Source organism: Chryseobacterium sp. SN22 (assembly GCF_008329705.1).
In the GTDB taxonomy this organism is placed as follows: domain Bacteria; phylum Bacteroidota; class Bacteroidia; order Flavobacteriales; family Weeksellaceae; genus Chryseobacterium.
Window position 1 is genome coordinate 1 of sequence record NZ_VTSX01000004.1, and the last position, 57,671, is coordinate 57,671.

Sequence of the window (57,671 nt, forward strand, 5' to 3'; positions counted from 1 at the left end):
AGTATAGCAAAAAAAATATTTACTACCAGTTATAATAATATTGCTAATGCATCTAACAGTCTCAAAAGTTATGATAGTGCAATAGTTTATTATAAAAAGGCTATAAAAACTGCTGATAATAGCGAAGCCAAATTTACATGTTATAATAATATTGGTGATGTATTAATAACACAAGGAAAAGTGAAGTCTGCTTTAATATATTTAAAAATGGCGATTAATGCTGACAGCCTTAAAAATTACTCTAGAGCAATAAATAATTATGCAAAAGCAAAATATCTTGATGACGAAAACTACATTCCCTTAAGAGAATTTAATAAAGCTTTAGAAATTAGAAAGAAAATTAATGATGAGGAAGGCTTGAATTCAAGTTTTGAAACCTTATCTACATATTATTTATATAAAGATGAAAAGTTATCTTTAGAATATGCACAGAAAATGCTGGAAGAAGCAAAGAATAACAAGAGTCCTGACGATCAAATAACTGCATTGAAAAGAATTATATCATTAGATCCAAAAAATTATCAGCAAAATTTTATAAAACTTGACTCTATAGATAATGAAGTTCAAACTTCAAGGAATAAACATAAAAGCCAATTTGCAATCGTAAGATATGACGTAGAACAAAAAAATGCTGAAAACCAAAGACTAGAAGATAGAAATTTTAGGCAAGCGATTGGTATTGGATCTTTAATTATAGCTTTAATTATCGGCATTTTCTGGTATAAAAAAAGAAAGAAAAGACTCCAGCAGGAAAAAGAACTCGAAGTCAAAAACACCCAGCTTAAAATGTCGAAAAGGGTGCATGATGTGGTGGCCAACGGGATTTATCAGGTAATGGCCAAGATTGAGAATCAGGAAGATTTTGACCGGAACAGGGCATTGGACGAACTGGAATACGTGTATGAAAAATCGCGGGACCTTTCTTATGAGAAGGCCGGTGAGGAAAAAGAATTCAGCCAGGAAATTTCGGAACTGATTGCCGGATTTAATAATGCCACGGTGAAAACGTTTACGGCAGGCAATGATCCTTCGATCTGGGAAAAAGTAGCTCCGGCGGTTAAAGAAGAGGTCTACCAGATGATCCGCGAACTGATGGTGAATATGAAGAAACACAGCCAGGCCACCCATGTTGCCGTTAAATTTGAAAAGACTGACGGGACAGTTGAAATCCAATACAAAGACAATGGCGTAGGGATTTCCGGGGATCTGATTTATAAAAACGGCTTACGGAATACGGCTTCCCGTATTGAAGCCATCGGCGGGACAATTACTTTTGACACAAAAATTGAAAAAGGGCTGAAAGTAAACCTTTCTTTTCCTGCTTCGTAACCGTTTTTGTTATGTTTAAAAAAGTATTAATCGTGGAAGACCAGGAAGTCACCAACCTGGGTATCATCCGGGCCCTGGAAGAATTATCCGTTTCCAGGTTTGAATTTGTAACGTATTGTGATGAAGCCCTGCAAAGGATAAAAGCCGCCACAGCAGAAAATGACCCGTACGACCTGCTGATCGCCGATCTTTCCTTTGAAAAAGACCACATCCGGCAGGATCTGCAAAGCGGTCAGGAACTGATCCTGGAAGCAAAAAAATTCCGGCCTGAACTGAAAGTAGTTGTGTTTTCCGTAGAAAAGCGCGCGCAGGTTATTGACGATCTTTATAAATCCTGCCGCATCGACGGATTTGTAAGCAAGGCCCGAAACGACGGGAAAGAGCTCAGGAATACCATCCGGAAAGTTTTTGAAGGAGAAACCGTGATGTCGCAGGAAATTCTGAATGCCATCCGGAATATCCCTTTCGCACTGGATGCCTACGACCTCAAACTGCTGGAACTGCTTGCCAAAGGATTAATACAAGATGAAATCGAAATATATTTCAGACAAAACCTTATTAGGCCTTTTAGTAGAAGAGCCATCGAAAAAAGACTTTATGAACTTCGCGATGGCGTTGGTGCAAAAAACAATATTGAAATGATTGTTATCTGTAAAGATATGGGCCTAATATAATTTTAAAATAGAAATTGAATATTTTTTCATGGTTTACGTGAAACCGTAAGGATAGAAAAGCGAAGCTATATACTTTTGAGGTGTTAAACCAATAAAGTTATTACAATGAAAAAGCCATTAGGAACCAAAGCAAGGACCGGAGAAAGTTGTCCTGAATCAGGAGTGTGGAAAGTAGTGGGAACCCCATCAACAACTGCTCCAATTTCAAAAGGAAACAGAATGCCTCCTTACAATGGACAAGCTGTAACTTGGGAATTAACCCAGTACGCTTAATTCATTCCGGTGGTTGTACGTAACAATCACCGGATATGACTTTTTCTTAAAAATTTTATTCAAAAATACATTAAAGGTTTTTCTTAATCATTTTATCTTAAATTTAATACTAATCAAGAGGAATTAGACAAGAGTGTATAGTACTTCTATTTCCTTCATAAAAATATATAACCATGTTCAAAAAAATTTTAATTGCCGAAGATCACGAAAGCATCAACATTTCCGTCCAGAAAACCCTGGAAGACCTGGGCATTCCGAAGGTTGACTATGTGTACTACTGCGATGATGCGATCGGGAAAATCCTGAAAGCCCTGCGGGAAGAGCAGCCGTACGACCTGCTGATTACCGATCTTTATTATGAAGAAGACCACCATACCCAGGAACTTAAAGATGGAAAGGAACTTATTGAAAAAGCAAAACAATTACAGCCCGGCCTGAAAGTGATCGTCTTCTCCGCCGAACGTAAGACCGGCGTCATCGATCATCTTTTTTCAGAATATGAAATCAACGGCTATGTGCAGAAGGCCCGGAACGATTCCAAAGATCTAAAGAAAGCCATCGCGTCCGTCTACATCGGCGAAGAATATCTTTCCTTCGACCTCAAACAGGAAATGAGAAAGTTTAACAATTATGAATTTTCCACTTACGATATCGTGATCGTTTCCCTGCTTTCCAAAGGGATCCTGCAAAAAAACATTCCGGCCCATCTCGAAGAAAAGAGCATCCGGCCTTCCAGTCTCAGCAGCGTCGAAAAAAGATTAAACAGCCTGAAAGAAGACCTCAGCGTCAACAGCAACGAACAGCTGGTCGCTTTCTGCAAGGATCTCGGGATTATCTGAACCCATCCATTTTATTTACAACCTTCCAACTTTTGGAAGGTTTTTTTATTTTTTGCCCGTTTTACGGAAACCCGTAAAAATTACTCATTAAAGGGTGATACTTTTGGAATGTCAAACAAAAACAATCATGGAATACAAAGTAATACCTTTCGTTGCAACAGTGAACCCAAACAATATGAGTTCCAAAAATATTGCAGAGCAATTAGATCAGTTAGTAAAAACCCATACCGAGGATGGATGGGAATATGTGAGGCTTGAAAGCGTATCTACCTACGTCCAGCCGGTAGAGGGCTGCTTTGGAAATACGGAAAAATCCGGTTACATGACTTCCTTTCAGATGGTCGTATTCAGTAAAATAAAAGATGAAGAATTTCCTGCTTCTTCCGATTAAAATGTATTGGCGGATCATTCCACCGTCAAAAAGAAGAAAATGCATCTTCAGAACAAGCTGTTCGAAATATGTATATGAGAAAACAACAAGCGATGGATTTGTGTCAGGATTAAAAGCATTGAAATACCGCTTCCAAAACTGTAGATCCGGAGCCTGTATCATCGAAAACCTAACAGGAGAAACTTATATTATTCTGCCCAATCAACAGATTCTGAACGAATCAGAAATTTCAGAACGATTATTAAAAATAAAAATCAACCATGGGAAAATTTGTCATTACCCGAAGAGTAAACCAGGAGTATCAGTTTAATCTGAAAGCCGGAAACGGCGAAATTGTTTTAACCAGCGAAGGCTATGTTCAGAAAGGATCATGCCACAAAGGAATTGAATCAGTAAAAGTCAATTCTCAGGATGATTCCCGATACGATAAAAGAACAGCGGTAAACGGGAAATTGTACTTTGTTTTAAAAGCAAGGAACGGCGAAATCATCGGCAAAAGCCAGCTGTACAATTCCAAATCCGGCATGGAAAGCGGAATTGCCGCCGTAAAACTCAACGCATACGCCGCGGAAATCATTGATGAAACTGTAAAAACAAATGAGTATGGATCTTAAAATTAAACTTGAGCAGCTGCATCAGAGAGTGGTTGGCCTGAAAGACCAGATCGGAACGGAAGAAGCGACAAAAAATGCATTTGTACTGCCTTTTATCCAGATTTTAGGTTATGATATTTTCAATCCTACCGAAGTTGTTCCCGAGCATGTGTGTGATATCGGGACTAAGAAAGGAGAAAAAGTAGATTATGTAATCCGTCACAACGATGCTCCGATTTTTATTATTGAGTGCAAGCACTGGAAAGAAAGTGCCGATGCCCACAATTCCCAGCTTCACCGTTATTACCATGTTTCAAAAACCCGGTTTGGCGTGCTAACCAACGGAATTGTCTATAATTTTTACACCGATCTGGAAAAACCGAATATCATGGATGAAAAGCCATTTTTCACCATTAATATTGAAGACATTAAGGACAGTTCGATTAAAATTCTGGAAAAATTTACCAAAAAGGATTACAATCTTGAAGAAATCCTTGATTCTGCTGAAGCCCTGAAATACATCAAAGCGATCCGTAAAGAATTTGAAAAGGAAATAGAGAATCCTTCGGATGAAATTGTCAAGCTCCTCGTGAGCCGTTTTTTTGACAAACCGATTACGGCAAACAGAATGGTTCCCTTTAAAGAATATACGAAAAAAGCTCTTACCACTTCAATCAATGAATCGATCAGCTTCAGGCTGAAATCCGCTCTAAGCATCAATGAACAGATCGAAAAGCAGGATGATGCGGTAAAAACACAACAGCCGGTTGATGAAAATAACGAATCGAAAATCGTAACCACCGAAGAGGAATTGGAAGGTTTCCAGATTGTAAAAGCGATTCTGCGGGAGAAAATTCCATCCGCAAGAATTGCTTACCGCGATACGTTATCGTATTTCGGGATTCTGCTGGACGACAACAACCGTAAACCACTCTGCAGGCTTCATTTCAATACAGCCAACAAATACCTGGAAACCTTCCATAACGGAAAGGAAGCCGGCGAAAAAATCCTGCTGGGCACGCTGGATGAAATTTATAATTACCGTGATAAACTCCTGATGACCCTTGAGAACTATAACTAAACCGATAACCATGAAAAAACTAATACCTTTCATCATAATCACTTTCAGTGTATTTATTTTAAATTCTTGTTTTAAAGCTAACGACAATGTAGGGCATGACGGTAGATGTACCGGCTCTGCTTACTGTTCTGCCTGCACTAACTGTTCAAGGTGCGGGCATTGCGGAAGCGGCGGGACCTGCGGAGTCTGCGGCAGAGGATCTTCCGGAAGCAATTCGTCTTCCGGGAGTTCTTCCAAAAAGAACAGGTCTAAAAAACAGGAAACTTCAGCAAGTCACACTTCTTCAAAAGCAAAATCCAAGAAACCGCCAAAAGTTCTTATTGATAAAGTAAATATCAATATTAATTCAAACAACAGATACTTTGCAGGAGTTGCGGCAGTCAGAATTTACGAGAAGCCTTCCGATAAATCGAAGACCATAATCACTGTTACTAAAAATGCCAAACTGATTAAGCTTCAGGAATTGAAAGGATGGTATAAAGTAAGAGTAGAATCAAGCAGTAAAACAGGGTATGTTAAGCGTAAGGATGTGAAATAATTAAAAAACAAATATCATGAACTTAAAGAAATTTTTAAACGAAGAGCAGGATCCACAAGCTGTTGAAAAGCTTTTGGGAAGGATCAACACTCTGCTGACTTCGCAGGAAACCGTGGAATATATTGCGGTTCAGAAAAAACCGATCCTCAATTTTTCTCCCGAATGTATCGCACTTACCAACAGAAGAATTATTTTCTGCAGACCGAGAAACTTCGGATTATCAATGGATTTTCAGGATTACAGTTGGGTAGATGTCGCAGACTGCCACATTAAAGAAGGAATTGTCGGCTCCACCTTCATGATGAAAACTACCACGAACTTCACCAATATGGTGGATTATCTTCCAAAAAACCAGGCCAGAAAACTCTATCAGTTCGCTCAGGAAGTGGAGGAAAGAATGCGCAGAGTAAGAAGAGAAAAAAGCCTGGAAACCCTCAGGGCGTCCGCAGGAGGGGTGACGGTAAACAATGCCACCCCCATTATCACTCAGCCACAGCAATTTCAACAGGAGACAAAACCCTTGTTAATTGAAAATGAGGATCCCTTTGCGTTATTGCAGAAATTAAAAGATCTTAAAGAGAATGAAATAATCTCTTCCGAAGAATTTGAAACAAAAAAGAACGAAATCTTATCCAGAGTTTAAATTATGAAATCAAAATCGACCACCGTTTTACTTACATTTTTCTTAGGAGGATTAGGCATTCACAGATTTTATTTAGGACAGAACGCTATGGGAATACTTTATCTTGTATTTTGCTGGACTTTTATTCCTGCATTTATTGCGCTTATTGATTTTTTTGTATTCCTTTTTATGCCTGAATACCGTTTTAATAACAAATATAATCTTAAAACAGGATTTTAAATCACATCATGAAACCCTTTCTCACCTTCTGTGCGCTGTGTTGTTTCATCGGTATTTTCAAGCTTCCTATTGAATATTATACTTTTCTCAGAATTCTAGTTTCCGCCGGAGCCTTATTGGTTTTATACCATACGATAACTTCGAGGCAGCCTTATTTCAGTATCGTATTTCTTGCCATCCTCATTCTTTTCAATCCTGTTTTCCCCATCTACCTTTACCGGAAGAACATTTGGATTCCGATTGATACCATAACAGGGATTCTGTTTCTGCTTATTAATTTCATCGAAAAACAGGTCCTTGAGAAAGAAGAGGAAATAACCGAAGAAACACAGGAATATGCATTACCAATACACCAGAGAGCTGTTGCCAAAGACAGAATCATTAACCCTCAGAAAACAAAAGAACAATAACCGATATGGAAAACAATCAGATAACGGAAAACCTTAAAGCCCATTTTTTAAGATTGTATCAAATGGCGGTCTGTGACGATGATTTCAGCGCACTGGAATTGAAAATGCTCTACAGATGTGCCGAAGAAAGAGGCATTTCCCCTAAAAACCTGGATGAAATTCTGATGAACCCGATCAATTTAAAATCATGGGTGCCAAAGACCATTGAAGAAAAAGTGGATTATCTCTATGATCTTACCGCCATGATCTGGGCAGACGGCACGGTTTCACAAAATGAATATTCTGCCCTACAGAAATATGTGGTTATGTTCGGATTCCTGGAAGAAAATGCAACGGCTATTGTAGACTATCTTATTGAAGCTGTAAAAACCGGAAAAAACAAAAGTGAAATTATATACGAACTTAAAAACTAAGCATTATGGATACATCCAACATAAAAAATTTATTCCGGCTGAAGCCGACTCCTGCAGAACCAGTACAGGAAGAGCTTCCCAAAGCCGAGGTGAACCCTGATGATGAATCTCTTGAAGAAAGCAGGAGAAGAACCTATCATGAATCGGGATACCGTGACAGTTCGCGTACCAGCGGAAACCACTCTACCCTTTCCATCTGCCTGGATGCGGTATATTCCAAATTCCAGAATGAAGAAAAAGAAATGGTTGAAAAGCAGCAGAAGCTGAAAGAATCTTACGTCAACGAACAGAAAAACAGGGAAACGGAAATCAAAGCATTAACGGTCTCACAGGAAACCCGGGAGGAACAGCTGAAAACCAACAACACAGAAATTGAAAACCATCAGCATACCATTGAAAACTTAAAAGCTGAAATCCTTGATCTGCCCAGAAATCCTGAAAAGTACAATGTGAAAGCGGGAAGAGGAGCTTCAGCCAAATTTTGGATCGGTACGATTCTTCTGATTCCCATCACGTTATACCTGGCTACTTTTTATATATCAACTTCATATTCAGCTTTTTTCAAAAGTTTTGATGCAAAAAGTACGGTTATCCAAAGTGTATTGGATGCAAATGCCTGGATGAAAGCATGGAATGACGGTTTTATTGAAGTGGCATTCGTTACCCTGATTCCGTTTGTCTTTTTAGGACTGGGATTTCTGATTCATATGTTCGGAGAAAATAAAACCAAAATCAACTATGTAAAGCTTGCTTTATTGTTTATCGTAACCTTTATTTTTGATGCTATTTTGGCCTATGAAATCGAGTCAAAACTATACGAATTAAATAAGACTTTTGAATCTCTTCCCTTTGATCTAAAAATAGCTTTTACGAAGATTCAGTTTTGGGGAATTATCTTCGCAGGATTCATTGTATATATCATTTGGGGGCTCGTTTTCGATTTTGTTATGAAGGAGCACCGGGAAAAAGACAGGATTAAAAACGAGCAGGAAATCCGGCAGAAAAAAGTGGAATTCTTTCAGGAAAAGATCAACACATTAAAAAAAGAAATTGAAGAGATTATATCCAATATCGGGAATACCAAGGAAGTCATCATTAAAACCCGTGGCAGAATCGAAGAACTGCAGAACATCATAGACGGCGTTATTATTCCTACCAAAGATTATAAACTCTATGCTTCGGAATATGTGCAGGGCTGGATTACATTTATCGGAGAAAAAATCGCCGTTTCCAAAACGGAAAAGCAAACCATGATCGACAGCTGTATTGAAACCTACACAACCAATCTGGAAACTGTCGGAGCCAATTCGGATAACCAGAACCTGGTTTATTTATCATCTCTTTAAATCTAATTTTATGAAAAAAATATTCTACTTGCTATTAATCGTTTTTGTGGTTTCTTGCTGTAAAAAAGGAGGAGAAATTACAGAAGGAGATACCACAGGCACCATTGTTGATCCAAACAATATCAATGTCAGTATTTTGATCGACCTATCGGACAGAATAGATCCGACCACAAACCCTAATGTTACGATGTCGTATTTTCAAAGGGATACCGAATACATCAAAGCCATCGAGAAAGGGTTTCTCAACCATATAAAATCAAAAAAGATCATCACGTATGACGATCAGATGCAGGTATTTTTCAATCCGGAGCCTTCCGAGCCAAAGATCAATGACTTCACGAAAGAACTAAAGGTTTCTTTTGATAAAAATACGTCGAAAGATTATTTTGCATCCGTTGAAAAAAAATATTCCGAAATTCCGTCATACATTTATCAATCAGCTCTTAAAGACGGGAATTATGTAGGTTCCGACATCTGGGAATTTTTTAAAAACAAAGTAAAAGATTATTGTATAAAAGACGATAAAAGGAATATTCTTTTCATTCTCACCGATGGATATATGTATCATGAGAATACGAAGTTTGCAGAAGAAAATAAAACTTCTTATCTGACCGGAAAATTAATAAAATCTAATAATCTCAATACTTCGGATTTCAAAAACACCATAGAGAAGAACAAATACGGTTTTGTAAAGGCCAACGACGACCTCAGTAATCTGGAAGTGGTCGTCCTAGGAATCAATCCTGAAAAAGGTAACCCTTTTGAGGAAGCCGTCATCAAAGAATATTGGGAGAATTGGTTTAAAGAAATGAAAATCAAAAGCTATCAGATCAAATCGGCTGACCTGCCTTCCAACCTTGAACCGATTATTCTGAAATCGATTGCAGGAAAATAAAAAACACACGTCCATATAAACATCAAAAAAGCGAAGAATAACCCTTCGCTTTTTTTATTTTCTTAGCATCTCCGTATGCGGGATGTCATCTTCCAGATACTTCTTGCCGGTATCTTCAAAGCCGAATCCGCCATAGAATCGCAACAGGTAATCCTGTGCGGAAATCCTGATCTCTGAAGTACGGAAACGGTTTTCGATGGTTTGTACAGCATAGGCAATCAGCTGTTTTCCCAGGTTCTTGCCTCTCGCTTTTTCGGTGGTTAAAACCCTTCCGATAGACGCTTCATTATACTTGATGCCTTTGTCGAAAATCCGGCAGTTGGCCAGCACTTCCCCATCTTCTTCCGCCCAGAGGTGAACGGCTTTCTGGTCGTAACCGTCCAGGTCCGGATACGGGCAGTTCTGTTCTACAACGAAAACATCAACCCTCGCCTTGATAACGGCATACAGCTCGGGAACCGTCAATTCGTCAAACGTCTTTATTTTCCAGATTATCTTACTCATCGAAGTTGACACTGTTATTGGCGAGGAACTCATTGGTTTTCTGGATAAATTGCAGGATTTCGTCGCAGCCTTCCTTCTTTTCGGCCGACGTCACATAAATTTCCGGCAGGTCTTCCCAGGTTTTATTCAGTTCCGCTTTATAATGTTCCACGTTTTGTATCGCAGTATTCGGTTTCAGCTTGTCCACTTTGGTGAAAACAATGGAAAAAGGCACCCCGCTTTCCCCGCACCACTGAATGAATTCCAGATCAATGGCCTGCGGCTTGTGCCGGGAATCCACCAAGACGAAAAGGTTAACCAGGTTTCTTCGGTTTAAGATATAGTTGGTAATCAGCTTTTCAAAATCCTTCCGGATCGACTTGGAAACCTTGGCATAGCCATACCCCGGCAAATCCGTAAGGTACCAGTTTTCATTCACCAGAAAATGGTTGATAAGCTGGGTTTTTCCCGGAGTTCCGGAAGTCTTTGCAAGGTCTTTATGATTCATCATGGCATTGATCAACGAAGATTTTCCCACATTGGATCTCCCGATAAAAGCATACTCCGGCATATTGGGTTCCGGACATTCCTGCCATTTTCCGCTGCTTTTGACAAACGTTGCTGTTTTAATAACCATTTCTTTGCATATTTTAATTCGTCAAATATCGTAATAAAATAAACGCCATAAAAACTTAAGTCTTTATCCGTAAAATTTAAGCAGCTTTTCCTCCCGCGATTAAAGCAAAAGAAAGAGTGATTTAAGAGAAAACCACAGGTTTTGAAAACCTATGGGGTTGTATTAAGTCTTTAAACCAAAAACAGGAAGTAAAAAATTTACCTCCTGTCTTAATTTTTAAACTTTATCTTTCAGCCAGCTGTACAGAATCTCGTTGAATTCGTCCGGCTTTTCCATCATGGCTGCGTGGCCGCATTTATCAATCCAGAACAGTTCTGAGTCTGGAATAAACTTATGCATGTCTTCAGCCACTTCAGGCGGTGTTACGTTGTCATTTCTTCCCCAGATCAGGCAGGTTGGGGTTTTGATCTTCGGCAGATCGTTCAGCATATTGTGCTTGATGGCGCTTCTGGCCAGCATCACGGTCTTTATCCCTTTCATCCGGTCATTGACTACAGCAAAAACCTCGTCTACAAGATCTTCCGTGGCTACGGCAGGGTCATAAAAAACGTCTTCTGTTTTTTTTCTGATATAAGAACGGTCGTTCTTTCTCGGGAAACTGTCCCCGAAAGTTCTTTCATAAAGACCCGAACTTCCTGTAAGTACAAGATTTTTCACCAGATCCGGCCTTGCCAGCGTCAGGATCAGCCCTACATGGCCCCCCATTGAATTCCCGACAATCGTTGCAGGACCTTTCACATGGGTTTCCAGGAACTTGGCAATATACTTTGCCAAAGTCGTCAGATTGGTATTAAGTACCGGCAATTCGTAGATCGGTAACTGAGGGACATAGACTTTAAATCCCCTGTCTGAAAAAAAATCCACCATCTTATTGAAATTGCTCAACCCACCCATTAACCCGTGCAGCAGCACTAATGGATGTCCCTCTCCCGCCTCTATAAAGGTATATTTCTTTTCTTTTTTTGTACTAAATATCATAAAATGCCTTAATAAAGCCTTGCAAAAATACAAATTAAACCTCAAAAATATTTTGAATACTCTAATTTAAAATAAAAATAATATACCAAACTCCTTTTTCCTCACTTTTTTGTGAAACTCTTTTGTATGGGTCAAATAATATCTTCCACAATCTTCATTATATCAGAATATTAAACCCCTGAAATTAAATCTTTGATAAAACTTATTAACATTAAGGCAAAAAGTGGTAAAAAGTGGGAGGATTTAGAAATTATTATATAAATTTGTCCCAAATGAAAAGTTTCATTGGGACATATGAGTGTAAAATTGACGACAAAGGCCGCTTAAAAGTTCCTTCATCTTTGATTAAACAGATGGAAAACTTTGATGATAAGGCGTTTGTAGTCAAAAGATCCGTGTTCCAATCCTGCCTGGAAGTATATCCTATGAATGCATGGGATAAAATGATGGGCAAGATCAATAAACTGAATCGTTTTGTGAAAAAGAATGCTGATTTCATCAGAATGTTTACGGCAGGAGTAAAAACAGTAGAATTGGATAATGCAGGAAGACTGCAGATCTCAAAAGACCTCACGGTTTTCGCCGGTCTTCAGAAAGACATTGTGATTACCGGTGCAGGAGAACTCTTTGAGATTTGGGATAAAGAAGCGTATGAAAAGGTAATTTCCATAGACGAAGCCGATTTTGCCAGCCTTGCTGAAGATGTAATGGGCTCTTTAGATGAAGAATAACAGCCGGATAAGGCAATAAAAAAACACACCTTAAGCATGTATCATAACCCCGTTTTGTTGAAGCAGAGTGTTGATGATTTGGTAACGAATCCAGACGGAACCTATGTAGACTGTACTTTTGGTGGCGGAGGCCATTCAAGAGAAATATTGGGCCGGCTTTCGGATAAAGGAAGACTGTTCAGTTTTGATCAGGATCTTGATGCATTGAAAAATACCATTGACGATCCGCGGTTTACGCTGATCAATCAGAATTTCCGGTTTCTGGAAAATTCATTGATGATCTACGGGATTTCCCGGGTGGACGGCATTCTGGCCGATTTAGGCGTTTCCTCCCACCAGTTTGATGAAGCCGACCGGGGCTTCTCAACAAGGAGCAATGCCCCGCTGGATATGCGGATGAACGTGATGCAGGGCCTGGATGCCAAAAGGGTCATCAACGATTACGATGAAGAGCAGCTTGCCGATATATTTTATTATTACGGCGAACTGAGGGAAGCAAGGAAACTGGCGAGGGACATCGTTCATCACCGGAAAATAAAAAGCATCAATACCACGGAAGACCTGAAAAAACTGTTCAGCTACCTTCCGCCGCATAAAGTGAATAAATTTTATGCCCAGCTGTTCCAGGCGATCCGGATCGAGGTGAATCAGGAGCTGGAAGTTTTAAAGGAAATGCTGGTGCAGGCCTACAATGTTTTAAAACCCGAAGGAAGGCTGGTAGTAATTTCCTATCATTCCCTGGAAGACAGGCTGGTGAAAAGATTTTTGAAAAACGGAATGTTTGAGGGAGAACCTGAAAGAGACATTTACGGAAATTATAAAAAAGCATTTGAGCTGATAAAGAGCAAAGCCATCGTTCCCGACGAAAGTGAGATCGAAGAAAACTCAAGAGCCAGAAGTGCTAAAATGAGAACAGGCATAAAAGTGTAATGTAAATAAATGGTGAATGGGCAATTGTGAATTTAGATTGACCATCTGCCGGTAAGACGGACAAGCGCTCCCCATTTCTCCTCCAGAGGGGTGACGAAAATTCAAAAGAATTTTTAACGGAGCGGCTAACGAGAATAATTTAATAATAAAATCAGACAAAGTCTGTGGCAAAAAGAGTAACAAGGAACCGTCCTCAGAAGAAACTGACTTTTATAGACATTATAAAAGGCAATTTCCTGAACCGTGACGAGATCAAAATACACTATAAGTATTTCCTGTTGCTGTTTGTGCTGATGATGGCGATGATTTACACCAACCACCTCGTCAATAAAAAAATTAAGATCGTAAACGCCCTCAAAGAAGAAACGGAAGAATATAAATCGCGGAACGCTTACGCACAGAGTAAGCTGATTAAAGTGAAAATGGAATCGGAACTGGGGAAGGAAGTAGCAAAGGATTCTCTGATGACCCTGGAAAACCATCCTCATAAATTGCTAATAAAACTGGACAGTACAGATGCAAAAGCAAAATGAATACGACAACAAACGTAAGAAAACCTTACGGTGGGGCTACCTCTTTGCAGTGGTGGCTTTGTGCGTATTTACCCTTTTCCTTGCCAGAATCTTAATCCTTCAGAATACCAACGTCCAGGAAATAAAAGACGATTACATCAACAAAAACTACCGTGAAGCGACTTTGAAAGCTGCCAGAGGAAACCTGTTTGCCTCCGACGGATCCATCCTCGCTACCACTGTGATGCGTTATGATATCTACCTGGATTTCAAAACAATGAAAGACACGGTATACACCAACAACATCGGTGCTTTGAGCGACTCTTTAAGCAGAATGTTCGGGAAGCCAAGGGGCGAATTCAGAAAAAAATTCGATGAGCAGCGAAGAAAGAAAAACCAGTATTACACCTTGGTAAAAGGTCTGGATTTCGACCAGTACGACAGGATCCGTAAGTTCCCGATATTCAGGAAAGGGAAGAACAAAGGAGGATTCATTGTGGACAGAAACTACAAACGGGAACTCGCTACCACAGAAATCGGGGCCGGAACCATCGGAATGGATGACGGCGTTCATACCGCCGGCCTGGAAGGAGCCTTTTCAAAATACCTAAGGGGAACAGACGGAAAAAGACTGGAACAGCGGATCAATTCCTCCCAGTGGAAACCGATTGATTACTGGAAAGTTCAGGAACCGATTGACGGTGAAGATGTTTATACCACTTTAGACCTCAGGATTCAGGATATTGCCCACTCTGCCTTACAGAAACAGCTGATTAATTTCGAAGCAAAGCACGGAACTGTGATTGTTATGGAGGTAACAACCGGAAAAGTCCGTGCCATGGTCAACTTACGAAAAACGGATGACGGTGATTACGTAGATTCCTATAATTATGCCCTTAAAGATAATATCGAGCCGGGCTCTACGTTCAAAACCATTTCGCTTCTGGCTGCAATGGACGACGGCTTTATTGATGAAAACACAACGGTAGACGTAGGAAACGGGATCTGGGTGTATGCCAAGCAGAGAATTTCCGATGGCCACGGCCACGGTGTGTATGACATCAGCGACGTCCTGGCCAAATCCAGCAATGTAGGTTCGGCCAAACTCATCACAAAATATTACGCAGAGAAGCCGCAGATTTTCCTGGATCATTTAAGACGATGGAAACTTTTCGACAAAATGGATATCGAGCTTCCGGGGATTACCAAACCGAGGTTTGTAACGCCGGAAAGCAAGAGATGGAATCCTGCTGCGCTGGCATCGCTTGCCTACGGATATGCTTCCAACATCAATTTATTGCAACTGGCTACTTTCTATAACGGCGTCGCCAACAACGGTAAAATGCTGAAACCTCTCTTTATTGATAAAATCATGAAAGACGGCAAAATATCCTATACGGCCAAACCGGAAGTAATGGTCAGCAAAATGGCTTCCGAGAAAGCCATCAGAATGATGACCCATGCGCTCACCAAAGCCGTTGAAAAAGGTACAGGGAAAAGTATTTTTACGCCTAACCTGAAAATGGCCGGAAAGACGGGAACCGCAAGGTTTGAATACTGGCTGCCCGGTCCGATGAAGTACCGCGCATCATTCGCCGGCTTCTACCCTGCTGATAATCCGAAGTATACCTGCTATGTGATGATCAGCGAACCCAATACCGCAAAAGGTTTTTACGGAGCTACCGTTGCTGCCCCGGTATTCAAGGAAATTGCAGGAAAAACCTTCCTGAAGACACCGCAGAATGTTGAAAAAGAAATGCTGGTAGACAAAAAGGTAAACCTTAATAAAATGGTTGAACCGAATGTAAAAGTCGCCGTGAACCATAAACAGATGCCCAATGTTGTCGGATTAATCGGTAAAAACGTTATCCCGCAGCTGGAAAACCTCGGCTACCGTGTCGATTACAAAGGCGTCGGAAGAATTACGGAACAGTTCCCGACCGAAGGAACGACCATCAGCAAAAACCAGAGGATTTATTTATCCCTGCAAAACTAAAACCTGGTCCCGAAAGAAGGCTTGAACAGAATAGGATAAAAAAATAGAATATTAAAGATAAAGCATAGGTACATGCAGTTAAATGAATTATTAAAAAGAATTCCGGTACTGGAAATCCTTGGCAATGACAGCCTGGAAGTTTCCGCACCGGTTTTCGACAGCAGAAAGGTAACGGAAAACTCTGTGTATATCGCAATGAGAGGAACCGTTGTGGACGGACATTCATTTATTGCGGCATCGGTGGAAAAAGGGGCAACAGCCATTGTCTGTGAAGAATTCCCGGAACATACGGATGAAAGTATAACGTATGTGAAAATAAAAGATTCATCCAAAGCTTTAGGGCAGCTGGCTTCCAATTTTTACGGGAACCCTTCCGAAAAACTAAAACTGATCGGGGTAACGGGAACCAACGGAAAAACGTCGGTATCCACTCTGCTATTTGATGTTTTTAAAAATTTAGGCTATGATTCAGCCTTATTGTCTACGGTTGAAATCAGGATTGCCGACCAGGTGATTCCTGCAACCCACACTACGCCGGATGTTATCACAATCAATAGAATCCTTGCCGAGGCTATAGAAGAAGGCTGCGAATTTGCCTTTATGGAAGTAAGCTCCCATGGGATTGCCCAAAACAGGATCGAAGGGCTTCATTTTTCGATAGCCGGTTTCACGAATCTTACCCACGACCACCTGGATTATCATAAAACGTTCGACGAATATTTAAAAACGAAGAAAAAATTTTTTGACGGGCTGAGCAGCACCGCGGTGGCCATTACCAACGTTGATGATAAAAACGGGAACGTCATGCTTCAGAACACGAAGGCTTCAAAAAGGTCTTTCGCAATGAAAACCATGGCCGATTACCATGGAAGGCTTCTGGAAGTTGATTTCAACGGCATGCTGCTGAACTTCAACGGAAAAGAATTCTGGACGACCCTCACCGGAAAATTCAATGTCTATAATTTATTACTGGTATTCGGGATTGCCTCTGAACTCGGATTTGAACAGGAAGAAATTCTTCAGGCAATCAGTCAGCTGAAAAGGGTTTCGGGAAGATTTGAAACCTTTAAATCGGATGGTGGGATTTTCTTCATCGTCGATTATGCCCATACGCCGGATGCCCTGGAAAATGTCCTGGACAGCATCAATGACATCCGGACCAAAAACGAAAGGCTAATCACGGTTTTCGGTTGCGGAGGCGACAGGGATCATGCAAAAAGACCTGAAATGGGAAATATTGCCACGAAAAAATCTACGTTGGCGATCATCACGTCGGACAATCCGAGAACGGAAGATCCGGCAGCGATTATCAAAGAAATTGAAGCGGGCGTTGAACCTCAGAATTTCAGCAAATACACTTCTATCCCGGACCGGAAAGAAGCCATTAAGATGGCCATCAAATTTGCTGAACCGAAAGATATTGTTCTTGTAGCCGGCAAAGGCCATGAAAACTATCAGGAAATCAATGGTATAAAGCACCATTTTGATGACAAGGAAACAATTAATGAGCTCTGGAAATTAATGAGTAAATAAATATAAATAAACTTATTAAAACTTAAACTAGAAGAACCCATGTTGTATTATCTATATGAATATCTAACCAACCACGGCATCCACGTTCCGGGAATGGGACTGCTCAGATACATCTCGTTCCGTGCCGGAATGGCGGTTCTGTTTTCCCTGACCATCGCTTTGGTGTTCGGTAAAAGAATCATCAACTACCTGCGGGCAAAGCAGATGGGTGAACTGGTTCGTGATCTCGGGTTAGACGGACAGAAACAGAAGGAAGGGACACCGACCATGGGAGGACTGATTATTATTCTCGCTACTCTTATTCCCGTGCTGCTCTTCACAAGAATTACCAATGTGTACATTGTTCTTCTGATTGTCTCGGTGATCTGGATGGGAGCAATTGGTTTTCTGGATGATTATTTAAAGAAAATCAAAAAAAACAAAGACGGCCTGAGCGGTAAATTCAAGATTGTAGGCCAGGTGGGATTAGGATTAATTGTAGGGGTGACCATGTATTTCCATCCTGACGTTACGGTAAAAAGAAAATATTCGGATGCGAAAGTTGTGAACAGGAATAATGTGGAACAGAACTTTATGCCTACCGAAAAAATCACCGTTTCCACCGTTCCTTTTGCTAAAAACAACGAATTCGATTACAGCGGAATACTGTTCTGGATGAATGATAAGGACGCGCACGAATGGGCTTGGGTGGTCTTTATCCCGATCGTTATTTTCATTGTAACCGCCGTATCCAACGGAGCTAATATTACAGATGGGATCGACGGGCTTGCAGCCGGTACCAGTACCGTTATCCTCCTGACCCTCGGCTTGTTTGCCTACCTTTCCGGAAACATTATTTTCGCAGATTACCTGAACATCATGTTCCTTCCCAATATGGGGGAAACCACCATTTTCGTAGTGGCCATGGTAGGGGCCGTGATCGGGTTTTTCTGGTACAACACCTATCCTGCCCAGGTTTTTATGGGCGACACCGGAAGCCTGATGCTGGGCGGTGCAATTGCCGTACTGGCAATTATTTTAAGAAAAGAACTGATGATCCCCGTGCTGTGCGGAATTTTCTTAATTGAAAATATTTCCGTGATGCTTCAGGTGATCGTCTTCAAATACAGGAAAAGAAAATTCGGGCTGGAATATGCCCAGAACAACAGATTCTTCAGAATGTCCCCTTTGCATCACCATTATCAGAAAGGCGGCTTTCATGAGAGTAAAATAGTAAACCGAATGATCATCATCGGGGTAATGCTGGCCATTGTCTGCCTGATTACGCTGAAGATGAGATAAAAATTAATTTAAAACTGAATGATCATCAAAAATCATTCGGCCATTAAATCATAAATTATATGAAAATAGTTGTTTTAGGAGGAGGAGAAAGCGGTTGCGGCGCTGCCTATCTGGCGAAAAAGAAAGGCATGGAAGTCTTTCTTTCGGATAAAGGCGTCATCAAGGACAATTACAGGCAGTTTCTTACCGAGCATTCAATTGAATTTGAAGAAAGAAGCCATGATGAAGAAAGGATTCTGGATGCAGACTGGATCGTAAAGAGCCCGGGCATCCCGAAAAAAGCTGAAATGATCCGGAAGATCCAGGAAAAAGGCATCCGGCTGTCTTCCGAAATCGAATTTGCTTCAGAGTTTACCGATGCCAAAATCATCGCGATTACCGGAAGCAACGGAAAAACAACCACCACTTCCCTGATCTATTACATCCTGAAAAACGACGGACTGAACGTAGGGCTGGGCGGAAATATCGGTTACAGCTTTGCCAAGCAGGTGGCCGACGAAAACCATGAATATTATGTACTGGAAGTAAGCTCTTTCCAGTTGGATGACATTCAGAATTTCAGGCCCTATATCTCTTTGTTGCTGAATCTGTCACAGGATCACCTGGATCAGTACAATTACAACTATGAAGAGTATGCGCTGGCCAAGTTCAGGATCGCTGAAAACCAGGAAAATGACAATTTTTTCATCTATAACAAGGATGACGAAATGAGCAAAAATATTCTTGAAAAATTAGAAATAAAGGCTAAAATGATCCCTTTTTCCACCAAAGAACAACTGGCGGAAGGAGGATTCGTCAACGGTGACCGGATAGAAGTAAAGCTAAAAGATGATTTCTCCATGAAAATTGATGAACTGTCACTTTTAGGAAACCATAACGTAGCAAACAGCTTAGCAGCATCCATAGCGGGTAAAATACTGGAGATCAACAATGAAAGCATCAGAAACTCATTAATGACTTTTCAGGCAGTGGAACACAGACTGGAGCTGGTAACTGAAATTGATGGCGTAAAATACATCAACGACAGCAAGGCCACCAATGTAAATGCTACCTATTACGCATTGGAAAGCATGAAAACACCAACCGTATGGATTGTGGGCGGAGTGGATAAAGGAAACGACTATACCGAAATTGAAGAATTAGTCAGAAGAAAAGTAAAGGCAATTATCTGCCTCGGAATTGATAACGATAAAATTATCAGATTCTTTAAAGATAAAAAAGAATTTATTTATGATACCTCCAGCATGGAAAAAGCGGTGGAAATCTCAAAATCGCTGGCTAAAAAAGGCGATACGGTTCTGCTGTCGCCCTGCTGCGCAAGCTTTGATCTATTCAGAAGCTATGAAGACCGGGGACATCAGTTTAAAGAGCAGGTAATAAAGAAATCCGCTAACCAACCATAGCGAAGACGAATTATGAACGAACAGGACACAGAAAGCAGATTTGAATTTCTAAAGGGCGATAAAGTACTTTGGATGGTTATCCTCGTGATCTCCATTTTTTCTATTTTCCCTGTATACTCCGCCAGTTCGAATCTGGAATATATCGTAAACAACGGGACCACAACCGGTCACGTCATCAAACATATGTTCTTTGTGGTCCTGGGACTTGGAATCATGAGGGTAGTCGGGATGGTGAAGTACGAATACATCGGGAAGCTCAGCAGTATTCTTCTGGCCTTAATGGTTGTTTTACTGATCGTTACCATGTTTACGGGACAGACCATCGATGGAGCAAGTGCTTCCCGCTGGCTGAAAATCCCCGGAACGCCTATCTCTTTCCAGCCTTCCTCATTCGCCTTCCTTATGCTGATCATTTACCTGTGCCGGTATTTGACCAAAAAAATTACCCGGGAACGGCTTCCGATCGAGAATATTATGTACATTTTCGGGCCGATTCTGCTCGTTTTTGTATTAGTAGCTAAAGACAACGGTTCCACCGCCTTAATGATCCTGATGGTCTCCGTGATTGTACTTATCATCGGACAGCTGCACTGGAAATACATTGCAGGATTCATCTCGGCTTCATTCATCGCCATCGTTCTGTTTTTACTGGTTGCTTTGAATACCAACCTGATCGGAGGAAACCGGGTTCATACCTGGATGAGCCGGATCGAAACGTTTACTTCAAGCAAAGCCAAAAGTGCTGATGTGGATGACGAAAGTGTAAAGGCAAAAAATTATCAGGTCATGCAGGCCAAAGCCGCCATCGTTCATGGGGGAATTACCGGAATGGGACCAGGAAAAAGTGCTTTAAAACAAATGCTTCCTCAATCTGCCTCCGATTTTATCTTTGCGGTGATTGTAGAAGAATATGGTGTTATCGGCGCTGTTTTCTTAGTCAGTTTGTATTTAATCATGATCATCCGTATTGTTATGATCGCCAGTAAGATGCCTGCGTTTTTCGGCTCTCTTCTGGTGCTCAGCCTGGGTGTGATGATTTTTGTACAGCTTTCCGTAAACATTGCCGTTGCCGTAAATCTGATCCCGGTTACCGGACAGCCGCTGCCGCTGATCAGCTACGGAGGAACCTCGATGCTGGTGACCTATCTGCAGCTGGGAATCGTCCTGAATATCAGCTCGCGAATTCAGATTTACGATGAAGAAGGAATGGGAAAAAAACAGAGCATCGCCGAAATAAACGATATTGCTTAAAAAATAAATTAAGAAACAGACATTACAATGGATAATCATTCAGCCAATAGCCAGCAGCCAAAAGCCATCCGTGTATTATTATCGGGCGGAGGAACGGGGGGACATATCTTTCCGGCCATTGCTATTGCCGATGAGATCAGGAAAAGATATCCGAATGCCGAGTTTCTGTTCATCGGGGCCAACGGCAAAATGGAAATGGAAAAAGTTCCACAGGCGGGTTACCCCATTGAAGGAATCGACATCGCCGGAATAAACCGGGGAAACATGCTGTCGAATTTAGGCTTGCCCTTTAAGATTCTGAAAAGTCTGTCCCGGTCAAAAAAGATCATTAAAAATTTCAATCCGGATTTTGCGGTCGGGACCGGAGGTTTTGCCAGCGGACCGGCCTTATATGAAGCTAGCAAACTGGGCATCCCTATTTTCATTCAGGAGCAGAATGCCCATGCCGGAGTAACGAATAAAATTTTAAGTAAAAAAGCAAAAGCCGTATTTACGGCCTACCCGAAAGTGGAAGGCTTCCCGGCTGAAAAGATAAAATTCCTGGGCAACCCGATCCGTGAAAATATTGTTTCAGGGATGCAGGGCCGCACTCAGGCCAAAGAAAAGATGGGTCTCGACAAAGATAAGCTGACCATTTTATCGGTCGGCGGCTCTTTAGGATCAAGAACCCTGAACAACGGATGGAAAGATCACCTGGAAAACCTGGAAGAAAAAGGCTATCAGTTGATCTGGCAAACCGGAAAACTGGATTACAACGAACTATCTTCCAGCCTCCGGCTTCCGGCTTCTATTCAGCTGAAAGAATTCATCAAAGACATGGAAACCGCGTATTCTGCAGCAGATGTGATTGTTTCACGCGCAGGCGCCATTGCCATTTCAGAACTGGCTGTAGCGCAGAAACCGGTTTTATTGGTTCCTTTCCCCTTTGCTGCAGAAGACCATCAGACCAAAAATGCAATGAACCTGGTAAATAAAAATGCTGCGCGAATGGTGAAAGACACCGAAATGAAAGCCCAATTCTGGAATACGCTTTCAGAAATTTGTGAAAACGAAAGTTTAAGGAAAGAAATGTCCGAAAGCCTCAGCTATTTTGCCAAGCCAAATGCGGCAAAGGAAATTGTAGATGACATCTTTAAAGTAATACATATTCAATAAGCTGAATACTAAAGCTAATATTGTAATAGATATTTACAAAGCCTGTAAAAGGTTAATAAAAAATAAAAGAAAGGTTATTAAGATTAAAATATAAAATGAACAGTTTAAAAACATATCAGAATTTTTATTTCGTCGGCATCGGGGGAATCGGGATGAGTGCGCTGGCACGTTATTTCCATGCCTCAGGCAAAAAAGTTTTGGGTTACGATAAAACCAATACAAAACTGACACAGACGCTGATGAACGAAGGAATCGATATTGTTTTTGAAGATGTCATTGATGAAAAAGTGACCTCACTTCAAAAAGAAGATACCCTGGTAATTTATACGCCTGCCATAAAGGTATTAGAAATCTTGGATTACTTCAGTGACCATCAGTTTGAAGTACTGAAGCGGGCAAAGGTATTAGGGTTAATCACGGAGAACACCGACTGTATTGCCGTCGCCGGAACCCATGGAAAGACAACAACTTCTACGCTGATATCTCACCTGTGTAAAGAAGCAGATCTGCCTTTTTCATGTTTCCTGGGAGGAATTTCCGAGAATTTTAAATCGAATTTCCTGTACAACGGTTCACAATATTCTGTAGTGGAAGCCGATGAATACGACCGGAGTTTCCTGAATCTCTCACCCGATTGGGCCGTGATTACTTCTACCGATGCCGACCACCTGGATATTTACGGTGATAAAAATACCATTGAAGAAGGTTTCAGGCAGTTTGCCGCACTGGTCCCGGATAACAGACAGCTGTTTGTACGCAAAGGAATTGAAATCGGAAGACCGTCCCTGACCTACGCCGTAAATGAAGAAGCCGACTATTATTCGGATAACCTGAGAATGGAGGGGGACCAGATTTATTTTGACTTCCACACGCCCACTGAAACCGTAAAGGATTTTATCTGGGAAACCCCGGGCATCCACAATGTTGAAAATGCAACCGTAGCATTGGCCATTCTTCACAATTTAGGTGTAGATTTCGAAACCCTGAAGAAAGCAATTGCCAATTTCATGGGGATTAAAAGAAGATATACCAAACACCGGTATCCGGACGGTAAAATATACATCGATGATTATGCGCACCACCCTACGGAAATTAATGCCGTATTGGGGTCGATCCGTACATTCTATCCTGACAAGAAGCTGCTGATGGTTTTCCAGCCGCACCTGTTCAGCAGGACACGGGATTTTGCCGACGGATTTGCCGAAAGCCTAAGCCATGCGGATGAATTGATTTTACTGGATATCTATCCTGCAAGGGAACTTCAGGAAAATTTTGAAGAAATTACTTCCGATTGGTTGTTAAAAAAAGTAACTTTAGATAAAAAGGAAGCTTTAACCTTAGGAGAAGCCTTCCGGAAGATAAAAGAAAAAGATTTTGACATCCTTCTTACCGTAGGCGCAGGAAACATCGATACCCTGTATGATCCTATCTGTGACTGGATGAGTGGAATACAAAACACACGAATGAATGAAAAATGAAATTTCGAAAATTATTGTTGATGCCGGTTTAAAGGTTTCATAGAAGCCTCGGACAGGATTTTAAAAACGGAATTAACAGAATAATAAACGCATATGTAAAATAGCTGTCAGCTTCTATAAGCGAAGCGACTTGTGAAACTAAAAAAGAAAAAGCTTGGTGAACTTCGTGTTCAAAAAAAGAAAATGAAAAATAAATACAGAATATTAAAAATTGCCGTTACAGTGATCATTCTTGGGTTCCTGCTGAGTTTCTCGTTGAAGAAATTCGGGGGCCAGAAGATTACGGACAATCAGATTTCTGTAAAAATGAATGAAAGGACACCGGTGTATTTCATTGACGAAAAAGACATCCGTGAAATTGTAAAAAAGGAAAACCCTTCCGGAAAAGTGGGCGATCTGGATATTCCGGTACTGGAAAAGAAAATCAGTAATCTTCCGGCGGTAGACAGTGCCAATGTCTATTTGAATCTGAACGGTAAGCTGAACCTCGACATTAAACAGAGGGTTCCGGTATTCAGACTCAATAAAGAAGGTAGAGACTTTTACGTGGATGAAAAGGGAATAGAATTCCCGATCTCGAAAACCTATTCACATCCGTGCATGCTGGTGACCGGAAATGTAAAGCAGGATGAATATGAAAAGCTGGCGGAGCTGGTAGAAAAAATCGACAAGGATGATTTCAGCAAAAAATATTTCATCGGGATCTCCAAAGACCGCAACGGAAATTATAACCTCCTGACCAGTGAAGGCCATTACAAAGTAGAAATCGGAGATCTGCATCATATTGATTTTAAAGTAAGGGGATTTAAAACTTTTGTGGAAAAATATCTCGTATATCAGGATCCTGAAAAGTACAGCATGGTCTCCGTGAAATACCAGAACCAGATTGTTACCACTTTAAACCCTTATTTTAAAGAAAACGACAGCATCCTGCAGGCCGGTAACAAAGAACTGGCAAAAGCACCGGTGCAGGCTGTAAGAAAAACGGAAGCCCAACCTAAATTAACAGAGAATAAAACAGGTTCCAATTCGGCAAAGCCAAAAGAAAGTATAAAAAAGAAAACAATAGCCAAGCCCAAAGAAACTAAAAAAGCAGAAAAAAAGCCCGCGGCGGCAAAGCCGAAGAAAAAGGCAACCGTTAAAATAGAATAAAAAATCAAATCGATATAAAATGGAAAATCAAGAGTATTCAGTAGGTCTGGATATCGGGACAACGAAAATTGTCGCGATTGTCGGAAGGAGGAATGCACACGGGAAAATAGAAGTTCTCGGTGTAGGAAAGGCGAAAAGTCTTGGGGTTCACAAAGGGATTGTGAATAATATTTCGCAGACCATTAATTCAATTAAGGCTGCAGTGTCAGAGGCACAGTCCAGTGCAGGCGTTCCGATTCGTAAAGTAACGGTAGGAATTGCAGGAAAACACATCCGTTCCCTGCAGCACTCGGATTATATTATGCGTGAGCACCCCGATAAGTTTATTACAGATGACGACATTGAAGCATTGAAAGACCAGGTCAAGAAGCTGGTCATGCTTCCCGGTGAAGAAATTATCCATGTTCTTCCCCAGGAATATAAAGTGGATTCCGAAGGCGAAATCCAGGAGCCTGTCGGGATGCACGGCAAACGTCTGGAAGCCAACTTCCATGTAGTGGTCGGGCAGATGGGAAGCATCCGCAATATTGCAAGATGCGTCCGCGAAGCAGGGCTGGAAATGGAAGCGCTTACCCTTGAGCCGCTGGCATCTTCAGAAGCGGTTCTTACCAAAGAAGAAAAAGAGGCCGGTGTGGCCATTGTAGATATTGGTGGCGGAACCACGGATATTGCGATCTTTAAAGACAATATCATCCGTCATACCTGTGTAATCCCTTATGGCGGCGGCATCATTACGGAAGATATCAAAGAAGGATGCTCCATCATTGAAAAGCATGCCGAACAGCTGAAAGTAAAATTCGGTTCTGCAGTTCCTGAACTGGAAAAAGACAGTACCTATGTTACCATTCCGGGGCTTCACGGAAGGCCGGATAAAGAAATTTCCCTAAAGACCCTCGCACAGATCATTAATGCGCGGGTAGAGGAAATCCTTGAAATGGTGAACACCGAATTAAAAGCGTATGGTGCTTTTGAACAGAAGAAAAAACTGATTGCAGGCATTGTGCTGACAGGAGGCGGATCCAACCTGAAACACCTTCGTCAGCTCGCCAATTATACCACCGGTTTCGACAGCCGTATAGGTTTTGCCAATGAGTATGTAGCGAATGATAAAAATCAGTATCTTAAAGGCCCGGAATTTGCTACTTCGATCGGGTTATTGATGGAAAGCTTAAAGATCCGCGACAAAAAGCAGAATGCTGAAGCGCAACTGCCTGTGGAAGAACAAGTTCAGCCACAGCCGAAAGCGGAAGCTTCAGCAGAACCGGAAGAAGCCGTACCGCAGGTACAGCAGCCGGAACCAGTTCAGCCACTTGAAATAGTGAACGGGCAACAGCAGAAAAGGGCAGCAAAACTCACTTTCGGGCAGTCGCTGATGGAAAAAGTGAAAAAATTTTTTGAAGAAGTAGAGTAAATTATAAATGAGAAGTGATAAGATGTGAATGATGCCTCAATTATCATGAATCGATTATTAATTATTAAAAAGAAAAGTTATGGAAAATATAGGTACACAGGGATTTTCGTTTGATTTGCCAAAGGGAAATTCGTCGATCATCAAGGTTATCGGTGTAGGAGGCGGCGGAAACAATGCACTCAAGCACATGTACGAAAAGGGGATTCACGGGGTAGATTTCGTAATATGCAATACGGATGCTCAGACTTTAGATAATAATCCCGTGGCCAACAAAGTACAGTTGGGAACCACTATTACAGAAGGCCTCGGCGCCGGAGCAGATCCTGAAGTAGGGGAAAAATCGGCCATCGAAAGCATCGAAGACATCAAAGCAGCCATGGGTCAGAATACCAAAATGGTGTTCATTACAGCCGGAATGGGTGGCGGTACCGGAACCGGTGCAGCTCCCGTTATTGCCAAAGTGGCAAAAGACATGGGCATTCTGACCGTAGGAATTGTTACTGTTCCTTTCAGCTTTGAAGGCAAAAGAAGGCTGGAGCAGGCAGAAAACGGCCTTGATAAATTAAGAAATAATGTTGACTCACTGATTGTCATCAACAACGATAAATTAAGACAGCAATTCGGAAACCTTGGCTTTAAACAGGGGTTCTCAAAAGCTGATGAGGTTTTAACCAATGCTGCAAAAGGGATGGCAGAAGTTATTACCGGTTATTTTGATGTAAACATCGACTTTAGAGATGCCAAATCGGTACTGCAGAATTCCGGAACGGCATTGATGTCTACCGGAATCGCTTCGGGAGAAAACAAAGCCGAAGAAGCCGTAAGAAAAGCGCTGGATTCTCCTTTGCTGAATGATAACAAGATTACCGGTGCCAAAAATGTACTTCTGCTCATCAGAAGCGGTGCGGAAGAAGTTACCATGGACGAAATCGGGGTAATTATGGATCATATTCAGAAAGAAGCAGGACACACGGCCGATATTATTTTCGGGGTGGGCGCTGATGAAGAGCTGGGAGATTCCGTAAGTGTTCTTGTGATTGCCACAGGTTTTTCAAATGACAACAAGAAATTTGCAGGACCAACCGAAAAAATCAAGATCAGCCTGAATGACAGCCTGGAAACCCCGAAAGAATCCCCGTTTAAAACAAGGGATGAAAGGGCATCTTCTTCTGATCACAGCTATGATTTCGGCGGGAAAAACCTTTTCAGACTGGATGACGAGGACAACGATATGCCACAGTTCGGAAACACAGCGACTGAAAAAAAAATGACTATTGGCAGCGAAGAGACTAGAACCGAAATAAAATTCTTTGATAAAGAGGGAGATACGGATGCTTCTGCCCGCCAGTGGAAAGATGAAGAAGAACAGGAATCTTTCAGCCTGTTTTCAGAAGATGAAGAAACAGAAGATGCAAATGATCTGGAGATCGAATCTTTTACCTTTGACTTCGATAGCAAGAAAGATGAGCCACAGCAGAGCAATTCCTTCAGCAACTCTTATGCTGAAGAAAAGCCCGTAGAATTCAGCTTTTTCGTAAACGAGCCGAAGAATGAGCCGAAATCCGATTATGGTCAGCCAAAAGCAGAATTTAATGCATCAAGTGATGTAAACCAGCTGACGGAGGAACCGCTTCAGAAAGTGGAACATTTCTTCCAGCATCTGAAAGAAGAACCGGTGGCTGAAAACAAAACGGAAACACCTGCTCCGAAGCCTGCTGAAGAGGAATTTACCTTCGTTAACAAAACCGTTGATCAGGAAAGAATAATGGAAAGGAGAAACAAATTGAAAGAGTTCAATTCCCGCTACCAAAGCTTTGACAGCTCCAGCGAATTTGAATCTGTTCCGGCTTTCAAGAGAAAAAATATCTCAATTGAAGGAAGCAATGCTTCAGATCAGAACATCAACACCTATCTGTCTGACAACAACGGAAATATGCAGATCAGAGAAAACCGCTTTTTAAATAAAGACGTAGATTAATGCGATTAGCTTTTTGCTTTTAGCAGATGGCTGTCACCGTTATAAATAAAAGCTAAGAGCCAATGGCCATTAGCCTAAGCATAAATTATCATGAGTTTAGAAAATACCATAAACGAAGCTATAAAAACAGCCATGAGAGCCAAGGACAAAGTGGCTTTGGATTCTCTCCGTGCTGTAAAGTCCCAGATACAGCTGCTGAAAACGGAAACTTTAGGCGCAGAAGTTTCGGCAGAGCAGGAAATCGCCATTTTACAGAGAATGGTAAAACAGCGCAAGGATTCTTATGAGCAATTTTCCGCACAGGGAAGAAACGATCTTGCTGAAGTGGAGGAAGCCCAGATGAAAGTCATCGAGCAGTTCCTGCCAAAACAGCTTTCTGCAGAAGAGCTGGAAACGGAAATGAGAAACATTATCGCTGAAACCGGCGCTGAGTCCATGAAGGATTTAGGAAAGGTCATGGGAATCGCATCAAAATCTTTAGCCGGAAAATCGGATGGAAAAAGTATTTCCGAGATGGCGAAGAAACTGCTTTCCTAATATGATTGATAAATGATGACCGATTAGGAACTAACTTATCATTTCAATCATATTTATTTATTGTTGGATATTCAACCTTTGCATATCGATTTGATTAAAGAAGCCCGGGATTTCAACTTCCGGGCTTCATTTTGTGTTTAGGTTTTATTAGATCATTCTGTTATTATCCAGAATTTCTCTTTAAAATAAAACCCAGGGAAATGGTAAACATTTTTTCATGGCCCATTGTTTTCAGAATCATTTCAAATTTACTAATATTTTGATATTATTAACAAATTTTATTTATAAAATATTAATTATCATTATATGATTAATATTTAATGTATTTTATTTAACAAAAACATTGATAGTTATTATATATTGATGAAAAGCGGGGAATTCCTTAAATTTGTACTTTACAAAAAATAAAAATATGTATCCACAAGATTTAGTAATGCCTATGAAGGCTGAACTTACAGATAAAGGCTTTGAGGATTTGACCACACCGGTTCAAGTAGAAGAAGCATTAAAACAATCAGGAACTACCCTTTTGGTGATCAATTCCGTATGCGGATGCGCGGCAGGAGCGGCAAGACCGGGCGTTGTTTATTCCTTGACAGGAGATAAGAAGCCTGACCATCTGACTACTGTTTTTGCAGGTTTTGATACCGAAGCGGTAGTGGAAGCAAGAAAGCATTTAGCACCGTTCCCTCCAAGCTCTCCTTGTGTAGCGCTTTTCAAAGACGGAGAATTGGTTCATATGCTGGAAAGACATCATATCGAAGGAAATCCTGCAGGAGCAATCGCTGCTAACCTTCAGGCTGCTTATGACGAGTACTGCTAAGAACAAAACTTTAAATACCGGAACCGCTGCCCATTGGCAGCGGTTTTTTTTCCGGCATCAGCATGAACTTATTTTCTCACTAATAAGTATCCGTCTTTCACAAATTCTTCGTGGCGGTGCCGGATCCTGATCAGAACACCTAATAAAATGCTGTAAAATTTACATTTTTACCTAAGAAAAAATTCCAAGAAAATTCAATTATTGTTATATTTGTTGGAATGGCAACGAAAGCACTTTTCAATACAGTGGTCAACTGGTTTATCCGTCAGCGGATCGACCAGATACAGAACTTCATGGATTATCCTATTGAGACCCAGAAAGGGATCTTATTTTCCCAGCTGTTTCATGCCGAAGATACGGAATACGGCAAAAAATATGGTTTTAATTCCATTTCGAGTTATCAGGACTTTAAAAACAAAGTTCCGATCGTCACTTATGAGGAAATGGAGCCGTATATTGAAAAAGCAAGACAGGGACAGAAGGATATCAGCTGGCCCGGCTATATCAAGCATTTCGCCAAATCTTCCGGTACGACGAATGCCAAAAGCAAATTTATCCCGATTTCAGCCGAAAGCCTTGAATACTGCCACATGAAAGCAGGAAAGGATATGGTTTCCATTTATGCCAACAACCATCCCGAAAATCAGCTTTTCAATTATAAAAACCTACGGTTGGGCGGAAGTTCAGAACTCTATGCTGACTTCAACACCAAATTCGGGGATCTGTCGGCCATCCTGATCGACAATCTTCCCTTTTGGGTAGAAGTGACCACCACACCGAGCAAAAAGGTTTCTCTGATGGGAGAATGGGAGAGCAAGCTTAAAGCTATTACTTCGGAAGTAAAAAATGAAGATGTGGGAAGTATCCTGGGGGTCCCGAGCTGGATGATGGTGCTTCTGCAACGGGTACTGAAAGAAACCGAGTTCAGCAATATTGCGGAACTGTGGCCCAACCTGGAAGTATTCTTTCACGGCGGGATCAGTTTTAAACCCTACCGGGAACAATATAGACAGATCATCGGGAAAAACATCAATTATTATGAGATTTATAATGCTTCAGAAGGATTTTTCGGGATCCAGGACCGGTCCAACAGCGATGAAATGCTGCTGATGCTGGATTACGGGATCTTTTATGAATTTATCCCGATGGACCAGTTTCATTCCTCGGATCCTAAGGTTGTAAGCCTTGAAGATGTAGAAGCAGGGAAGAATTATGCCATGGTAATTACCACCAATGGCGGCTTATGGAGATACCTGATCGGCGATACTGTAGTATTTACCTCAACCAATCCGTTCCGAATTAAAATTACCGGACGGACGAAGCACTACATCAATGCCTTTGGAGAAGAGCTGATGATTACCAACGTAGAATCCGCACTTACCAAAGCCTGTGAGGAAACCAACGCCGCCGTTTCCGACTTTACGGGAGCCCCTGTTTTCATGAGAGAAAATGAAAGCGGCGCCCATGAATGGATTTTCGAATTCTGCAAAAAACCGGATGACCTGGAACGTTTTACGGATATTTTCGACGATCACCTGAAGTCCATTAATTCAGATTATGAAGCAAAACGCTATAATAATATTACACTGAAAAGGCCTATCGTACATATTGCGAAGCCTAACCTCTTCTACTGCTGGCTGGAATCCAAAGGAAAACTCGGCGGGCAGAATAAAGTTCCGAGGCTGAGCAACGACAGGGAATACATCGATCCTTTGCTGGAGCTGAACCGATAAAAATAAAAACCGCAGATTTCGCTGCGGTTTTTTACGTTTAATTTTTTAAATCTTCTTTCAGTTTCCGTGCGCCTTCTTCTACTTTTGAAGCTCCTCTGGCTGCGGCATCTTTCACATCCTGGCCTGCCTTATGAAGGTCTGCTTTCGCTTTATCTGCAGTCGCATCGATTTTATTTTTTGCATCTTCTGCAGCATTGTCGATTTTCCTTCCTGTCTCATCGATCTTTGCCTGGGCGTTTTCTTTTGTCTGATTAACTTTGGCAGTATCTACTCCCACTTCCGTTTCTGTAGTCGTCGTAGTGGTTACTGTTCCGTCTGCGTTTTCCACCTGTTCTGTTTTAGATTTTGACTGTGTACAGGATATCACTACTGCGGCGATCATAAGTCCTGATAAAATGCTTTTTTTCATACGTATTGAAATTTTTAAATGTATTCGGGTGTAATTATTGGGTTTTCGTTTCAGCGGCGGCTGGTGTTTCGGCGGTTTTTAACGGACTCTTGTCCTGCGCCCTCTTTTCTTCTTCCGTTTTCTTCTTATTTTCTTTTTCCAGTTCCTCTTTCAGCTTTTTTTCCTGCTCCTGGAGCTTCAGGGCTTCCTTTACAGAATCCTGATATTTCTGCGAAGACATCCTGATCTCACGGACCACATCAACGGAAGTTGCCCCATTAGAAAAAGAATCAATAGCCGTCGTATCATAATTTGCCTTCGGACTGTCTGCCGGATACAGATCTGCCGGTTCTTTCTTGGAACAGGATAACAGCAGGGCAGAAAAAGCAAATACAGCAAAAAGTAAATATTTCATGGGAACTAATTTAACAGAAATTCTGCAATTACAGGATAGTGATCTGATAATTGTACGGAATTATCTACTTTATAGCTTAAAGGGATAATGGATTTCGAACTGAAAATATAATCGATCCTCAAAGGTATCTTATAATCGTGAAAACTGGAGGAATTGCCGTTTCCTGCCGCTAAAAAAGCGTCCTGAAGGTCTTTCCCCAGATTATAATATTCATAGGAATTCGGGACGGAATTAAAGTCTCCTGCCAGAATTACAGGATAGGGTGAAAGATCGACCGCTTTCCTGATCTTTCTAATCTGATCTTCATGTGCCTTGAAAGTCGGCGTCATGTGTGAGAGAAGGGTATTGATTTTACCCCCTTCTTTTCCCAGACCGTCAAATTTAAGCATGGATTTTTGCAACCGGAATGGCTCTAAATAGACATTGATAATCCGGATGATTTTCCCATTGATGTCTACATCGGCATAAAAAGAATTCCCTCTGGATTTATCGGTAATCAGCTCTTCCTGTCTTACGATTTTATGTTTGGTCTTCAGAATAACCGAAGGGTATTTTACCATATCCTGTTTCAGGGCACGGTTGGTGTCTTTTTCCTGCACCAGGATGATGTCGGCATCCTGATCCATAATATATTTCTTTACCTTTTCCCAACCCGATTCCCCATATTTTACATTAAAAGTAATAACCTTAATATCCCTTACCGATTTTACATTTTCCGTCTTGGATGTAAAATTGATCCATCTTCTGATGGGGTTGTAAAAAAGAAATATTCCCAGCACGAAAGCAATGGCAAATTTCTTTCTTTTAATAATCCAGAACAGCGTAAAGATGATGTACAGAGAAATGAGATACGGAAAGCCCAAAGATAAGAGATTAAGGGCACTTAAAAGGTTAGGCGGTACCCATGCGTTCCCTAAGGTACACAGCAGCAAAACAGCAATGGCAATATGGGCAAATAACAATATCTGACTCAGTTTCATGAAAACAGTATAAGGTACCGTAGCAATTTCAGCAAAAATCTTACCATGGCCAAAACTTTAACGGTTTTTATGATCACTTTGAAAGCCTGAAAGTCGCTATTACCGGAAAATGATCAGAGGCCCTAATCGAACGGTCTACTTTGTAACTAAGTGCCCTGATTGATTTTGAAGTGAAAATATAATCAATACGGATAGGGAATTTATAATCATGAAAACTGGTGGCACTCCCCTGTCCCGCTTCCATAAACACATCCTGTAGCCCTTCCGAAAGATGGTAGTATTCATAGGAATTGGGAACAGAATTAAAATCACCTGCCAGAATCACCGGATAAGGTGAGGTTTCCACGGCTCTTTTAATTGCATTTACCTGTTCCTGGTGAATTTTAAAAGTAGGGATCAGTCTTTTAACGATGTTCTTTATTTTCTCTTCGTCTTCTTTGTTATTGCCGTTAAGCCTGACCATGCTTTTTTCAAATTTGAAAGGCTGGAGATAAATCCCGATAAACCGGTATCTTTTTCCTTTGATTTCAATATCGGCTACCAAAGCAGGATTAATAGCCTCTGTGTTATTCAAGCTAATAGACTGGGTATCGACGACTTTATATTTTGATAAAATAGTAAGGTTATCTTTAGTCATTACATTGTATCCTGAAGATTTGTAAGCCGTTCCGAAATCTTCCTGAAGAAGCATGACATCTGCCCCGGAATTTTTCAAATAATTTTCGACTTCAGCCCTTGCAACGATTCCTGACTTTGTATTGAAAGATATGACTTTCAGATCAGGCATTTCATTTTTAACTGAAGAATAATTCACCCATCGTAATACCGGATTAAAAAACAGCAATCCCAGTAATAGGAAAACAAAAGCTCTTTTTTTCCAACAGATAATCCAGAAAACGGTTAAAGCGACATAGCCGAAGATCAGTCCGGGGAAAGCCAGAGACAACAGATTAAACCACGGGAAAACCTTTGGTGAAATATAGGCATTGAGGAGCATCCCCGTCAAAAGAAAGAAAATGACTATGTGAAATACGAAGAAGATGAGACGGATGATTTTCACAGGGCTTTAATTAAATCTGTACAAATGTTTTTTCCATATTTTTGCCAGAATAAATCCTGCTATTGCACCCCCGACATGGGCCAAATGAGCCACACCTCCCCCATCTCCTGAAATACCAAGATATATAGAACCGATGATAACCACCGGTAATACATATTTTACCTTTACCGGAATCGGAATAAACATAATGGCAATTTTTGCTTCCGGATACAGGGTGGCAAAAGCAGCTATAACTCCGAATATTGCCCCGGAAGCCCCAAGCATAGGAGTTCGTAAAGCCACATAAAGCTGTTGTGATAAAGCTTGCCCTTCTGCATTTGTTGCACTGATTTTCAGATCTCCCGAATAATTGATTGCGGATTTAGCATAAATTTCAGAGGCATTTAGACCTAATCCTTCAAGCCCTGATACAATTTGCTGTATTTCAATAAAATTCCACAGATTAAATAAGAAGAAAGCTCCCAAACCACTTACAAAATACAGGATAAGATATCTCTTTTCACCCAGGCTCTGTTCCAGTATCGGCCCAAAGCTGAATAGAGTAAACATATTGAATAAGATATGCATGATGCCAATACCATCTCCTATCTTAGCATGCATAAACATATGAGTAATAGTCTGCCAGGATCTGAAATTTGGCGAAAACGGATAAAATGCAGATAAGGTGTTGTATAATTGCGGAAAAAGAAAGTTGGATATTACATAAACGACAATGTTTATGATAATTATATTCCTTGTAATCGAAGGTATCGTATTAAACATTTTCTAAAATTTATTCTTAAAATCATTAAACGGAACCTCGAAAAAGCATCTTTTCCCGTCCGGTAAAAATTCCGGGAAGCCCAGGGCCGTAAAGTCCCGGATCAGCTGTTCCGCATCTTTTTTGTATATAAAATCAAACCTGGATTTGGACTGCATCCTTCCCCATTGGTTTCGGTAATGCTGCAAGAATTCGTCTTCCGACTTATATTCCAGGATTTCGAAAAGGTTTTCCAGGAATTTCATTACCTGGGTTTCTTTCAGTCCTTCGGGCACGGCATCGATCCTTAATACGCTTTCATGGGCAATATTCATCTCGAAGCCCAGCTCCGGAAGGTATTTTTTAATTGAGTCGTATTTTGCTTTCTCAATTTCATTCATGTGGTATTCCAGGGAGAAAAGCAGGGAGTGGCTGTTAGTAGCTCCTTTTTTTGAGGGTTTCGTATTTTCCGAAACCCAGAGCCGGTGCATTCTTCCCAGATCCAGCATCAGGGTTTTATCTCCTTTATTGAAAAGCCAGTAACCGTTCGGCAGCCGCATCAGGTCTTCATCAAAATCTTCATCCTCAAACAGATTGATTTTCGAAGGTTCTGCCGTTGAAATGTTTTGATGGTACATTTCTGTAAGGTTCTGGATTTCCGTATGGGTTACCTCACGTTCCTCCAAAAAAGGATTATAATCGCGGTCTACAATAATTTCCGGCATTTTGATCACGGTATTCCCGCCGCCGTTGCTTTTGCTTGGGAACGTTTGCATCATATGGTCCAGTTCGGGATCTTTTTCAAAATCAAGGCTCGGGGAAACATTGTAGATTCCCAGCGACCTTTTGATCGTGGAGCGCAGCAGGGCAAAAATTAAATGTTCGTCTTCGAATTTAACTTCCGTTTTCTGCGGATGAATATTCACATCGATTTTCTCAGGATCAAGTTCCAGGAACAGGAAAAAAGTCGGTACATAGCCCGGCAGCAGCAGCCCTTCAAAAGCTTCCTGAACCGCCTTATTGAAATAGGCACTTTTGAAATACCTTCCGTTTACAAAAAGGAACTGTTCACCCCTTGTTTTTTTTGCCCCTTCCGGCTTCGCTACAAAGCCATGAAGTTTGCACCAGATAATATCTTCCTTTATCGGAACCAGCTGCGGCTGCAACTTCCTTCCGAAAATATCCACAATACGCTGCATCTGGCTTCCTCTTCTCAATCTGAAAACCGCATCATCGTCATGGAACAGGGAAAATTCCAGATTTTCATGCGCCAGGGCAATCCGTTGGAATTCATCGATCACATGTCTGAATTCAACATTATTATTTTTAAGAAACTTTCTTCTGGCAGGAACGTTATAAAATAAGTTTTTTACCAGAAAATTGGAACCGTCTGCCGTCTGCACCGGGTCCTGAAACTGGAAGACACCGCCTTCAATATAGATATTCGTGCCGATGGCCGCCTCCGCTAATTTCGTCCTTAATTCGACCTGAGACACCGCGGCGATGGAGGCCAGCGCCTCTCCCCGGAATCCTTTGGTGGCAATTTTAAAAATATCTTCCGTTCCCCTGATCTTTGATGTGGCATGCCTTTCAAAAGCCATCCGCGCATCGGTTTCAGACATCCCTTTACCGTTGTCGACCACCTGGATCAGGTTTTTTCCCGCATCCCGTATGATCAACTCAATTTTCGTGGCCCCTGCATCAATCGCATTCTCCAAAAGTTCTTTTACGATGGATGCGGGTCGCTGCACGACTTCTCCTGCCGCAATTTGGTTGGCCACATGATCCGGTAAAAGCTGAATAATATCTGACATAAAAAACGTAAATCAACTTACAAAAATAGTCATTCAATTTAAGAATTAAAACTATAAAGGCCTGAATTAAAATTTAATTATCAACATTTTAACAACATGCCGGCCAGCGGTTCACCGTATTCAAATCCTGATCAACAGCACTATTTTAAAACACAATCCCCCAATCGCACAGGGGCAATCAGAGGATTGATTCACAGCTAGTTTACACAAAATTAATACTGATATTGATATCTCTTAATTAACATTTCGTTTTTTCAGATGCCGCTTGGTTTATCGAAAGGGGAAATGTTACCAACAACTTTCCGCTTTTCTACCGCATCATACCTTCCTATTCGTCGAAGACAAGCTTTCTTTTCTTCTGTCCTGCCGGCACATTAATATCCGGGATCCCATGGATTTTATGATACAGGGAAGCAATCAGGTTCGGCTTTTTATAAATCTTACTGTACCGGTATCTGGTATTGAAGTGTCTGACATGGATTTTATAGGCATCATATCCGATCACCACCAATAAACACAAACTGATTACATAAAACACCCTGAATTCCAGATAGTAATACGTCAGTCCCGAAAACACTGCTCCCAGCACATAGGAAACCATGATGCTCATCAGCAGCTTGGCCCTTGCCACCAGCTCCCCGTTTTTTCTGAATTCTTTCTTGGTGAACATCGAAAACAAAATTCCGAGGTCGGTCGTGGTACCGGTAAGGTGGGTGGTTTTTACCGAGAAGTTGGAGATACTGGCCGTCAGCCCGTTCTGCAAACCGGTAGCAAACAGCATCAGCGCTACCAGCAGTTCCGTTTCTTCAAGTGTCTTACGGTAATAAAACTGTCCGTAAATCCCCACGAACAACAGACACGCGATTTCCAGCAGCAGCGGCATGGAGTGGGCGAAGTATTTGCTCTTTTTGTTAAAAGTAATAACAATAAAATTTGAAACGAATCCCCCGAAAAAGAACAGGAAGATCCACAGTCCCACAACGGCAACCTGCGACCAGTTCCCTTTGCTGATCTCTGCCGCAAAAATAGCGTAATGACCCGTTACGTTTGATGTAAACGAGAGGAATATCAGAAGCGAGGCGATGTTTATAGTACCCGCCGTAAAGGCAGTCAGCGTCCCCAATCTGATGTTGTCTCCCAACGTCCTGCTGTTACTATAATTCCTTAACATTTTTAAAATTTTTAAAGTTTAATTTAAGCTTCCACAAAGATCTCTGCCAGTCTTCCTTTTTCCGGAAGACGGTCCCGTACTTCAATAGAAATTTCACGGGATTCCAGATCTTTGCATTTTTTGATATAAGGGATCAGATCGAATTTACCTTTTCCCTTGCTTTTAACTGCCGGAGAATAATAGGCCTCTTCAATGTTTTCAGCTTTCACATAATTATTGAATGTTCTCTGGAAACTACCGGTGAAGATATCACAGACAATTTTATTAATCAGATGAGAATATTTGTTCCTGATGATTCCGTAAGCATCGCAGAATTCCTGCGGTCTCAGCTTATTGAATATCGTGCTTTTCGTATTGAACAGAAGGTCCCGGATGGAATCTCCTGTATCATATCCTGAAACCAAAAGAATATTGTATTGATTCTGGTCTTCCCCTGCATCTTTCTCCCTCATGACTTTCTTTAAAATATTTAAAGATTCAAGAGAATAATCGGTAGCTATTAAAATCGTCTTGGTCATATTTTTAAGATTTAGGTTTGTATATCTTTTTCGATAGTACAAATCTAGAACGACCAAATTAGAGTTCTTTTGGAACGGAATTAGAATATGATTAAAGAGATTAAAATGTGATTAGAAAAGATGAAACGGAATAAAAATCAGGTTAATAAGCAGGAAGAAGGAAGCTGGAAGCCGGAAGTTTTTCTTCTAAATATTACTACTGGTTTACCTCTGCTGATAGAAATTATTTAAACTTGATTTATATACCTGGCTCTTTACATTTTACCAGTAAATCGTTTAAATACTTTCCTTATCCTCCGCATAAGCGTTGTAAAAATTCGGGAAACGCAGTTGAACGGTAGTCCCCTGGTTTTCATGTGAACTTACAATAAGTTCACCCTGATGCATCCTTACAATATTTCTTGCCAACGGAAGCCCGATTCCATAGCCTTCGTAGTTTTTGGTATTGGAAGCCCTGAAAAAAGGATCGTAAATTTTATTCATTTCCTCTCCGGGAATCCCAATCCCATTGTCTTTCACGATAATATAAACATCCGTATCAGTTGCTCCCAAAGACACCTTCACCTGCTGGAAATCGGAATATTTGCAACCGTTCTGGATAATATTGGTTACCGCAAGATGAAGCAGCTGTTCGTTACCCTGTACTTTTAGCTTTCTGGGATTATCCGGCAGCATACTGATATCCAGGTAAATATTGTTTCTCAAATCGATCTTCCGAAGGGTTTCAATGACATCCCAAAGGAGCTGGTCGATCCGAATTTTGTCTACTTTCTGGATTTTCCCGTCGAACCCGGTCTGGGCGATCATCAGCAATGCTTTGATTTTTTTATCCAGTTTTTCCGCTTCATCCAGGATAATGCCCAGCGTTTCCTTGTATTCTTCGTTGGTCCGCGAGATGGAAAGCGCGACATCAGCTTCCCCCATAATCGAGGTCAGAGGAGTCCGCAATTCATGGGATACATTCCCGATCAGATGGTTCTGGGTTTCAAAAGAGGTTTCGATACGGTTCAGCATTCCGTTAAAAGTATCCACCAATTCATTCAGCTCTTTGTTGTCCGGCTGGGGCTCAAGACGTAAATGCAGGTTTTCCGAACTGATCTCCTTTACCTTGCCTGTAATTTTTAAAATCGGCTTAAATAAGGTTTTAGAGAGGTAGAACGAGAAAATCATGCTGAAGAACAGCGAAAGGACAATACAGGTAATAAGCGTCCTTTTCAGGAATCCAAGGTAATAGACTACGTAATGGTTCTTGGCCGAAGCAATGGCAATATAGTCTTTATCATCATGTCTGAAAGTCTGTCCGATATAGTAAAACTCTTTGTCGTTATAGTTTGACTCCCCTTTTTTAACAATACTTTTAAAAAAATAAGCCGGAATATGGATCTCGTTGGAAATCTTCTGAAAGTTTGAATCCGTGGGAATGGCAAAAACATAGTCCCGCTCCATAGGAAGTTCTTCGTCATTCAGCCCATTCAGGATATAGTTTTCCGGAAGGTCCAGGTCATCTTTTCCTTTTTCAATCTGAATGATCGTTGTGGTACGGATTTTCAGCAGTTCGTAAAACCTCTGATGTGAGAAGTTGACAATCGAAAAATACACCAACCCACTGAACAGCAAAATGATGGCGGTAAATACCAGCATCAGGAGCACCATCGTTTTGGTCTGGTTCGTTATCACTCTATTAAACATCATTAAGGTTTTTTCAGAACATACCCCATCCCTATTACTGTATGAATCAGTTTATTATCTTCATGATGGTCCAGTTTTTTTCTTAAGTAGTTTACGTAGACGTCCACCACATTTGTTCCCAGCTCATAATTTACCCCCCACACCGAGTCTAAAATTTCTGCCCGGGAAATGACTTTTTCAGGATTGTTTAAAAAGTAGAGAAGCAGCTTGTATTCGGTTGAAGTAAGTGAAATTTCCTCACCTCCCCGCGTTACTTTTTTGGTGTAATCGTTAAGCACGAGATCCGAAAACTGGAACACATGCTCATGATCAACCTCAGGACCGGCAATCTCAGCAGAACTCCCGTTGCCGCTCCTTCTTAAAAGAGATTTTATCCGTGCCACCAGCTCAATAAATTTAAAAGGCTTCACCAGATAATCATCGCCTCCGCTTTCAAGGCCGAGAACGATATTTTCTGAAGTCCCCAAAGCCGTCAGAAACAGAATCGGAACGTGCGGGTTCGTTTTCCGGATCTCCTTGCATACATCCAGACCATTCATTTCCGGCAACATAATATCCAGGATCACCAGATCGAAATCGTTCGACTGGACCAGCTGCACTCCGGTCCTGCCGTCAAATGCCACGGACACTTCATAGCCGTTCTCCTGCAATCCTTTTTTAATAAAGGACACCACACTGGTTTCGTCTTCGATGAGGATAATTTTTTTCATGAAAATGAATAATTATACAAAAATAAAGAAAGGATCAGAAATATTCTAATCCTTTATATCATATAGTTAATTATTTAAAAAATCTGATATACCGGAACACCGGAAAAATAGCTCGAAAAAATAATAATCATGATAATTTCCACCATAAGATAATCTTTTACAAAAGCAGTATAAGCGAGTTGAAACAGAAACAGAAACAGAAGCTTGATTAATATAAACAGATTGACTTCAAAAGAAGAATAATCAAGCACAGGAATAACGATAACTATATACACCAAGAACAATAAAAATTTCGACAATATAAAAAGTAACGGGGGATATCCTGAAATTTTTTCGGCATACAGGGTATTGTTGGTATATTTCCCTGCAAGATAATTCTGATTAAGAGGAAGAATCGTAATGAAGATTGACGCTATCAGTAGAATTCTTATATTCCCTTGGGCAACAAATGCCAGGACCCACAGAACAAAAGCCGTTAATCTCAGGTTCCGGCTTAAAGAATGGCTTAGCAGGAAACATTCTGCTTTCAATAGGGAAATAAAGCTGAAAGAATAAACCGGGTACTTGGGAAGATAGACGGCTTGCTGTACAAAAGACGGTTTAGCTTCTTTTTTCACAGGGCTCTGATTCTGCTCCTTATTTTTTACACTTGAATATCTTTTAAACAGAAAAGATGCGCTCAGAACGATAATGAACGCGAGAGGAAAGAGATACAACTTGTCAATCCATTTCTTGGGAGTAATGAAATGCTGAAAATTTATATATTGTACATCCTTATTTTTTATTTTTCCTAAAATAAATGAATCATTATTTTTGGTATTGACTTGTAAAAAGTTATCCATCAGCTCCTGTATCCCGGTTATGTCCAGTAGATGCCTGATATCTGTATTATAAACAAAAATTATAAATCCGAAATACAATACATATTTTAAAAATTTCAAGTCTACCAAATAATCAATGACAGTACAGACAGCAGACAGAAAAAACAGATAAGGAACGGTGAAATATATAAAAGGGATAAGGTACAATATTACATTATAGCTCTGATAATTAATAAACAGAATAATAATCTCCAGAATAAACGCGAGTATGGTAAGATATAAAAAGAGAGAAACCACCCTGTACATCAACAACCGGAAATTCGATTTCACAGATAAACGGAAATTGATATAGGTATGGTTAGCCATTTCCCTGTTTTTAAGGTTCTGACTGATAAAAAGGGATAATAAAGCAAATATGGCATTAATATAAACAGGGGTTAAATTACTGATCCATATCAAGTTTGATGCTCCTGTATAATTTCCTACCGTAAATGTTACATAGTCTGATTTAGGATTCGGAATCATAAAAAATCCCAGGATCATGATAATCGCCAGAATATATTTAAAGTAAGTATGCTTGAAAAATAATCTCAGATTATACAGAGATATTAAAGGTAATGCTTTCATAAATCTATTTTGCAAAATATTCGAATGCTTTTTCCAGATTCGGGATATCGCCCCGCATTTCCCCAAAGCCTGCAGCCGCTTCCGGAACCAACCGGTCTACAGTATCTGAAAAACTAATTTGTCCGTTTTTAAGAATAATAATATGATCAACAAATTTTTCAATCTCATAAATATTATGTGATGAAACAAGTACGATCGCATGCTCTGACATTTCTTTAATCCGTTCATAGAAATTAATCCTCTCTATAGGATCCAGTGCGCTGGTGGGTTCATCAAGAATTAAAACTTTCGGATTATTTACCAGGGCAAGTGACAGGGCAACTCTCTGCTGGGTTCCGCCGGAAAGATTTTTTACAGGAGTATCTTTTGTATGGAAAATGTTAAAAAACTCAAGTACATCCGGAATATTTTTTTTTAATGTTTTTGAAGATAGCCCTTTCAGCATTCCGAAATACACAAGATTCTGCGTTACGGATAAATCCGGAATCAATCCGAAATTTTGGGGCATATAGCTCAAATCTTTCCTTAACACAAGCGGATTTTTTACAACATCCGTATTATCGTATTGCAGGCTGCCTTTTTCGGGCGTCGTAAGGGTAGATATTACATTCAGCAATGTGGTTTTCCCGGCCCCGTTAAGTCCCAGAATACCATAAACCCCTTTGCTGAGGGATAAATTTATGTTTTGCAATATCGTTTTGTTATTAATTTTGTAACTAATATTATTCAGTGATAGGCTCATGTTTTTTAAAATATTTTGATTCTAGTATTATTTTTGGCTGGAAGGCAACTACATTAAGGATAATCATCACGATTCCGAACGTGTAAAGATTAATCAAAAGGACGATAATGATATGCGTAATAATAATATAAAGCAAAGTGGCTTTTTTTGTTACTTTATTATAAATAAGAAAAGGATAGAATAATTCTGCAATGACTACGCTAAGCGAAATAATCTGAAAAACTGCCGGAATTGTGGTGGCTACAAAAGCTGTTAAAACATTTACTTCGGTGTAAGTACATATCAGATACCAGATTGCGTCACCTGTGTACCAATTGTTCCCCATTGCCTTCCCGACTCCTGAGAAAAAATAGATAACACACAACTGCAATTGTATAAGCCTGATCGCAAAAGAATACAGTACACGGTTGTATTTTGAATCAATACATAATATAACATTTACGAAAAGGGAAAAGCTTATCATGTAATCAGCCCCATAAGAGAAAGAATAACTACTGGCTACCAGGGCATTATGAATAATAAGAACCACTATAGCAAATAACAGCCTGTAGTAATTTGTAAGAATAAATATAAACGAACAGATATAGATGGCCACAACCATCGCCAGCGCATATTCATATCTGATCCCGAGCCGTTCGATTGTATCTGTAATGAATGTTAATCGGAATTGATCTTTCCGTATTAAAAAATCATTGATCTCCACATTAATAATTCCGCTTTTGCTGTATATATTGTAAAGATCCGGTAAAATAAGCAATACATTTAATAAGCCAAATGAACAGATAACACTAATAAACAGATTTTTCTTTTCTATATTTTTATGATATCCGAAGAAAAAGGTATTCAATTTATCTACCGCTATATCCATATTAGTTTTTTTTAATATTATACACCGTAGTTTCCTCTATTTTTATCGGTTTATCCTGCTTTATTTCAGCCAGAGAGGGAAAGTATCTTTTTTCAATCGTGACATTCATTTCATTGATCTGCGGATGAAGGGTAAATAATCTTACCGCCATAGATTGGATTACCCTGTTCCGGAAACCTTCATTTTCCAGCTGACTTCCCAGTATGGTAAATATACTTTTTATTTTAAATGACGATTCAAATGTTTTGCCTGGTAAGACAATCGGAATATTATTATGTTTGAAGAGAATTTCAGTTTTTTTATCTGCAGCATTGGGAGAGTAATATTCGTATCCCCTTTCTATACCGGTATAATAGGCATAATTTCTCATTCCGGTCTGTATTCCATCAGGAAGATTGAAAAATTCAAGATAATTTATTATTTTTTTTCCATATCTATTCAAGGATGAATAAGTAGAGCTTTTCCATGTTTTAATAATCTGAATATTTATTACAAAAGAAGAAACGATATGAAAAAGTAATAAGGCGCATAATAATGTTTTTAGTGTTTTCATGGGAGTATAAAAAAGAGGCTAATGTAATATTAGCCTCATAGATTGAATAATTATGAGATAATTACTTTGTTGCTTCTTCTGAAGTTCCGGTATACACATATTCCGAAGAAATAAATGTCCACTCTTTTTTCGTAAGAGCCTCTGCTTTTGTTGTTGAAACCGCCTGCACTGAAACTTTTTCAGTAGAGATGTTTTTTGGATTAGCACTGGCCAGGGTAAATGTGCCGGCTGAAAATGCAACGATTAGTGCTGCTGCTGCTAAATGTTTTTTCATTTTAATAATTTTTAATGGTTATTTTTCTAATTTGTTCTTTCGGGTTAGTTCCCTTATGTTTTGTTTTTAGAGCTACAAAATATCAAAATCTCTCATAAAAGCGCTTTTATATTTTATTGGACCAATTCTATCGCCTGATTATTGGCTCCGATCATTTTCTTTATGGTTTCTTCCTGATCTTTCAGTTTTTGCCCCAGCGTCTTGCCGCCCTCTCCAGCTTCGTTTAATTGTTCTGTAGAATATTTATTCCTGACCTGGGCCAGCGGGCTGGTTTTGAATTCAGCGAACATTTGTGTAAACTTGTTTTTATCTACTGCCAAGGGCTTTTTATTTTTTAATCTTTCATTAAGGCTCAGTTCATTATACTTTTCCAGATTTTTAATTCCGGCAAGCTGCCACGAGAAGTTTTTGTTTTCATCTTCTATTTTTACAATCAGCCCCGGTAGCCCGTAAAATTTATAAGGACCATCCTGTATAGGAATATCTGTTGTAAACCAGGCAGTCCAGGTTCTTCCCCACATTTTAGCCGTTGCTTTCTGAATTTTATATTTTTCAAATGAACTGATTGCTTTTTCATTGGTAATTTCCCATTTGATTTTTTGCGGCTCCGGATACGTAATAAAATCGCTTAAAATCAGATCTGTAAAATGAGTTTCATAAGCAGGATAATCTTTTTCAACCTTATACATAAACTTAGGATTTTTAAGCAACTTAGCCAGATCAATCTGTACTCCGGTCGCTTTCATTTTTTCAATATTGCTTTCAATCATTGAATCCTGCGACACCGACAGATAATCTCTGTAGATTGATTTCTGTTTGGTAACATCCAGAATGGTAAGTTCTTTTTCAATTTTTGCGGAATCCTTACTTGGCTTATAAGAAAACTCATAAAAGAATCTCTTCGCCTGTCCGTTAACGAATATATAAAGAATGATTAAAATTATTGAGAAGTTCTTCATTTTCATTGATTATTAATTTTATCTTATTCGGCTAAACTATGTGATAATATTCACATATGCAAGAAATAATATTATTTTTTTCAATCTTTTTTAATAAAACATTATTATTTATTTCTCTATTTAATGATATAAATCATAAAAATAAAATAGATATTATAGGCTCATAATAACATGACAAGCATTTTAAAAAATTTATATCCCTTTTTAAATATCTAATATCGGTGAAAAATTTTATGGGAATTTTAAAAACCTTATTCAGCTTATCAACATTTAATCAAACAAATGTGAATTTCTATGAAAGATCCAGTTCACTTAACATTTAACTCAAAGCTTTAAATGCAGTATAGATTAATTACTGCAGTTTTATAATTTTATATCGGATAAGCGTACTTATTATATTTAAGAGTTTACACTTTAATTCTTACAGGAGATATCAGGCTAATAATATGATTTCACTTTAACGAATTATTTATAATTACAACCTAATGTTATTTTTTGAATCAGGCGCAAAAGAGTAATGAAGGAACATTGCAACTAATTTGAGAGACACGCTAAAGTAATTAATCATATAATGTCAAGACAAATCATTTTTTCTGATTTAGATTAGCTAAACTGTTGCTTAATTCCAGAATTTGATACCAATCTCATTAAAATTATTATATTTTTTTTATCTATAGACTTTAAGCAATAAAAACAAAAACCTCTGTAAACATTGTTACAGAGGTTTTACTAATCCTGTGCGGATGAAGGGACTCGAACCCCCATGCCTTGCGGCACCAGATCCTGATTCTGGCGTGGCTACCAATTACACCACATCCGCATTGAAGCGATGTTCGCTGGTGATGCAAATATAATACATTTTCAGGAAAAATTTATGCCTGATTGCAAATTTATAAGTCCGGTACAATAAGTAATTGACCGTTAGCAAAAAAAGTTTTATTGTAAGGTAAAATTTAAAATTAGGCAGAGTAAAACTTGAGTTTTAGTTAGGAAAATTTCTACTCGGCTAAAAAGGAAGCCTGACAGGTCCAATCTAAATATTTATCAGCAATAACGGCTGGAAATATCCGATTAAACACAAAAAATTTTGCGTCGGCATATAAAAACAAAAAACCTCCGTAATGAATTATTACGGAGGTTTTTTTGTACCCCGGGCGGGACTTGAACCCGCACGCCAAAAGAGGCACAGGATTTTAAGTCCTGCGTGTCTACCAGTTCCACCACCAGGGCAGGAGTGGAGCGAAAAACGGGATTCGAACCCGCGACCCCAACCTTGGCAAGGTTGTGCTCTACCAGCTGAGCTATTTTCGCAAACTGTGCGGATGAAGGGACTCGAACCCCCACGCCTCACGGCACCAGATCCTAAGTCTGGCGTGGCTACCAATTACACCACATCCGCAGTTTTTATTTAAGTTGTATATTTAAAGAACTTTTTTCGTTTTCAGTGGTGCAAAGATAGGATAAATTCTTTTATCTCCAAACTTTTCAGCAAAAAAAATTAAAATTTTTACATTTTTTTTCCGGCATACCCTTTATTACGATTGATTTTATTACTTTTACACCGTTAATTAATATGATATGGAATTACAAGGAACGGTAAAGAAAATATTTGATGCTCAGACTTTTGCGAGCGGTTTCCAAAAGAGAGAAATGGTGATTCTGACACAGGAGCAGTATCCGCAACCGATAAACATAGAATTTTTGTCTGACAAGATCAGTTTATTGGATAATCTGAAAGAAGGAGAGAATGTAAAAGTAGGAATCAACATCCGAGGGAGAGAATGGGTTTCTCCTCAGGGCGAGACGAAATACTTCAACTCGATTACAGGATGGAGAGTAGAGAAAGTTTTTGACAACGGTTCAGAACCTACCCAGGCTGCACCTTCTCAATCTGCTTCCCCGGTTTCTAACGAGAATCCTTTTGCAGGAGACGACGATGACGATCTTCCTTTCTAATTAAAAGATGACCCTTAATATAAATCCTGCTTCCAAGCGGGATTTTTTTTCCGAATATGTTCCGATTAAACGAAAACGAAATTTCATTTCCGGATCCTGAGATCTACGACGGGCACGAAGGCGTCATTGCGCTCGGCGGTGACCTTTCGGCGGAAAGGGTCTGGTTTGCCTATCAGCTGGGTATTTTTCCCTGGTATAATCCCGGGGAAGAGATTTTGTGGTGGTGTCCCGATCCTCGGTTTGTGCTGTTCCCTGATGAGCTGAAAGTTTCCAAATCCATGCGGAAAATAATGAACCGCAATGTTTTTACCTTTTCGGAAAATCAGCAGTTCAGGGAAGTGATTAGGAACTGCCAGGAAATCAGCCGCCGCGGACAGGACGGAACCTGGCTGTCGGACGAACTGATGCAGACGTTTATCCGGCTTCATGAGTATGGCCTGGCGAAGAGCGTTGAAGTATGGCAGGACGGGAAACTCGTGGGCGGTTTTTACGGCATCCGGATCGGTAAAGTCTTTTGCGGGGAAAGTATGTTTTCAAAGGTAAGCAATGCTTCTAAAGCAGGATTCATCCATTTCGTGGAAACCCACAAAGAAAGCCTTCAGCTTATCGACTGCCAGTCGCATACGGAGCATCTTGAAAGCCTAGGCGCAACAATGATCCCCAAAAAAGAATTTTTAAAAATTTTACACGAAAATAATGAACACAGATAAAGAGAAATGGATTCTTCTGGTCGTGCTCAGCCTGATCTGGGGCTCATCTTTTATCCTGATCAAAAAATCCCTGGACCATTTCAATCCTTACCAAGTAGGTGCATTACGGGTTTTAATTGCAGGAATTATTCTGATGCCGGTGGCAATCTCAAAGTATAAACTGTTCCCGAAAAAACATGTAAAATGGCTGATTTTAGCTGCTTTTACAGGGAATTTTATCCCGATGTTCCTGTTTCCGATTGCGGAGACGGAAGTAAGCAGCAGCATTGCGGGAATTATCAATTCCATGATGCCTATCTTCGTGATTGTCGTCGGTGCTCTGGTCTGGAAATTTGAAACGACGCAACGGCAGATGGTCGGAACGTTCATCAGCTTTACGGGGGTTTGTCTCCTTGCTTTCGGCGGTGCGGGGGAGGAAGGGCAGTTTAAACTGATCCCGATTCTCCTGCTGTTACTGGCAACTTTATGTTATGCCGTAAGCACCACAACGGTAAAATCCAAACTGATGGAAGTTTCATCTACGGTGTTATCAGCTTTTGTGTTTTCTTTTGTGCTGTTTTTCCCTTCGCTTATTGCACTCACTTTTACCGGGTTTTTCTCGACGTTCAGCCTAGATGAAAATCATCTTACCGGACTGATGTTCGTAAGCCTGTTATCTATCTTCGGAACCGGCTTGGCCATGATGATGAACTACCGCCTGTTAAAGGTTTCTTCCCCACTGTTTGCCTCTACCGTTACTTTGCTGATGCCGATTGTAGCCATTATCTGGGGCGTATTGGATGGCGAAAAGCTTTCCGTTATGCAGTTTATCGGTGCAGGAATTATTATTGCCGGACTGATCTTTCTGAGGGCAAAACCGAATGTTATTCAAAAATAAAATCCTGCATTGCTGCAGGATCATATTTAAGTTTAATAATTCTAAAAGATTAATTAAAACGTATGGATTGAATTTCCGTTTTTACGAATTCCTTTTCTTCACTTTAGCTTTTACTTTTTTCACTTCGTCTTTGATAAACGGATATTTCTTCTGCATATCCGTTACCAGAGAAGGATCCAGTTCCAACGCTTTATGAAGCGACTCTATTCCTTTTTCCTGGTCTTTCAGATTAAAGTAGCAGTTGCTCAGCTGGTAATACAGTTCAGCCCTGTTATGTGCTTTTAAAGCTTTATTCAAAAGCGTTACAGCTTCTTCATATTCCCCCAGAAGCATCAGGACTTCCGAATAGGCATACCAGTTGTAAAATCTTGTCGGTTCCGCATCCACCAGTTTTTTCAGGCAGGAAAGGCTTTCCTCAAACTTCCCCGAATCGATGAACAAAAAAGCCAGCCTTTTCTGGTAATCCAGGTTATTTTCGTTGAGATGGGTAGCTTCTTTTGCAAAATGCAGTGCTTCCGTCATTCCTCCCATTTCTTCATAGATGTATGACTGCTCCATCATGGCCAGGTAGAACTGAGGATCCTCCCTCAAAGATTTCTGAAAGGCATTCAAAGCGACAATCGGCTGTTTTAATGCTTTGTAACAAAGCCCTATTTTATAAAAGGTAAATGCTTTGGTGTATTCCAGCTCAAGCATTTCCTCATAAACGCCAATCGCTTTTTTATACTGCCCCAACGCCTCATAGCAGGCCGCCTTATTGGCATAAACCCCTACCGAGTTTGAATTGATAGCTAACAGGTAATCGTACCCTTTGATGGCTTCTTCATAATTTTTCCTGTTGAAATAAAACTGTCCGTATTCGAACCAGGCTATTTCAGAATAGGCAAATTCATCCAGGTATTCGTTCAGAAAGGCAATCGCCTCATCACTCTTGTTCAGGTCCGCAAAACACACCATACAGTTCTCCAGGGAATATTCATCCGTAGGATCTTCTTTAAGTGCTTTTTTGTAATGTTTAAGAGCGTTAAAAGGGTCTCCCAGATTTACATATTCATCTGCAATAAAGTTGTGAAGGAAATTTTCTTCTTCCCTCAGCTCTAATGCTTTTTTACAAATTTCAATGGATTTTTTAGGGTTTCCCAGATTCGAATAGTACTTCGCATAGCACACCATGAAATCAGTGTTTTCCATAGAGGAGCCTTTCAGCTCGTCGATCAGTGCTTTCGAAGTATTATAATCTTCCCATTCCAGAAGGATTTCAAGTTTTTTGATCTTGATATCCAGAGAGTTGGGATGAAGCTTCAGGCCATAATTCACCGCTACATCGGCATAATTAAAATCTCCGAGCTCTAGATAATAAACAATGATGTCTTCCAGTTCTTCGGTATCGAAGTAGAACTCATCATGGTTATCCATCATTTCTTCGAACTTCTTTACAAGTTCATTTCCAAAATACTCTTCCAATACTTGTATCCTTAGTCAATCAATGTCTGAATATGCTTTACAAACCTCGATAAACTTATTTAAATTAATATTACTTCTGAAATTTAATATTCAAAAGGTATGCAAAGTTGCGAAATTTTTTTGACATTCCTCTTCGTAAATTTCTATTTTAAAGATAGTAAAAAGAACATCATTCTCATATCATTATGGATAAAAAGAATGGGATTATCAATATTTAACGTTTGATAAAGGTTGATCGTTACAAACCCTGATCGCCATGCAGATATTGAATCGTTAAAAAAAACGGAACAAAAAGTCCCGTTCTTATTATTCTATCTGATCAGGCTTCTGATCTTTGCGATGATATCGTCTCCTAACTGATCCGCCTCTTCCTGGGATTTGGCCTCCGTATAAATTCTGATAATCGGTTCCGTGTTGGATTTTCTGAGGTGTACCCAGTTGTTTTCAAAATCTATCTTTACCCCATCTACAGTAGATACTTCTTCGTTCTGATATTCTTTTTCCATTTGGGATAAAATATCATCTACATTGATTTCAGGAGTAAGCTCAATCTTCTTTTTCCCCATAAAATAGCTTGGATAGCCTTTCCTCAGTTCGGAAACGGTTTTATTTTCTTTCGCCAGGTGCGTTAAAAACAAAGCTACCCCGACTAATGAATCCCTTCCGTAATGAAGATCCGGATAAATGATTCCTCCGTTTCCTTCACCTCCGATTACGGCATTTTTTTCTTTCATCAGGGTCACCACATTCACCTCTCCTACTGCACTGGCAAAATATTCCGAATTGTGCCCCTTAGCAACATCCCGTAAAGCACGGCTTGAAGAAAGATTGGAAACAGCCACGCCGTTCTGATGTTTCAGTAAATAATCCGCTACGGCCACCAGGGTATATTCTTCCCCGAACATTTCGCCTTTCTCATCGATTAATGCCAGCCGGTCCACATCCGGATCAACAACGATGCCGAAATCGGCGCCTTCTTTTTTTACCAGCCCGCAGATGTCGCCCAGATGTTCTTTCAGCGGTTCCGGATTATGCGGGAAATGGCCCGTCGGCTCACAGTATAATTTTACGGTTTCACAGCCCAGTTGATCCAACAGCATCGGAATAGCAATTCCTCCGGTAGAATTTACGGCATCCAATACGACTTTGAATTTTTTGCCTTTTATGGCTTCCGCATCCACCATCGGTAAATCAAGGATCTGCTGAATATGGATATCAAAAGCATCATCGCGGGTCTCATATTTCCCCAGGTCATCCACTTCCGCGTAATTGAAGTCTTCGCTTTCAGCCAGAGCCAGTACTTCCGCTCCATTATCGCCACTTATAAATTCTCCCTTATCGTTCAAAAGTTTCAGCGCATTCCATTGTTTCGGATTGTGGGAAGCAGTAAGGATAATACCGCCGTCTGCTTTCAGTTCGGGAACCATAATTTCAACCGTCGGTGTCGTAGAAAGCCCCAGATCCACCACGTGAATCCCAAGCCCCTGTAATGTTGCCGAAACCAGCGAGGAAACCATTTGTCCTGAAATCCGCGCATCCCTTCCGATCACCAGGGTCAGGTCTTTTTTGTTTTTATTGTTCTGGAGCCAGGTTCCGAATGCCGAAGCAAATTTCACCACATCCAGCGGCGTCAGGTTATCATTTACTTTTCCGCCTATGGTTCCGCGGATCCCTGAAATACTTTTTATTAATGACATTTTTATTTTTTATTTATACATTTCCCTTCGAACCTTTTACTGATGTCGGGAAAGTGATGTTAATTTTGTTCAAAAATACAAATAAACCTTGGATTGATAGAGCATCCAATCGATCACCAAATAAAAAAGCCGCATTGAAGCGGCCTATATATTTTTAATAGAATCAGTTAAGCTAAGAACACCCGCAATCTTTATCGCAGCTGTTCCTCTTGGAGCTGAATTTTTTCGGTGCGAAATTCTTCCTGAGGAACCTGAATAAGGAATAGCAGGCAAATGCAACGATAAGTAAAACAATGATGTATTGTAAAATGAGTGAAGTATCCATTATTTTAAGATCTGATAAGCTATCATCGACACAAAGTAGGCCAAACCGGTCATCATCGCTACCTGTAAGCCGGTCCACTTCCAGCTTTTGGTTTCTCTGTAGACTACTGCCAGTGTAGAAATACACTGCATTGCAAACGCGTAAAATAAAAGTACAGAAACGCCTGTAGCAAAACTGAAGACTTTTTCGCCGTTCGGTTTTACATCACGTCTCATTTTATCGATTACTTTCACTTCGGGAGCATCATCTTCCAGGCTGTATAAGGTGGACATTGTTCCTACGAAAACCTCTCTTGCCACAAAGCTGGTAAGGATTCCCACCCCCATTTTCCAGTCGTAGCCCAGCGGGGCAATAACAGGCTCAATGCCTTTACCCATTTTGGCGAGATACGAATGGTCAAGTTCCACATTAGTCGCTACAAACTGATCCGGGCTCTGTTTCGGTCCGAAATAGCTCAGGAACCAGATGATGATGCTGACGATAAAAATAATTTTTCCTGCCCCAGTAATAAATTCCCAGACCTTACCCAAAACCATTTTGAAATCATAAAGAAAAAGCGGTTTTTTATAGGTCGGTAAGTCCATCACCAGATAAGTCTTCCCTTTATTTTTAATAAATCTTTTAAGAACGGCCGCCGAAAACAATGCGACCAGAAAGCCCAGCAGGTACATGCCCATCAGTACCAGCGCCTTGTATTTTATACCCAGCAAAGAGCCGTCTGAAATAATCAGTCCGATAATGATACTGTATACCGGAAGCCTTGCCGAACAGGTCATGAAAGGCGTTACCAGGATCGTAAGCAATCTTTCCTTAAGGTTTTCGATATTCCGGGTGGAAATCACTGCCGGAATCGCACAGGCTGTCCCTGAAACCAGGGGAACAATACTTTTTCCGTTCAGTCCGAATGGCCGCAAAAGCCGGTCCATCAGGAAGACTACCCTTGCCATGTATCCGGAATCTTCAAGGAGATACAGAAAATACAAAAGAATTCCGATCTGCGGCGCAAAGACCACAATTCCCCCGATTCCGGGAACAATCCCGTTGGAGATCAGAGAATTGATCGGGCCTTCCGGTAAATATTCCGAGGTGAAAGCAGCCAGCCATGAAAAGAAACTTTCGATCCAGTTCATCGGATATTCGGCCAGAAAGAATACACTCTGGAAAATCACCAGTAAAATCATCAGGAATACAACGTAGCCCCAGAATTTATGGACCAGGACTTTATCCAGTTTTTCCGTTAACAATTCTTTGAACTGAGGTTTTTTAGAGATCACATCCGCTAAGATTTTATCGACATTCTGATACCTCCGTACTGTTTCCTGAACCTGAAGTCTTTTCGGCACCAGGCTTTTGGAATCCGGCTCTTCAATAAGTCCGACAATGGATTCAATCCTGCCCAGATCTGTTCCCAGAGAGAGGCTCATCCAGGCCTTGTATTCGTTGTCAAACCCTTTGTGGGAAGCTAATTTCTGAATAAAATCTTTATGCTCGCCTGGTGTTTCAAAAGAAACCCGGTCTGTTTTTACAAATTCATTACGAAGAACGGCTTCTTTCACCTCATCGATTCCGATCTGCTCTTTTGCATTGGTCTGAATAATTTTTATCCCCAAAGCTTCAGAAAACTTCTGAATATCAATTGTAATTCCCCTTCTTTCCGCCTGGTCGATCTGGTTGACCACCAAAATCATCGGAATCCCGAGATCCTGGATCTGCTGAAATAGCAGCAGTCCCCTTTTCAGGCTTAATGCTTCAAGGATATAAATGACCCCGGCATAGTTCTCCTGTTCATCGATCAGGAATTTAGAAAATATCGCTTCGTCTTCAGAACTGGGATATATGCTGTAGGAACCCGGCAAATCGATGATTTCCACTTCCTCGTTTTTATAGGTATAGGTTCCGGAGTGGCTGGCCACGGTAACCCCGGCATAGTTTCCGGTTTTCTGCTTTTTGTTGCTTAAGGCGTTGAAAACCGTCGACTTCCCTACATTTGGGTTTCCGACTAAAAGCACCTGTTTTTTCCTACTGTCCTGCATCAATTCAATTCTTCAACAATAATATAATCGCCTTCTTCCTCACGAAGGGCAATACGGCTTTTCTCATCCCCGAATTCCACATACATCGGTCCGCTGAAAGGCGCCTGGTACAAAATCCGGAAAGAAGTTTCGGGAAGAAGCCCCATTTCGATGATTTTGTTGGGCATCTTCAGACTGTCGTTATCATACCCCAATATCTTTCCCATCTTATTTTTTGGAAAGCCACTCAACTTATGTAAACCTCTATCTTTCAAAGCCAGGATTTTTGTGTCTGCAAATATACGCTATTTAAATTTAATCTAAATAACGTGATGCCATGAAAAAAATCAACCCAAATGCGTGTAAACATTTGGGTTGATTTAATATAATTAGTTAATATGAATGTTATTTTTTCTTCTTTTCCGCAACGGGCTTTTGATTAAGCTCGATTGGATTATCATTGGCATTAAAGAAATCCTTATACATTTTCTCCTGCTTCTTCATCATATCCCCGATGGTCCCATCCATTCCCGGAATCGTTCTGGACATGATTTCCTGGGTCATCATAGGTCTTGCCGATGCAAAAGGATCTTTTTTGAAATCGCTGAATGTCTTTTCGAATTTCTCACGCGGCATTTCCGTTACTTTCGTTCCTACATTAGACAGTTTTTCCATGTAAGTCAGCTCTTCCCAATTTGGAACCTGTTTATTTCCCTGCAGCACCCAGGAGTAGTTCTTATCCTGATCTTCAATTTTTACAATCAGCCCCGGAAGTCCTGAAAATTTATACGGCCCGTCCTGAAAAGGCAGGTCGGTACTGAACCAGGCCGTCCATGTTCTTCCTCCGAATTCGGTGGTTGCCTTTTGAGCGTTGTAGGCTCCGATTTTTGCTTTATCGTTGGAAATCTTCCAGTCGAATTTTATCGTTTCGGTATACCCCAGGTTCATCGGCGTAAATCCGTTTGCTACCCTTTCAATATACTGCATTTTCATATCAGGATACGTTTTAACGATCTTTTCCGAAAACTTGGGCATTTTAAAAGATTTGGATAAATCCTTGAACACGCCTGCTTTCTGCATCGCATCAAACTGTACCTTAAGGATCGAATCCTGGCCAATGGCTGTATAGTCGCGGTAGATGGAACGGTCTTTTACGATGTCCAGCGCCATAATCACTTTCTCAAGCTTGGCAGAGTCTTTTTTCGGCTTAAAGGTAAGCTCATAGAAAAACCGGTTGGCCGTTTCCTTTGAGTCGGTGTTCTGGGCACTTGCGAATGCAAACAGGATAACAAAGAATATTGAAAAGAATTTTTTCATTGTAATATGATTGTTTATACGATTAGTTCATGATTTATACATTTTGTTACATTATTTCAGGATTTTATTTTCGTCCGAATTTATTTTCATCTGGCTTTCAAAAGGTTATTTCCTTTTCACTTGGATAAAACCTTTATTGAAGTAAGCTATTCCAGTTCTGTACGGACAAAAAAAACCAATCTTATTAAGATTGGTTTTTGCTGTTTTTTATTTAAAGTTGAATTTTACGGTAAACATCACCTGGCTCGGGCGAAGTAAATATCTCGTAAACGTTGTGTTGATTGTACCGATATCAAACGTTTCAAATACTTTTTTATTCGCAATATTCATCCATTTCAGCTCAAAATCGATTTTCTTCTTGGCCCAGGTAAACTGATAGGATACATCATAGAAACCATTGTGATACTTTTGGTTGCGCGCATTGGTATTGACCTGATCCCAGTTGAATCCGATGGTATGATTTTCAATCGGGTAAAAGAACAAGGCAAGATTGTGGTTGAATCCTGTGGTTGTAGCATCGGAGTTTACATTTCCTTCGCTTGTCTGTTTGGTTCTCCTAAAGCTCGCGTTGTAATCCACGCTCATCCAGCTAAAATAGGTATTGTTGAACTTCACACCGAAAGACTGGCCGTTATTGGTGTTGGTAAAAGACCGGTTATCAAGAAAAGCATCAGATTTAGAAGTTGTATTGTTATAGCTTAATGAAGCATTCGTCTTGAATTTAGGGAAGTATTTACCCACTTCCGCACTGTAGGCATTGCTTAACACATGGTTTTCCTGTTCAATATATCCCATTAAAGTATATCCTGAAACAATGGTCGGATTTGAAATAAGGTTTCTCTTTGCATCGGAGAACCTGTAATTGACATTGAAAAATAAATTGTTAAGCGGATTTCTGTACTCGATCCGGGTTCCTGCGGATTTATTATTATTCTGGGGAATCGGATTTCTGGCATCCATGGCATTAATTCCGTTTGGTGAAGTCATTAAGAATCCTGAATATGCGGTATTAATTTCACCAAAATTATTATTGATATTGGCATTTACCGAAGCTTTCCAAAAAGAAGCAAAATTATATTGGGCAAAAACACTTGGTTCAAAGGTTACTTTATTGACTTCTTTTGAAACCTGTCTTAAAGGATCACTGGCCTTAATATTATTGGAGTTTACCGGGAAGTTTGCATATAGCATCCAGGAATCGCTCTTGTAATTTACCCCTACGCTTCCATAAGGCGTTGCAGTGGTATAGCTTAAATCATTATTATATCGTGAAGATAGTGTAGCATTTGGACCCGTAAAAGGATTGGTTATAATATTTGACAAACTCGAAGCCAGATCC

The 57,671-nt window shown here is 40.3% G+C and carries 59 protein-coding genes and 4 tRNA genes (1 of these 63 running past the window's edge); 34 read left to right on the plus strand and 29 right to left on the minus strand.

Annotation, left to right across the window (positions count from 1 at the left end):
• Positions 1 to 15: 15 nt before the first annotated feature.
• From FY557_RS03225 to FY557_RS03290, 15 genes are all read left to right on the plus strand, one after another.
• Positions 16 to 1,329, plus strand: a complete 1,314-nt coding sequence (locus tag FY557_RS03225) for a tetratricopeptide repeat-containing sensor histidine kinase (protein ID WP_262713526.1) — start codon at positions 16 to 18, stop codon at positions 1,327 to 1,329.
• Positions 1,330 to 1,340: 11 nt separating this feature from the next.
• Positions 1,341 to 2,003, plus strand: a complete 663-nt coding sequence (locus tag FY557_RS03230; protein ID WP_149245855.1) for a response regulator — start codon at positions 1,341 to 1,343, stop codon at positions 2,001 to 2,003.
• Positions 2,004 to 2,108: 105 nt separating this feature from the next.
• Entirely contained in the window at positions 2,109 to 2,276 is a 168-nt protein-coding gene (locus FY557_RS20015; protein ID WP_185151638.1) for a hypothetical protein, read from the plus strand.
• 173 nt (positions 2,277 to 2,449) lie between these two features.
• Positions 2,450 to 3,115, plus strand: a complete 666-nt coding sequence (locus FY557_RS03235; protein ID WP_149245856.1) for a response regulator — start codon at positions 2,450 to 2,452, stop codon at positions 3,113 to 3,115.
• A gap of 127 nt (positions 3,116 to 3,242) precedes the next feature.
• The gene (locus FY557_RS03240) at positions 3,243 to 3,506 is read left to right on the plus strand and encodes a hypothetical protein (RefSeq protein WP_149245857.1); all 264 of its coding nucleotides are present in this window, start codon (positions 3,243 to 3,245) and stop codon (positions 3,504 to 3,506) included.
• A gap of 1 nt (position 3,507) precedes the next feature.
• On the plus strand, positions 3,508 to 3,816 hold the full coding sequence (yidD, locus tag FY557_RS03245; RefSeq protein WP_262713527.1) for a membrane protein insertion efficiency factor YidD: 309 nt from the start codon (positions 3,508 to 3,510) through the stop codon (positions 3,814 to 3,816).
• On the plus strand, positions 3,767 to 4,120 hold the full coding sequence (locus FY557_RS03250) for a YegP family protein (protein WP_149245859.1): 354 nt from the start codon (positions 3,767 to 3,769) through the stop codon (positions 4,118 to 4,120). The genes yidD and FY557_RS03250 overlap by 50 nt, the downstream gene beginning before the upstream one ends.
• Positions 4,110 to 5,180, plus strand: coding sequence for a type I restriction endonuclease (locus FY557_RS03255; protein WP_149245860.1), 1,071 nt, complete (start codon positions 4,110 to 4,112; stop codon positions 5,178 to 5,180). Before FY557_RS03250 ends, FY557_RS03255 begins: the two co-directional genes overlap by 11 nt.
• 10 nt (positions 5,181 to 5,190) lie before the next feature.
• Positions 5,191 to 5,718, plus strand: a complete 528-nt coding sequence (locus tag FY557_RS03260; protein ID WP_149245861.1) for an SH3 domain-containing protein — start codon at positions 5,191 to 5,193, stop codon at positions 5,716 to 5,718.
• A 16-nt stretch (positions 5,719 to 5,734) separates the two neighbouring features.
• On the plus strand, positions 5,735 to 6,361 hold the full coding sequence (locus FY557_RS03265; protein ID WP_149245862.1) for a PH domain-containing protein: 627 nt from the start codon (positions 5,735 to 5,737) through the stop codon (positions 6,359 to 6,361).
• Positions 6,362 to 6,364: 3 nt separating this feature from the next.
• The gene (locus FY557_RS03270; protein WP_149245863.1) at positions 6,365 to 6,580 is read left to right on the plus strand and encodes a TM2 domain-containing protein; all 216 of its coding nucleotides are present in this window, start codon (positions 6,365 to 6,367) and stop codon (positions 6,578 to 6,580) included.
• Positions 6,581 to 6,588: 8 nt separating this feature from the next.
• Positions 6,589 to 6,990: a DUF6804 family protein gene (locus FY557_RS03275; RefSeq protein WP_149245864.1), complete on the plus strand. Its 402-nt coding sequence runs from the start codon at positions 6,589 to 6,591 to the stop codon at positions 6,988 to 6,990.
• 5 nt (positions 6,991 to 6,995) lie between these two features.
• Entirely contained in the window at positions 6,996 to 7,403 is a 408-nt protein-coding gene (locus FY557_RS03280; protein WP_149245865.1) for a hypothetical protein, read from the plus strand.
• 5 nt (positions 7,404 to 7,408) lie between these two features.
• A complete protein-coding gene (locus tag FY557_RS03285; RefSeq protein ID WP_149245866.1) occupies positions 7,409 to 8,749 on the plus strand; it encodes a beta-carotene 15,15'-monooxygenase in 1,341 nt (446 codons plus the stop codon).
• Between the two features lie 10 nt (positions 8,750 to 8,759).
• Positions 8,760 to 9,644 (plus strand): hypothetical protein, encoded by an 885-nt coding sequence (locus FY557_RS03290; RefSeq protein ID WP_149245867.1) that lies wholly within the window; start codon positions 8,760 to 8,762, stop codon positions 9,642 to 9,644.
• A gap of 54 nt (positions 9,645 to 9,698) precedes the next feature.
• Here the strand turns inward: FY557_RS03290 and FY557_RS03295 are convergent, their stop codons facing one another.
• The 3 genes from FY557_RS03295 to FY557_RS03305 all read right to left on the minus strand — a co-directional run bounded on the left by FY557_RS03295 (position 9,699) and on the right by FY557_RS03305 (position 11,742).
• A complete protein-coding gene (locus tag FY557_RS03295) occupies positions 9,699 to 10,148 on the minus strand; it encodes a GNAT family N-acetyltransferase (protein WP_149245868.1) in 450 nt (149 codons plus the stop codon).
• Positions 10,141 to 10,764, minus strand: a complete 624-nt coding sequence (gene yihA / locus FY557_RS03300; RefSeq protein ID WP_149245869.1) for a ribosome biogenesis GTP-binding protein YihA/YsxC — start codon at positions 10,762 to 10,764, stop codon at positions 10,141 to 10,143. The genes FY557_RS03295 and yihA overlap by 8 nt, the downstream gene beginning before the upstream one ends.
• A gap of 216 nt (positions 10,765 to 10,980) precedes the next feature.
• Positions 10,981 to 11,742, minus strand: a complete 762-nt coding sequence (locus FY557_RS03305) for an alpha/beta fold hydrolase (RefSeq protein WP_149245870.1) — start codon at positions 11,740 to 11,742, stop codon at positions 10,981 to 10,983.
• A 272-nt stretch (positions 11,743 to 12,014) separates the two neighbouring features.
• On the opposite strand from FY557_RS03305, the gene mraZ reads away from it, so the two are divergent.
• From mraZ to FY557_RS03385, 16 genes are all read left to right on the plus strand, one after another.
• A complete protein-coding gene (gene mraZ, locus FY557_RS03310; protein WP_146940457.1) occupies positions 12,015 to 12,473 on the plus strand; it encodes a division/cell wall cluster transcriptional repressor MraZ in 459 nt (152 codons plus the stop codon).
• A gap of 36 nt (positions 12,474 to 12,509) precedes the next feature.
• Positions 12,510 to 13,403, plus strand: coding sequence for a 16S rRNA (cytosine(1402)-N(4))-methyltransferase RsmH (gene rsmH, locus FY557_RS03315; protein WP_149245871.1), 894 nt, complete (start codon positions 12,510 to 12,512; stop codon positions 13,401 to 13,403).
• 164 nt (positions 13,404 to 13,567) lie between these two features.
• Complete coding sequence (locus FY557_RS03320) at positions 13,568 to 13,936, plus strand: FtsL-like putative cell division protein (protein ID WP_149245872.1); 369 nt, start codon at positions 13,568 to 13,570, stop codon at positions 13,934 to 13,936.
• Positions 13,920 to 15,911 carry a penicillin-binding transpeptidase domain-containing protein gene (locus FY557_RS03325; RefSeq protein WP_149245873.1) on the plus strand — a complete coding sequence of 664 codons (1,992 nt, stop codon included), beginning with the start codon at positions 13,920 to 13,922 and terminating at the stop codon, positions 15,909 to 15,911. Before FY557_RS03320 ends, FY557_RS03325 begins: the two co-directional genes overlap by 17 nt.
• Before the next feature lie 72 nt (positions 15,912 to 15,983).
• Positions 15,984 to 17,444, plus strand: a complete 1,461-nt coding sequence (locus tag FY557_RS03330; RefSeq protein WP_149245874.1) for a UDP-N-acetylmuramoyl-L-alanyl-D-glutamate--2,6-diaminopimelate ligase — start codon at positions 15,984 to 15,986, stop codon at positions 17,442 to 17,444.
• Positions 17,445 to 17,483: 39 nt separating this feature from the next.
• Positions 17,484 to 18,725, plus strand: coding sequence for a phospho-N-acetylmuramoyl-pentapeptide-transferase (gene mraY, locus FY557_RS03335; RefSeq protein ID WP_149245875.1), 1,242 nt, complete (start codon positions 17,484 to 17,486; stop codon positions 18,723 to 18,725).
• 59 nt (positions 18,726 to 18,784) lie between these two features.
• Positions 18,785 to 20,128 (plus strand): UDP-N-acetylmuramoyl-L-alanine--D-glutamate ligase, encoded by a 1,344-nt coding sequence (murD, locus tag FY557_RS03340; RefSeq protein ID WP_149245876.1) that lies wholly within the window; start codon positions 18,785 to 18,787, stop codon positions 20,126 to 20,128.
• A 12-nt stretch (positions 20,129 to 20,140) separates the two neighbouring features.
• On the plus strand, positions 20,141 to 21,379 hold the full coding sequence (locus FY557_RS03345; protein WP_149245877.1) for an FtsW/RodA/SpoVE family cell cycle protein: 1,239 nt from the start codon (positions 20,141 to 20,143) through the stop codon (positions 21,377 to 21,379).
• 27 nt (positions 21,380 to 21,406) lie between these two features.
• Entirely contained in the window at positions 21,407 to 22,534 is a 1,128-nt protein-coding gene (gene murG / locus FY557_RS03350; RefSeq protein ID WP_149245878.1) for an undecaprenyldiphospho-muramoylpentapeptide beta-N-acetylglucosaminyltransferase, read from the plus strand.
• A gap of 95 nt (positions 22,535 to 22,629) precedes the next feature.
• Positions 22,630 to 24,012 (plus strand): UDP-N-acetylmuramate--L-alanine ligase, encoded by a 1,383-nt coding sequence (gene murC / locus FY557_RS03355; RefSeq protein ID WP_149245879.1) that lies wholly within the window; start codon positions 22,630 to 22,632, stop codon positions 24,010 to 24,012.
• Positions 24,013 to 24,195: 183 nt separating this feature from the next.
• Complete coding sequence (locus FY557_RS03360) at positions 24,196 to 25,164, plus strand: cell division protein FtsQ/DivIB (protein ID WP_149245880.1); 969 nt, start codon at positions 24,196 to 24,198, stop codon at positions 25,162 to 25,164.
• A 19-nt stretch (positions 25,165 to 25,183) separates the two neighbouring features.
• Positions 25,184 to 26,575: a cell division protein FtsA gene (gene ftsA, locus FY557_RS03365; protein WP_149245881.1), complete on the plus strand. Its 1,392-nt coding sequence runs from the start codon at positions 25,184 to 25,186 to the stop codon at positions 26,573 to 26,575.
• Between the two features lie 79 nt (positions 26,576 to 26,654).
• Positions 26,655 to 28,553, plus strand: a complete 1,899-nt coding sequence (ftsZ, locus tag FY557_RS03370) for a cell division protein FtsZ (RefSeq protein ID WP_149245882.1) — start codon at positions 26,655 to 26,657, stop codon at positions 28,551 to 28,553.
• Positions 28,554 to 28,643: 90 nt separating this feature from the next.
• A complete protein-coding gene (locus FY557_RS03375) occupies positions 28,644 to 29,090 on the plus strand; it encodes a GatB/YqeY domain-containing protein (RefSeq protein WP_149245883.1) in 447 nt (148 codons plus the stop codon).
• A 412-nt stretch (positions 29,091 to 29,502) separates the two neighbouring features.
• A complete protein-coding gene (locus FY557_RS03380) occupies positions 29,503 to 29,913 on the plus strand; it encodes a BrxA/BrxB family bacilliredoxin (RefSeq protein WP_149245884.1) in 411 nt (136 codons plus the stop codon).
• Between the two features lie 218 nt (positions 29,914 to 30,131).
• Entirely contained in the window at positions 30,132 to 31,646 is a 1,515-nt protein-coding gene (locus tag FY557_RS03385; protein WP_149245885.1) for a GH3 auxin-responsive promoter family protein, read from the plus strand.
• Positions 31,647 to 31,683: 37 nt separating this feature from the next.
• On the opposite strand, the gene FY557_RS03390 is transcribed toward FY557_RS03385, so the two are convergent.
• From FY557_RS03390 to FY557_RS03485, 20 genes are all read right to left on the minus strand, one after another.
• Positions 31,684 to 32,055 (minus strand): hypothetical protein, encoded by a 372-nt coding sequence (locus tag FY557_RS03390; protein WP_149245886.1) that lies wholly within the window; start codon positions 32,053 to 32,055, stop codon positions 31,684 to 31,686.
• A 34-nt stretch (positions 32,056 to 32,089) separates the two neighbouring features.
• Positions 32,090 to 32,449: a hypothetical protein gene (locus FY557_RS03395; RefSeq protein ID WP_149245887.1), complete on the minus strand. Its 360-nt coding sequence runs from the start codon at positions 32,447 to 32,449 to the stop codon at positions 32,090 to 32,092.
• 5 nt (positions 32,450 to 32,454) lie between these two features.
• Entirely contained in the window at positions 32,455 to 33,429 is a 975-nt protein-coding gene (locus tag FY557_RS03400; RefSeq protein ID WP_149245888.1) for an endonuclease/exonuclease/phosphatase family protein, read from the minus strand.
• Between the two features lie 73 nt (positions 33,430 to 33,502).
• Positions 33,503 to 34,489, minus strand: a complete 987-nt coding sequence (locus FY557_RS03405; RefSeq protein WP_149245889.1) for an endonuclease/exonuclease/phosphatase family protein — start codon at positions 34,487 to 34,489, stop codon at positions 33,503 to 33,505.
• Positions 34,490 to 34,495: 6 nt separating this feature from the next.
• Positions 34,496 to 35,251, minus strand: coding sequence for a rhomboid family intramembrane serine protease (locus FY557_RS03410; RefSeq protein WP_149245890.1), 756 nt, complete (start codon positions 35,249 to 35,251; stop codon positions 34,496 to 34,498).
• A 3-nt stretch (positions 35,252 to 35,254) separates the two neighbouring features.
• Positions 35,255 to 37,042, minus strand: a complete 1,788-nt coding sequence (mutL, locus tag FY557_RS03415; RefSeq protein WP_149245891.1) for a DNA mismatch repair endonuclease MutL — start codon at positions 37,040 to 37,042, stop codon at positions 35,255 to 35,257.
• A 328-nt stretch (positions 37,043 to 37,370) separates the two neighbouring features.
• The gene (locus FY557_RS03420; protein ID WP_149245892.1) at positions 37,371 to 38,213 is read right to left on the minus strand and encodes a YoaK family protein; all 843 of its coding nucleotides are present in this window, start codon (positions 38,211 to 38,213) and stop codon (positions 37,371 to 37,373) included.
• Between the two features lie 23 nt (positions 38,214 to 38,236).
• Positions 38,237 to 38,731 carry a hypothetical protein gene (locus tag FY557_RS03425; protein WP_149245893.1) on the minus strand — a complete coding sequence of 165 codons (495 nt, stop codon included), beginning with the start codon at positions 38,729 to 38,731 and terminating at the stop codon, positions 38,237 to 38,239.
• Positions 38,732 to 39,007: 276 nt separating this feature from the next.
• Entirely contained in the window at positions 39,008 to 40,423 is a 1,416-nt protein-coding gene (locus FY557_RS03430) for a sensor histidine kinase (RefSeq protein WP_228451689.1), read from the minus strand.
• On the minus strand, positions 40,423 to 41,130 hold the full coding sequence (locus FY557_RS03435; protein WP_149245894.1) for a response regulator transcription factor: 708 nt from the start codon (positions 41,128 to 41,130) through the stop codon (positions 40,423 to 40,425). Before FY557_RS03435 ends, FY557_RS03430 begins: the two co-directional genes overlap by 1 nt.
• A gap of 74 nt (positions 41,131 to 41,204) precedes the next feature.
• Positions 41,205 to 42,578: a hypothetical protein gene (locus FY557_RS03440; protein ID WP_149245895.1), complete on the minus strand. Its 1,374-nt coding sequence runs from the start codon at positions 42,576 to 42,578 to the stop codon at positions 41,205 to 41,207.
• 4 nt (positions 42,579 to 42,582) lie between these two features.
• On the minus strand, positions 42,583 to 43,320 hold the full coding sequence (locus FY557_RS03445; protein ID WP_149245896.1) for an ABC transporter ATP-binding protein: 738 nt from the start codon (positions 43,318 to 43,320) through the stop codon (positions 42,583 to 42,585).
• Positions 43,301 to 44,188, minus strand: a complete 888-nt coding sequence (locus FY557_RS03450; protein WP_149245897.1) for a hypothetical protein — start codon at positions 44,186 to 44,188, stop codon at positions 43,301 to 43,303. Before FY557_RS03450 ends, FY557_RS03445 begins: the two co-directional genes overlap by 20 nt.
• Position 44,189: 1 nt before the next feature.
• A complete protein-coding gene (locus FY557_RS03455; RefSeq protein WP_228451690.1) occupies positions 44,190 to 44,558 on the minus strand; it encodes a hypothetical protein in 369 nt (122 codons plus the stop codon).
• Positions 44,559 to 44,802: 244 nt separating this feature from the next.
• Entirely contained in the window at positions 44,803 to 45,015 is a 213-nt protein-coding gene (locus FY557_RS03460) for a hypothetical protein (protein WP_149245899.1), read from the minus strand.
• A gap of 113 nt (positions 45,016 to 45,128) precedes the next feature.
• Positions 45,129 to 45,974 carry a GLPGLI family protein gene (locus tag FY557_RS03465; RefSeq protein WP_228451691.1) on the minus strand — a complete coding sequence of 282 codons (846 nt, stop codon included), beginning with the start codon at positions 45,972 to 45,974 and terminating at the stop codon, positions 45,129 to 45,131.
• A 738-nt stretch (positions 45,975 to 46,712) separates the two neighbouring features.
• Positions 46,713 to 46,794 (minus strand) — tRNA-Leu (locus tag FY557_RS03470).
• A gap of 326 nt (positions 46,795 to 47,120) precedes the next feature.
• Positions 47,121 to 47,204, minus strand: a tRNA-Leu gene (locus FY557_RS03475).
• A 5-nt stretch (positions 47,205 to 47,209) separates the two neighbouring features.
• A tRNA-Gly gene (locus FY557_RS03480) sits at positions 47,210 to 47,285 on the minus strand.
• A 6-nt stretch (positions 47,286 to 47,291) separates the two neighbouring features.
• Positions 47,292 to 47,373, minus strand: a tRNA-Leu gene (locus tag FY557_RS03485).
• 179 nt (positions 47,374 to 47,552) lie between these two features.
• Between FY557_RS03485 and FY557_RS03490 the strand changes: the two genes are divergently transcribed.
• From FY557_RS03490 to FY557_RS03500, 3 genes are read left to right on the plus strand one after another with little or no spacing between them, the layout of a single operon-like run.
• Positions 47,553 to 47,930: a DUF3127 domain-containing protein gene (locus FY557_RS03490; RefSeq protein ID WP_149245901.1), complete on the plus strand. Its 378-nt coding sequence runs from the start codon at positions 47,553 to 47,555 to the stop codon at positions 47,928 to 47,930.
• Between the two features lie 56 nt (positions 47,931 to 47,986).
• On the plus strand, positions 47,987 to 48,640 hold the full coding sequence (aat, locus tag FY557_RS03495) for a leucyl/phenylalanyl-tRNA--protein transferase (RefSeq protein WP_149245902.1): 654 nt from the start codon (positions 47,987 to 47,989) through the stop codon (positions 48,638 to 48,640).
• Positions 48,627 to 49,517 (plus strand): DMT family transporter, encoded by an 891-nt coding sequence (locus tag FY557_RS03500; RefSeq protein WP_149245903.1) that lies wholly within the window; start codon positions 48,627 to 48,629, stop codon positions 49,515 to 49,517. Before aat ends, FY557_RS03500 begins: the two co-directional genes overlap by 14 nt.
• A gap of 81 nt (positions 49,518 to 49,598) precedes the next feature.
• Here FY557_RS03500 and FY557_RS03505 read toward each other — a convergent pair whose 3' ends face one another.
• The 6 genes from FY557_RS03505 to FY557_RS03530 form a co-directional block, all read right to left on the minus strand.
• Positions 49,599 to 50,981 carry a tetratricopeptide repeat protein gene (locus FY557_RS03505; protein ID WP_149245904.1) on the minus strand — a complete coding sequence of 461 codons (1,383 nt, stop codon included), beginning with the start codon at positions 50,979 to 50,981 and terminating at the stop codon, positions 49,599 to 49,601.
• Positions 50,982 to 51,292: 311 nt separating this feature from the next.
• A complete protein-coding gene (gene glmM, locus FY557_RS03510) occupies positions 51,293 to 52,678 on the minus strand; it encodes a phosphoglucosamine mutase (protein WP_149245905.1) in 1,386 nt (461 codons plus the stop codon).
• 324 nt (positions 52,679 to 53,002) lie between these two features.
• Positions 53,003 to 55,036, minus strand: coding sequence for a ferrous iron transport protein B (gene feoB, locus FY557_RS03515; protein WP_149245906.1), 2,034 nt, complete (start codon positions 55,034 to 55,036; stop codon positions 53,003 to 53,005).
• Positions 55,036 to 55,290 carry a ferrous iron transport protein A gene (locus FY557_RS03520; RefSeq protein WP_149245907.1) on the minus strand — a complete coding sequence of 85 codons (255 nt, stop codon included), beginning with the start codon at positions 55,288 to 55,290 and terminating at the stop codon, positions 55,036 to 55,038. Before FY557_RS03520 ends, feoB begins: the two co-directional genes overlap by 1 nt.
• 130 nt (positions 55,291 to 55,420) lie before the next feature.
• Positions 55,421 to 56,332 (minus strand): GLPGLI family protein, encoded by a 912-nt coding sequence (locus tag FY557_RS03525; RefSeq protein ID WP_149245908.1) that lies wholly within the window; start codon positions 56,330 to 56,332, stop codon positions 55,421 to 55,423.
• Positions 56,333 to 56,539: 207 nt separating this feature from the next.
• Positions 56,540 to 57,671, minus strand: partial view of a carboxypeptidase regulatory-like domain-containing protein gene (locus FY557_RS03530; protein ID WP_149245909.1) — the end only. The gene runs 1,553 nt beyond the window's last position; 1,132 of the gene's 2,685 nt are visible here — the last part of the coding sequence; the start codon falls outside the window, past its right edge — the gene reads right to left on this strand; it ends in the stop codon at positions 56,540 to 56,542.

Coding starts and splice junctions, on each gene's coding strand:
- FY557_RS03230 (WP_149245855.1), top strand. CDS start 1,341: ATGTTTAAAAAAGTATTAATCGTGGAAGACCAGGAAGTCACCAACCTG.
- FY557_RS20015 (WP_185151638.1), top strand. CDS start 2,109: ATGAAAAAGCCATTAGGAACCAAAGCAAGGACCGGAGAAAGTTGTCCT.
- FY557_RS03235 (WP_149245856.1), top strand. CDS start 2,450: ATGTTCAAAAAAATTTTAATTGCCGAAGATCACGAAAGCATCAACATT.
- FY557_RS03240 (WP_149245857.1), top strand. CDS start 3,243: ATGGAATACAAAGTAATACCTTTCGTTGCAACAGTGAACCCAAACAAT.
- yidD (WP_262713527.1), top strand. CDS start 3,508: ATGTATTGGCGGATCATTCCACCGTCAAAAAGAAGAAAATGCATCTTC.
- FY557_RS03250 (WP_149245859.1), top strand. CDS start 3,767: ATGGGAAAATTTGTCATTACCCGAAGAGTAAACCAGGAGTATCAGTTT.
- FY557_RS03255 (WP_149245860.1), top strand. CDS start 4,110: ATGGATCTTAAAATTAAACTTGAGCAGCTGCATCAGAGAGTGGTTGGC.
- FY557_RS03260 (WP_149245861.1), top strand. CDS start 5,191: ATGAAAAAACTAATACCTTTCATCATAATCACTTTCAGTGTATTTATT.
- FY557_RS03265 (WP_149245862.1), top strand. CDS start 5,735: ATGAACTTAAAGAAATTTTTAAACGAAGAGCAGGATCCACAAGCTGTT.
- FY557_RS03270 (WP_149245863.1), top strand. CDS start 6,365: ATGAAATCAAAATCGACCACCGTTTTACTTACATTTTTCTTAGGAGGA.
- FY557_RS03275 (WP_149245864.1), top strand. CDS start 6,589: ATGAAACCCTTTCTCACCTTCTGTGCGCTGTGTTGTTTCATCGGTATT.
- FY557_RS03280 (WP_149245865.1), top strand. CDS start 6,996: ATGGAAAACAATCAGATAACGGAAAACCTTAAAGCCCATTTTTTAAGA.
- FY557_RS03285 (WP_149245866.1), top strand. CDS start 7,409: ATGGATACATCCAACATAAAAAATTTATTCCGGCTGAAGCCGACTCCT.
- FY557_RS03290 (WP_149245867.1), top strand. CDS start 8,760: ATGAAAAAAATATTCTACTTGCTATTAATCGTTTTTGTGGTTTCTTGC.
- FY557_RS03295 (WP_149245868.1), bottom strand. CDS start 10,148: ATGAGTAAGATAATCTGGAAAATAAAGACGTTTGACGAATTGACGGTT.
- yihA (WP_149245869.1), bottom strand. CDS start 10,764: ATGGTTATTAAAACAGCAACGTTTGTCAAAAGCAGCGGAAAATGGCAG.
- FY557_RS03305 (WP_149245870.1), bottom strand. CDS start 11,742: ATGATATTTAGTACAAAAAAAGAAAAGAAATATACCTTTATAGAGGCG.
- mraZ (WP_146940457.1), top strand. CDS start 12,015: ATGAAAAGTTTCATTGGGACATATGAGTGTAAAATTGACGACAAAGGC.
- rsmH (WP_149245871.1), top strand. CDS start 12,510: ATGTATCATAACCCCGTTTTGTTGAAGCAGAGTGTTGATGATTTGGTA.
- FY557_RS03325 (WP_149245873.1), top strand. CDS start 13,920: ATGCAAAAGCAAAATGAATACGACAACAAACGTAAGAAAACCTTACGG.
- FY557_RS03330 (WP_149245874.1), top strand. CDS start 15,984: ATGCAGTTAAATGAATTATTAAAAAGAATTCCGGTACTGGAAATCCTT.
- mraY (WP_149245875.1), top strand. CDS start 17,484: ATGTTGTATTATCTATATGAATATCTAACCAACCACGGCATCCACGTT.
- murD (WP_149245876.1), top strand. CDS start 18,785: ATGAAAATAGTTGTTTTAGGAGGAGGAGAAAGCGGTTGCGGCGCTGCC.
- FY557_RS03345 (WP_149245877.1), top strand. CDS start 20,141: ATGAACGAACAGGACACAGAAAGCAGATTTGAATTTCTAAAGGGCGAT.
- murG (WP_149245878.1), top strand. CDS start 21,407: ATGGATAATCATTCAGCCAATAGCCAGCAGCCAAAAGCCATCCGTGTA.
- murC (WP_149245879.1), top strand. CDS start 22,630: ATGAACAGTTTAAAAACATATCAGAATTTTTATTTCGTCGGCATCGGG.
- FY557_RS03360 (WP_149245880.1), top strand. CDS start 24,196: ATGAAAAATAAATACAGAATATTAAAAATTGCCGTTACAGTGATCATT.
- ftsA (WP_149245881.1), top strand. CDS start 25,184: ATGGAAAATCAAGAGTATTCAGTAGGTCTGGATATCGGGACAACGAAA.
- ftsZ (WP_149245882.1), top strand. CDS start 26,655: ATGGAAAATATAGGTACACAGGGATTTTCGTTTGATTTGCCAAAGGGA.
- FY557_RS03375 (WP_149245883.1), top strand. CDS start 28,644: ATGAGTTTAGAAAATACCATAAACGAAGCTATAAAAACAGCCATGAGA.
- FY557_RS03380 (WP_149245884.1), top strand. CDS start 29,503: ATGTATCCACAAGATTTAGTAATGCCTATGAAGGCTGAACTTACAGAT.
- FY557_RS03385 (WP_149245885.1), top strand. CDS start 30,132: ATGGCAACGAAAGCACTTTTCAATACAGTGGTCAACTGGTTTATCCGT.
- FY557_RS03390 (WP_149245886.1), bottom strand. CDS start 32,055: ATGAAAAAAAGCATTTTATCAGGACTTATGATCGCCGCAGTAGTGATA.
- FY557_RS03395 (WP_149245887.1), bottom strand. CDS start 32,449: ATGAAATATTTACTTTTTGCTGTATTTGCTTTTTCTGCCCTGCTGTTA.
- FY557_RS03400 (WP_149245888.1), bottom strand. CDS start 33,429: ATGAAACTGAGTCAGATATTGTTATTTGCCCATATTGCCATTGCTGTT.
- FY557_RS03410 (WP_149245890.1), bottom strand. CDS start 35,251: ATGTTTAATACGATACCTTCGATTACAAGGAATATAATTATCATAAAC.
- mutL (WP_149245891.1), bottom strand. CDS start 37,042: ATGTCAGATATTATTCAGCTTTTACCGGATCATGTGGCCAACCAAATT.
- FY557_RS03420 (WP_149245892.1), bottom strand. CDS start 38,213: ATGTTAAGGAATTATAGTAACAGCAGGACGTTGGGAGACAACATCAGA.
- FY557_RS03425 (WP_149245893.1), bottom strand. CDS start 38,731: ATGACCAAGACGATTTTAATAGCTACCGATTATTCTCTTGAATCTTTA.
- FY557_RS03430 (WP_228451689.1), bottom strand. CDS start 40,423: ATGATGTTTAATAGAGTGATAACGAACCAGACCAAAACGATGGTGCTC.
- FY557_RS03435 (WP_149245894.1), bottom strand. CDS start 41,130: ATGAAAAAAATTATCCTCATCGAAGACGAAACCAGTGTGGTGTCCTTT.
- FY557_RS03440 (WP_149245895.1), bottom strand. CDS start 42,578: ATGAAAGCATTACCTTTAATATCTCTGTATAATCTGAGATTATTTTTC.
- FY557_RS03445 (WP_149245896.1), bottom strand. CDS start 43,320: ATGAGCCTATCACTGAATAATATTAGTTACAAAATTAATAACAAAACG.
- FY557_RS03450 (WP_149245897.1), bottom strand. CDS start 44,188: ATGGATATAGCGGTAGATAAATTGAATACCTTTTTCTTCGGATATCAT.
- FY557_RS03455 (WP_228451690.1), bottom strand. CDS start 44,558: ATGAGAAATTATGCCTATTATACCGGTATAGAAAGGGGATACGAATAT.
- FY557_RS03460 (WP_149245899.1), bottom strand. CDS start 45,015: ATGAAAAAACATTTAGCAGCAGCAGCACTAATCGTTGCATTTTCAGCC.
- FY557_RS03465 (WP_228451691.1), bottom strand. CDS start 45,974: ATGAAGAACTTCTCAATAATTTTAATCATTCTTTATATATTCGTTAAC.
- FY557_RS03490 (WP_149245901.1), top strand. CDS start 47,553: ATGGAATTACAAGGAACGGTAAAGAAAATATTTGATGCTCAGACTTTT.
- aat (WP_149245902.1), top strand. CDS start 47,987: ATGTTCCGATTAAACGAAAACGAAATTTCATTTCCGGATCCTGAGATC.
- FY557_RS03500 (WP_149245903.1), top strand. CDS start 48,627: ATGAACACAGATAAAGAGAAATGGATTCTTCTGGTCGTGCTCAGCCTG.
- glmM (WP_149245905.1), bottom strand. CDS start 52,678: ATGTCATTAATAAAAAGTATTTCAGGGATCCGCGGAACCATAGGCGGA.
- feoB (WP_149245906.1), bottom strand. CDS start 55,036: ATGCAGGACAGTAGGAAAAAACAGGTGCTTTTAGTCGGAAACCCAAAT.
- FY557_RS03525 (WP_149245908.1), bottom strand. CDS start 56,332: ATGAAAAAATTCTTTTCAATATTCTTTGTTATCCTGTTTGCATTCGCA.